50 protein-coding genes and 2 tRNA genes (1 of these 52 only partly in view) are annotated in these 57671 nt (G+C 36.3%); 25 read left to right on the plus strand and 27 right to left on the minus strand.

The window, feature by feature from the left end; genetic code table 11:
• The first annotated feature begins 64 nt into the window (after positions 1-64).
• Together A3EM_RS0128595 and A3EM_RS0128600 are read left to right on the plus strand one after the other, a co-directional pair.
• A complete protein-coding gene (locus A3EM_RS0128595) occupies positions 65-712 on the plus strand; it encodes a hypothetical protein (RefSeq protein WP_020531687.1) in 648 nt (215 codons plus the stop codon).
• A 45-nt stretch (positions 713-757) separates the two neighbouring features.
• A complete protein-coding gene (locus A3EM_RS0128600) occupies positions 758-1423 on the plus strand; it encodes a hypothetical protein (RefSeq protein WP_020531688.1) in 666 nt (221 codons plus the stop codon).
• Between the two features lie 52 nt (positions 1424-1475).
• On the opposite strand, the gene A3EM_RS0128605 is transcribed toward A3EM_RS0128600, so the two are convergent.
• Positions 1476-2069, minus strand: a complete 594-nt coding sequence (locus tag A3EM_RS0128605) for a hypothetical protein (protein ID WP_157638131.1) — start codon at positions 2067-2069, stop codon at positions 1476-1478.
• 390 nt (positions 2070-2459) lie between these two features.
• Here A3EM_RS0128605 and A3EM_RS0128610 point away from each other — a divergent pair, with 390 nt between their 5' ends.
• A complete protein-coding gene (locus A3EM_RS0128610) occupies positions 2460-3182 on the plus strand; it encodes a hypothetical protein (RefSeq protein WP_020531690.1) in 723 nt (240 codons plus the stop codon).
• Between the two features lie 40 nt (positions 3183-3222).
• On the opposite strand, the gene A3EM_RS0128615 is transcribed toward A3EM_RS0128610, so the two are convergent.
• Complete coding sequence (locus A3EM_RS0128615; protein ID WP_020531691.1) at positions 3223-3750, minus strand: DUF4494 domain-containing protein; 528 nt, start codon at positions 3748-3750, stop codon at positions 3223-3225.
• A 186-nt stretch (positions 3751-3936) separates the two neighbouring features.
• Between A3EM_RS0128615 and hutH the strand changes: the two genes are divergently transcribed.
• From hutH to A3EM_RS43905, 3 genes are all read left to right on the plus strand, one after another.
• Positions 3937-5517, plus strand: coding sequence for a histidine ammonia-lyase (gene hutH / locus A3EM_RS0128625; RefSeq protein WP_020531692.1), 1581 nt, complete (start codon positions 3937-3939; stop codon positions 5515-5517).
• Positions 5495-7165, plus strand: coding sequence for a urocanate hydratase (hutU, locus tag A3EM_RS0128630; RefSeq protein WP_020531693.1), 1671 nt, complete (start codon positions 5495-5497; stop codon positions 7163-7165). Before hutH ends, hutU begins: the two co-directional genes overlap by 23 nt.
• A gap of 594 nt (positions 7166-7759) precedes the next feature.
• The gene (locus tag A3EM_RS43905; RefSeq protein ID WP_044240110.1) at positions 7760-8965 is read left to right on the plus strand and encodes a winged helix-turn-helix domain-containing protein; all 1206 of its coding nucleotides are present in this window, start codon (positions 7760-7762) and stop codon (positions 8963-8965) included.
• A 49-nt stretch (positions 8966-9014) separates the two neighbouring features.
• Here the strand turns inward: A3EM_RS43905 and A3EM_RS0128640 are convergent.
• The 9 genes from A3EM_RS0128640 to A3EM_RS0128685 all read right to left on the minus strand — a co-directional run bounded on the left by A3EM_RS0128640 (position 9015) and on the right by A3EM_RS0128685 (position 16646).
• Positions 9015-9098: transfer RNA gene (locus tag A3EM_RS0128640), tRNA-Leu, on the minus strand.
• 49 nt (positions 9099-9147) lie between these two features.
• A tRNA-Gly gene (locus tag A3EM_RS0128645) sits at positions 9148-9220 on the minus strand.
• A 107-nt stretch (positions 9221-9327) separates the two neighbouring features.
• Positions 9328-9756, minus strand: a complete 429-nt coding sequence (locus A3EM_RS0128655; RefSeq protein WP_020531695.1) for a VOC family protein — start codon at positions 9754-9756, stop codon at positions 9328-9330.
• A 134-nt stretch (positions 9757-9890) separates the two neighbouring features.
• Positions 9891-10400, minus strand: coding sequence for an acyl-CoA thioesterase (locus A3EM_RS0128660; RefSeq protein WP_020531696.1), 510 nt, complete (start codon positions 10398-10400; stop codon positions 9891-9893).
• A 68-nt stretch (positions 10401-10468) separates the two neighbouring features.
• A complete protein-coding gene (locus tag A3EM_RS0128665; protein ID WP_020531697.1) occupies positions 10469-11257 on the minus strand; it encodes an MBL fold metallo-hydrolase in 789 nt (262 codons plus the stop codon).
• A gap of 43 nt (positions 11258-11300) precedes the next feature.
• Complete coding sequence (locus tag A3EM_RS0128670) at positions 11301-11873, minus strand: TetR/AcrR family transcriptional regulator (protein WP_020531698.1); 573 nt, start codon at positions 11871-11873, stop codon at positions 11301-11303.
• 92 nt (positions 11874-11965) lie between these two features.
• The gene (locus A3EM_RS0128675; protein ID WP_020531699.1) at positions 11966-13258 is read right to left on the minus strand and encodes a metal-dependent hydrolase family protein; all 1293 of its coding nucleotides are present in this window, start codon (positions 13256-13258) and stop codon (positions 11966-11968) included.
• Positions 13259-13455: 197 nt separating this feature from the next.
• Positions 13456-14451 (minus strand): sensor histidine kinase, encoded by a 996-nt coding sequence (locus A3EM_RS43910; protein WP_020531700.1) that lies wholly within the window; start codon positions 14449-14451, stop codon positions 13456-13458.
• Between the two features lie 308 nt (positions 14452-14759).
• A complete protein-coding gene (locus A3EM_RS0128685; protein ID WP_020531701.1) occupies positions 14760-16646 on the minus strand; it encodes a sensor histidine kinase in 1887 nt (628 codons plus the stop codon).
• A gap of 373 nt (positions 16647-17019) precedes the next feature.
• Here A3EM_RS0128685 and A3EM_RS0128690 point away from each other — a divergent pair, with 373 nt between their 5' ends.
• Complete coding sequence (locus tag A3EM_RS0128690; RefSeq protein ID WP_211212023.1) at positions 17020-17475, plus strand: DoxX family membrane protein; 456 nt, start codon at positions 17020-17022, stop codon at positions 17473-17475.
• 112 nt (positions 17476-17587) lie between these two features.
• On the opposite strand, the gene A3EM_RS0128695 is transcribed toward A3EM_RS0128690, so the two are convergent.
• Positions 17588-20362 (minus strand): putative LPS assembly protein LptD, encoded by a 2775-nt coding sequence (locus A3EM_RS0128695; RefSeq protein ID WP_157638133.1) that lies wholly within the window; start codon positions 20360-20362, stop codon positions 17588-17590.
• Between the two features lie 341 nt (positions 20363-20703).
• On the opposite strand from A3EM_RS0128695, the gene A3EM_RS0128705 reads away from it, so the two are divergent.
• Both A3EM_RS0128705 and A3EM_RS43915 read left to right on the plus strand, forming a co-directional pair.
• On the plus strand, positions 20704-21483 hold the full coding sequence (locus A3EM_RS0128705; protein ID WP_020531705.1) for an N-acetylmuramoyl-L-alanine amidase family protein: 780 nt from the start codon (positions 20704-20706) through the stop codon (positions 21481-21483).
• Positions 21484-21792: 309 nt separating this feature from the next.
• Positions 21793-22716, plus strand: coding sequence for an MlaD family protein (locus tag A3EM_RS43915; protein ID WP_020531706.1), 924 nt, complete (start codon positions 21793-21795; stop codon positions 22714-22716).
• A 182-nt stretch (positions 22717-22898) separates the two neighbouring features.
• Here A3EM_RS43915 and A3EM_RS0128715 read toward each other — a convergent pair whose 3' ends face one another.
• From A3EM_RS0128715 to A3EM_RS0128725, 3 genes are read right to left on the minus strand one after another with little or no spacing between them, the layout of a single operon-like run.
• Positions 22899-23306, minus strand: coding sequence for a hypothetical protein (locus A3EM_RS0128715; protein WP_020531707.1), 408 nt, complete (start codon positions 23304-23306; stop codon positions 22899-22901).
• Between the two features lie 3 nt (positions 23307-23309).
• Entirely contained in the window at positions 23310-24194 is an 885-nt protein-coding gene (locus A3EM_RS0128720; protein ID WP_020531708.1) for an SdpI family protein, read from the minus strand.
• A 36-nt stretch (positions 24195-24230) separates the two neighbouring features.
• A complete protein-coding gene (locus A3EM_RS0128725) occupies positions 24231-25397 on the minus strand; it encodes a glycosyltransferase family 4 protein (RefSeq protein ID WP_020531709.1) in 1167 nt (388 codons plus the stop codon).
• A gap of 329 nt (positions 25398-25726) precedes the next feature.
• On the opposite strand from A3EM_RS0128725, the gene A3EM_RS0128735 reads away from it, so the two are divergent.
• On the plus strand, positions 25727-27613 hold the full coding sequence (locus tag A3EM_RS0128735) for a sulfatase-like hydrolase/transferase (protein ID WP_245576564.1): 1887 nt from the start codon (positions 25727-25729) through the stop codon (positions 27611-27613).
• A 74-nt stretch (positions 27614-27687) separates the two neighbouring features.
• On the opposite strand, the gene A3EM_RS0128740 is transcribed toward A3EM_RS0128735, so the two are convergent.
• Positions 27688-28221 carry a hypothetical protein gene (locus A3EM_RS0128740; RefSeq protein ID WP_020531712.1) on the minus strand — a complete coding sequence of 178 codons (534 nt, stop codon included), beginning with the start codon at positions 28219-28221 and terminating at the stop codon, positions 27688-27690.
• A gap of 244 nt (positions 28222-28465) precedes the next feature.
• Between A3EM_RS0128740 and A3EM_RS0128750 the strand changes: the two genes are divergently transcribed.
• Positions 28466-29101, plus strand: coding sequence for an MOSC domain-containing protein (locus tag A3EM_RS0128750; protein WP_020531714.1), 636 nt, complete (start codon positions 28466-28468; stop codon positions 29099-29101).
• 220 nt (positions 29102-29321) lie between these two features.
• Here the strand turns inward: A3EM_RS0128750 and A3EM_RS0128755 are convergent, their stop codons facing one another.
• Positions 29322-31676 carry a family 78 glycoside hydrolase catalytic domain gene (locus A3EM_RS0128755; RefSeq protein ID WP_020531715.1) on the minus strand — a complete coding sequence of 785 codons (2355 nt, stop codon included), beginning with the start codon at positions 31674-31676 and terminating at the stop codon, positions 29322-29324.
• A gap of 346 nt (positions 31677-32022) precedes the next feature.
• On the opposite strand from A3EM_RS0128755, the gene ggt reads away from it, so the two are divergent.
• From ggt to A3EM_RS0128795, 7 genes are all read left to right on the plus strand, one after another.
• Positions 32023-33750: a gamma-glutamyltransferase gene (gene ggt / locus A3EM_RS0128765; RefSeq protein ID WP_020531717.1), complete on the plus strand. Its 1728-nt coding sequence runs from the start codon at positions 32023-32025 to the stop codon at positions 33748-33750.
• Between the two features lie 446 nt (positions 33751-34196).
• The gene (locus A3EM_RS46380) at positions 34197-35456 is read left to right on the plus strand and encodes a GAF domain-containing sensor histidine kinase (RefSeq protein ID WP_020531718.1); all 1260 of its coding nucleotides are present in this window, start codon (positions 34197-34199) and stop codon (positions 35454-35456) included.
• A 513-nt stretch (positions 35457-35969) separates the two neighbouring features.
• On the plus strand, positions 35970-37223 hold the full coding sequence (locus A3EM_RS0128775; RefSeq protein WP_020531719.1) for an efflux RND transporter periplasmic adaptor subunit: 1254 nt from the start codon (positions 35970-35972) through the stop codon (positions 37221-37223).
• Positions 37224-37232: 9 nt separating this feature from the next.
• Entirely contained in the window at positions 37233-38483 is a 1251-nt protein-coding gene (locus tag A3EM_RS0128780; RefSeq protein ID WP_020531720.1) for a hypothetical protein, read from the plus strand.
• Between the two features lie 25 nt (positions 38484-38508).
• Positions 38509-39537, plus strand: coding sequence for a sensor histidine kinase (locus A3EM_RS0128785; protein WP_020531721.1), 1029 nt, complete (start codon positions 38509-38511; stop codon positions 39535-39537).
• 1 nt (position 39538) lies between these two features.
• Positions 39539-40306, plus strand: a complete 768-nt coding sequence (locus tag A3EM_RS0128790; RefSeq protein ID WP_020531722.1) for a LytR/AlgR family response regulator transcription factor — start codon at positions 39539-39541, stop codon at positions 40304-40306.
• 137 nt (positions 40307-40443) lie between these two features.
• Positions 40444-40797 (plus strand): hypothetical protein, encoded by a 354-nt coding sequence (locus tag A3EM_RS0128795; RefSeq protein WP_020531723.1) that lies wholly within the window; start codon positions 40444-40446, stop codon positions 40795-40797.
• Positions 40798-40858: 61 nt separating this feature from the next.
• On the opposite strand, the gene A3EM_RS0128800 is transcribed toward A3EM_RS0128795, so the two are convergent.
• Positions 40859-41128 carry a hypothetical protein gene (locus tag A3EM_RS0128800; RefSeq protein ID WP_020531724.1) on the minus strand — a complete coding sequence of 90 codons (270 nt, stop codon included), beginning with the start codon at positions 41126-41128 and terminating at the stop codon, positions 40859-40861.
• Positions 41129-41396: 268 nt separating this feature from the next.
• On the opposite strand from A3EM_RS0128800, the gene A3EM_RS0128805 reads away from it, so the two are divergent.
• Positions 41397-41687, plus strand: a complete 291-nt coding sequence (locus A3EM_RS0128805; protein ID WP_020531725.1) for a hypothetical protein — start codon at positions 41397-41399, stop codon at positions 41685-41687.
• 66 nt (positions 41688-41753) lie between these two features.
• On the opposite strand, the gene A3EM_RS0128810 is transcribed toward A3EM_RS0128805, so the two are convergent.
• On the minus strand, positions 41754-43388 hold the full coding sequence (locus A3EM_RS0128810; RefSeq protein ID WP_044240120.1) for a S41 family peptidase: 1635 nt from the start codon (positions 43386-43388) through the stop codon (positions 41754-41756).
• A 22-nt stretch (positions 43389-43410) separates the two neighbouring features.
• The gene (locus tag A3EM_RS0128815) at positions 43411-43704 is read right to left on the minus strand and encodes a HesB/IscA family protein (protein WP_020531727.1); all 294 of its coding nucleotides are present in this window, start codon (positions 43702-43704) and stop codon (positions 43411-43413) included.
• 451 nt (positions 43705-44155) lie between these two features.
• Between A3EM_RS0128815 and A3EM_RS47765 the strand changes: the two genes are divergently transcribed.
• Positions 44156-44332 carry a hypothetical protein gene (locus tag A3EM_RS47765; RefSeq protein ID WP_020531729.1) on the plus strand — a complete coding sequence of 59 codons (177 nt, stop codon included), beginning with the start codon at positions 44156-44158 and terminating at the stop codon, positions 44330-44332.
• A gap of 110 nt (positions 44333-44442) precedes the next feature.
• On the opposite strand, the gene A3EM_RS0128830 is transcribed toward A3EM_RS47765, so the two are convergent.
• Entirely contained in the window at positions 44443-45153 is a 711-nt protein-coding gene (locus tag A3EM_RS0128830; protein ID WP_169513420.1) for a hypothetical protein, read from the minus strand.
• A gap of 215 nt (positions 45154-45368) precedes the next feature.
• On the opposite strand from A3EM_RS0128830, the gene A3EM_RS0128835 reads away from it, so the two are divergent.
• Complete coding sequence (locus A3EM_RS0128835) at positions 45369-45992, plus strand: hypothetical protein (protein WP_044240003.1); 624 nt, start codon at positions 45369-45371, stop codon at positions 45990-45992.
• A gap of 12 nt (positions 45993-46004) precedes the next feature.
• Here the strand turns inward: A3EM_RS0128835 and aat are convergent, their stop codons facing one another.
• On the minus strand, positions 46005-46712 hold the full coding sequence (aat, locus tag A3EM_RS0128840; protein WP_020531732.1) for a leucyl/phenylalanyl-tRNA--protein transferase: 708 nt from the start codon (positions 46710-46712) through the stop codon (positions 46005-46007).
• A 145-nt stretch (positions 46713-46857) separates the two neighbouring features.
• Complete coding sequence (locus A3EM_RS0128845; protein ID WP_245576565.1) at positions 46858-48075, minus strand: amino acid deaminase/aldolase; 1218 nt, start codon at positions 48073-48075, stop codon at positions 46858-46860.
• 384 nt (positions 48076-48459) lie between these two features.
• Here A3EM_RS0128845 and A3EM_RS0128850 point away from each other — a divergent pair, with 384 nt between their 5' ends.
• Positions 48460-49473, plus strand: coding sequence for a DUF481 domain-containing protein (locus A3EM_RS0128850; RefSeq protein WP_020531734.1), 1014 nt, complete (start codon positions 48460-48462; stop codon positions 49471-49473).
• 72 nt (positions 49474-49545) lie between these two features.
• On the opposite strand, the gene A3EM_RS0128855 is transcribed toward A3EM_RS0128850, so the two are convergent.
• Entirely contained in the window at positions 49546-49896 is a 351-nt protein-coding gene (locus A3EM_RS0128855) for a hypothetical protein (protein ID WP_020531735.1), read from the minus strand.
• 421 nt (positions 49897-50317) lie between these two features.
• Between A3EM_RS0128855 and A3EM_RS0128865 the strand changes: the two genes are divergently transcribed.
• Together A3EM_RS0128865 and A3EM_RS0128870 are read left to right on the plus strand one after the other, a co-directional pair.
• The gene (locus tag A3EM_RS0128865; protein ID WP_157638134.1) at positions 50318-52483 is read left to right on the plus strand and encodes a hypothetical protein; all 2166 of its coding nucleotides are present in this window, start codon (positions 50318-50320) and stop codon (positions 52481-52483) included.
• A gap of 53 nt (positions 52484-52536) precedes the next feature.
• Entirely contained in the window at positions 52537-53016 is a 480-nt protein-coding gene (locus tag A3EM_RS0128870; protein ID WP_020531738.1) for a SixA phosphatase family protein, read from the plus strand.
• Positions 53017-53019: 3 nt separating this feature from the next.
• On the opposite strand, the gene A3EM_RS0128875 is transcribed toward A3EM_RS0128870, so the two are convergent.
• Positions 53020-54303 (minus strand): S41 family peptidase, encoded by a 1284-nt coding sequence (locus A3EM_RS0128875; RefSeq protein ID WP_020531739.1) that lies wholly within the window; start codon positions 54301-54303, stop codon positions 53020-53022.
• A gap of 434 nt (positions 54304-54737) precedes the next feature.
• Here A3EM_RS0128875 and A3EM_RS0128880 point away from each other — a divergent pair, with 434 nt between their 5' ends.
• On the plus strand, positions 54738-55454 hold the full coding sequence (locus A3EM_RS0128880) for a hypothetical protein (protein ID WP_020531740.1): 717 nt from the start codon (positions 54738-54740) through the stop codon (positions 55452-55454).
• Between the two features lie 117 nt (positions 55455-55571).
• Here the strand turns inward: A3EM_RS0128880 and A3EM_RS0128885 are convergent, their stop codons facing one another.
• Together A3EM_RS0128885 and A3EM_RS48245 are read right to left on the minus strand one after the other, a co-directional pair.
• Entirely contained in the window at positions 55572-56072 is a 501-nt protein-coding gene (locus tag A3EM_RS0128885) for a ferritin-like domain-containing protein (protein WP_020531741.1), read from the minus strand.
• A gap of 222 nt (positions 56073-56294) precedes the next feature.
• Positions 56295-57671 carry the 3' portion of a TolB family protein gene (locus A3EM_RS48245; protein ID WP_020531742.1) on the minus strand. It continues 105 nt past the right edge of the window, so 1377 of the gene's 1482 nt are visible here — the last part of the coding sequence; its start codon lies beyond the right edge, outside the window; it ends in the stop codon at positions 56295-56297.

The following is a 57671-nucleotide window of genomic DNA, read 5'->3' on the forward strand; positions in this document are numbered from 1 at the left end:
AATTTGTGGTTGTTAATAGTTGCTAAGTTGTATACACAAATCATCACAATTAAACACCATATCCATGAAAAAGGCAACTCTTATTTTTTCCATCCTCCTATTTTTCATTACCATTTCAATGGCTAAGGATAAATTAAGATGGAATAAAGGAGTTGTAGTACTCAACAACAATGAGATGATTGAAGGCAATTTGAGCTACGATCATGAAAGAGAACTTATAATGGTGAAACTGGAAGGCACTACCAGGGCTTATTCTTCCCATGTAGTCACCTATTTTCAGTTTTTCGATGAAATTTTGAGGGTATCTCGAACTTATTTATCCATTTCTGGTAACCAGCAAAATAAACGAAAAAGCAATCAATTTTTTGAACTTGTATTGGATGGTTCTCTTCCCATTTTTAGAAAAGAGAAAAAGCATATCAACTTCAAATTAGTACTCAATCACGACAATCCTTATTTCTCAAAGTACAATGCCTGCTTCGATTACTTCACCTATTATAATGGGGAATATATTGAGCTATCCGAATTCAAAGATTATTTATACCCAAAATTAAACAAGCAAAATAAAGAGTTAATCTCATTCGTAGATCAACACAACCTTAACTTAAAACTGACCGGACATCTGGTATTACTTATTGATTATTACAACTCACTACAAATTGATTTGGATTACACCAAATTAAACTTATCCCAAGCCATAATTACCAATTAAGACCTTTTTTAATCATCTTTTTCAACAATTAATCTGAAATTTTTAATGAAAGTTTTTGCAATCACGCTGTGCCTGTTAGTGAGTACATTTTTAAGTTTAAGTGCCGCCTCAAAGGGAAATAAAATCACCTGGTTTAAAGGGATAATTGAGTATCATAATGGAGTAGAAATTGAAGGGGAAATTTACTATGATTATGATTTGGAAATTATCAGTCTGAAAGTGGGAAATGGTCAGTTAAAAGTATTTACTTCCAAAAACCTGTCTGGATTTAGTTTCTTCGATCATTTGGTAAACATTGAGCGCAATTTTGTTTCTATCGATTATTACCCGGAGGAAAAAACGAACGGAGCCTGTTTTTTTGAAATACTGAAAGTTGGGGAAATGAGTATTTTGAGAAGACCAAAAAAGAAAAGTTCTATTCCCATTTTAAAAGATGAGGAGTTTGCCACCCGATACAATTCCCTTTGCAAATACTTCGATTATTATGTATTCAATGAAAAGGGATTTGTACCATTGATTGATTTTAAGGAGGAATTATTGCCTCAAATAAAGAAAGAATTTAAGGAAGAAGTGGCTGATTTTCTATCCAGAAGAGATTTGAATTTCAATAATGTAGAACAATCGCTGATGGTAGTTGAATTTTACAATGCTTTACACGAAGCAAAAAAATCAGGGATCGTATACGCCAAACTTGAAAATTCTGGGAAATGAGATTCCTGGTTGAATAAATATATTTAACGCAATCCCCCAAAAGCTTTGTCAGTTAGTCTGGCAGAGCTTTTTTCTTGAGGTTAATCATCTGATAAGCAATTGAAAACTGGAAATTAATATTCCTGTTATCTACATACATCCCACCGCTTGTATTATGCAGTCCATAGTTGCCTATCAGGTTCAATTCTACTTTTTGATTAACTTTATAAATCACTGCTCCATTAAGGGCAAAATCAATAAATTCACCTTGATAATCGCTCAAATAATTACCCAACAAACTAAACTCCGGACCTAATCCAAATCCAAATTTATTAGGCATATAATAAAAATAAAGTGGAATACTAAAGTAATGAAGATGCTCTGTGCTTGTACTTGAAAAAGTTGAGTTTGATCCTGATGGATCAGGAAGTTTAGGGGGCTCTAGACCAATTGAATTATTATAATTGCTATAATTGCCACTTTTACTTGAAGATACATACCCTTTCATATTGTATAAATATTCTGCCTGTATTCTAAATTTGGAATTTTCTTTTTGATATCTGGCATAACCACCAAAATGCATCCCCAACTTCAATGAATAACTGGTATTCGGATAGGAATAATAAATAATTCCAGGCACTTCGGAATGGTTTACTATGGTGCTCATATTGGGTCCAAACTTTAATCCAAAACTATATTGAGCATTTCCCGACTGGTTTAAGAAAAGAACAGCAATGAAGAAAAAAATTATTGCTTTAGTAAAAAATTTCATTGAATCCTGAGTATTCTGATTAAAAAAAGTAGAATCAATTTGAAATACGAAAAAATCAATAATTTAGAACAAAACATCACAAATCCTTCAAAACTATTAACATAAACTACACGTAACAACCATTATCGGAATTTTTTTTCATACAAACAAATAAAAACAGCTTTTCTTCAACCCTCAACCAACATTTTATTATTAATACCACAAATTTCCGATAATAATGCTATTTTATTCTGTATTTACAGCCATTTATATCCAACTATTTATTTTTCACAAAATCCACTTTCAATGAAAACTCTATACCCATTAACCATTTTCAGTTTTTTCTTAAGTTGTTTTTTGATTTCCTGCCACCAGGAGGAGCCGGAATTAAATGAAATAGAGGACCCCTGGGACAATTATCCTTACGAAGAAGTCCAGATTTCCAAAACTGAAAACTTTGTTAAACAATTTGCTGAACTGACCGGGAGTGAACTTAGGAGTAGCCATATTTCAGATTATTTAAAAGCACAACCAGAAGGAGCACTGAAAAGCCAGATACAAGCCACCAATACAAGAATGAAGGAAAACGGTTTTGATAATTTCCTTCTTTCTAAAGTTTATGTCAACGAAACCCATAATGTACTGTTCTACCCGCTTTACAGAACTGATGACCGCCAGAACATGAACCATTGTATGCCATTTTTTCAAACAACAGCAGTAACTGTTGATCCTAATCTTTCGGAAGGACCTGTCACCGTAGCCATGGCTCTTGCTGCTGAAGCGGATGCCAGGAATTTTGATTCTTACCATGTTGCCAACCATTTTTTACCTATTTCTATGAATGGTAATGGCACAGGCAATTTTGAGTCTGGAATAACAACACACAATTACTCCACAGCCAGTGGAACTGTAATCATTAACTATGACAGACTTTATGAAGGTAATTTTAAAGGGGTGATAAAAGTGGAAGCTTTTTCCTCAGATGGGACTTATCAATTCAAAAAAATGTGGAAAATCACTTTTGATTAAGAAAAAAAGGGATGAGGGAGGTTTATAACCTCCCTTATAATTATAAATTTTCCTCTTCGATTTCTTCCTCTTCAGATTCAATTTGTTCTTCCTGAACTTCTGAAAGAGGCTTAAGGTTTTCCGGAATTTCTTGCTCTAGTTCACCATCATAGGGAAAAATCTCAACAATTGGGCTCTGGTTAATGGCCGTAATTTCATAAGGCACCAACATGGTTTTCAGGTTATCCTGTAACCTCTCATAAGCCTCTTTCACATTGTGGGCAGAAACCAACATCAAATTAGTGACTTTCTTTTCCTTTCCGGTTTTTTCATCGGCAGTGACATACACCACCTTGCAATGAAACCAGGTATCAATATCATCATACTGGAAAATATCTACGTATTTGCTTTTTCCAATATTTGTTACCATAAATTCACCCCTGATCACACTACCCAACTGCTCATATATCCTGGCCTCAGCCTCTGTAAAAGTAAGGGCATCAAGCAAATAAGCCTCTGTTACTTTATTCAGGCGTCCTTTATCATCTTCTTTTTCGTATTTTATCTTGCACAGAAACCAGGTTCTCATATTTTTTTGTTTTTGCTGAATTTGAAATTTCGATCAAAAATGCCATTCATTTTTGGAGCGGCAAATATAAAAGTTTCTAACATTTCCCTTCCAATTATTAAATAAAATCCTGCCTGTTTTTTTACATTTTTTGATTAAATTGCCGGGAATACCTTAACCATTTATTACTACAAAAAGTCAAAAATTATGGATGCCCATCCAAAGCAATTTTCCTATGGGAAAGCCCAACTTTCTGTGGGATTTGCGCTTGATTTAGTTCAGGATAAAACCGAGGGAATTTTCGAAAAAGCAACAATCGAAAAAATTACCCAAAGCCAGGATGCAGTTAACCAAATTGTGGAAAAAAAGAAAACTGTTTATGGCATAAATACAGGCTTTGGCCCACTTTGCACTACTATAATTTCCAAAGAAAATACTCAAAAATTACAGGACAACATTCTAAGAAGTCATAGTGTGGGTGTTGGAGAGCCTATTCCCAGGGAAATCGCCAAACTAATGCTGGTGCTTAAAGTTCAGGCACTTTCCCAGGGATTTTCAGGCATCCGGCTTTCTACCCTTGAAAGAATTCTATGGCATATTCAACAGGACATTATTCCTGTGGTACCTTCACAAGGTTCTGTTGGAGCTTCAGGAGATTTGGCTCCATTGGCCCATCTTTTTTTACCGCTCATTGGGCTGGGAAAAGTGAGCTACAAAGGAGAAATAAAAGAAACAGCAGAGGTATTTCAAACAGAAGGCATAGAACCAGTTACCCTGGGCCCAAAGGAAGGGTTAGCGTTAATAAACGGGACACAATTCATTGCAGCTTATGGGGTTAAAGTTGTGGAAAAGCTGCACAATTGTCTGGCCACAGCCGATATCATTGGTGCGATGATGATAGAAGCATTACTTGGTTCTATTAAACCTTTTCAGCCTGAACTGCATACCCTTAGGCCTTACAAGGGGAATATTCATGTAGCCCACAGAATCAGTAGTTTATTGGAAGAATCCGAGATTCTCAAATCCCATGAAGATTGTAGCCGGGTACAGGACCCTTATTCCCTGCGATGCATTCCACAAGTGCATGGCACTTCCAGAAATGCCTGGCTACACTTGAAAGAAATACTTCATATAGAACTAAATTCCGTCACGGACAATCCTGTAATATTCAATGCCAACCACACTATAAGCGGAGGAAATTTCCATGGCCAGCCTTTGGCACTTCCGCTTGATTATGCCACTATTGCCGCGTGTGAATTGGGGAATATTTCAGACCGGAGGACTTATTTATCTCTGGATGGGGAGACAACCGGGCTTCCAAAACTTTTAATGAAAGATACAGGAATAAACTCTGGTTTTATGTTACCACAATACACTTCAGCTGCCTTGGTGAGCGAAAATAAAAGTCTTGCTTTCCCCGCAAGTGCCGACAGTATACCTACTTCTTTGGGTCAGGAAGATCATGTAAGTATGGGTTCAATTAGCGGCAGAAAAGCGCTACAGGTAATTGAAAATCTGGAGAAAATTCTTGCCATAGAATTACTATGCGCTGCACAGGCTTTTGATTTCAGGAGACCTCTTAAATCAGGGGTAATGCTCGAGGCCTGTCATGCAGCGGTAAGAAGCAAAATTGACCATGCTGAGGAAGACCGGGTTTTTGCCCATGATATAGAAATTGCCCGGCAGATCATCACTCAAAAAAAACTTGTGGAAATTTCAGAAGCAACAGCCAAACAACACGATATTAACTTAAATAGCGAATACAATGAACTATTCAACCTTTATTGATAAATATGCCAGTCATCCTCATTACAAAGCTCCCAAAGGAAATAAACTCCATGCCAAGTCCTGGCAGACTGAAGCTCCGCTCAGAATGTTTTTAAACAATCTGGATGAAGCCGTAGCCGAAAACCCGGAAGAACTTGTGGTATATGGAGGTACAGGCCAGGCGGCCCGAAATGTGGAAGCAGCTAAAAAAATAATCGAATGCCTCTTAAAGCTGGAGGATGATCAAAGTCTTTTAATTCAATCTGGAAAACCTGTGGGTATACTACCTACTCACCCGGAAGCACCAAGAGTGTTAATTGCCAACAGCAACCTTGTGCCCAACTGGGCAAATTGGGAGCATTTTGAAAAATTAAAAGAAAGAGGCCTGATGATGTATGGACAAATGACAGCAGGTAGCTGGATTTATATTGGCAGTCAGGGCATATTGCAAGGGACATACGAAACTTTTGTGGCCTGTGGCCAGCAGCATTTCAACGGAGACCTAAAACATAAGCTTCTGGTTACCGGAGGATTAGGAGGTATGGGAGGTGCACAGCCTCTAGCTGCCACCATGGCCGGAGCCACATTTCTCGGTGTGGATATTGATCCTGCAAGAATTCAGAAAAGAATAGAATCTGATTATATCCACAGGATGACTTTTTCCTATGAAGAAGCCAAAAACTGGGTATTGGAAGCGAAGAACAAAGGAGAAGCTCTTTCTGTAGGTTTGGTAGGAGATATTGGGGATGTTTTGGAAAAACTAATTGCCGATAATATCACACCGGATATACTCACAGACCAAACCTCTGCCCACGATCCGGTAAATGGCTATATTCCTAACGGACTGAGTTTAACTGAAGCAGCAATCCTAAGACAGGATTCTCCTAAAAAGTATAAAGAAAAATCATTGAGAAGCATGGCAAGACATGTAGGCTTTATGCTGGAACTAAAAAAACGGGGCGCTAAAACTTTTGATTATGGAAACAATTTAAGAGAGTTTGCCCGACAAGGAGGTGAGAAAAATGCTTTTGATTTCCCCGGATTTGTTCCTGCTTATATTCGTCCACTTTTTTGCGAAGGAAAAGGACCTTTCCGCTGGGCGGCATTGTCAGGAGATCCAACGGATATTTACGAAACTGATCAGGCTTTAATTGACGCATTTCCCGAAAACACCCACATGATTAACTGGTTAAAAGAAGCACAAAAAAAGGTTTCATTTCAGGGATTACCCTGTAGAATTTGCTGGCTGGGATTGGGAGAAAGACAAAAAGCAGGGTTGATTTTCAATGATCTGGTAAAATCCGGAAAGGTAAAAGCGCCAATTGTGATTGGACGAGACCATCTCGACTGTGGCTCTGTAGCCTCTCCTTTTAGGGAAACAGAAGCCATGAAAGATGGAAGTGATGCCGTTTCCGACTGGCCTTTGCTTAATCTAATGGCCAACACGGCCGGAGGAGCCACCTGGGTTTCGTTTCATCATGGTGGAGGTGTGGGAATGGGATTTTCCCAACATGCCGGAATGGTAATTCTGGCTGATGGTACTGAAAGGGCAGCAAATTGCATTAAAAGAGTTTTACACAACGATCCGGCAATGGGTGTAATTCGCCATGCTGATGCAGGTTACGAAATCGCAACAGAAAAGGCAAAAGCTTTTAATTTAAAGTTATAGTCTTGAAGTGATTCAAACTTATTGTTTTTAACCGAAAATGAAATTAAAAGAGACTTATCAAGACACTTTTTGAAAAGAATAGCAGCGCTATTGTTGAAAAAAGTAACGCAGAGAAGGCTTTTTTAAAACATTTTTCAGGAAATAGAAAAAGTTTAAATCACTTCCTTGAAATAATAATGAAATTCATTCAAGATTAATTAAAAAAATTTCAAATTAATCTGAGGTAAACCTATATTTACATGGGGGAAGATTTTGCAGCCCTTCCCTTTCGGACTACTCCACATCAGTAAGGTTTTTTCGATTAATTTTCGAACAAGATTTTTCATTCTACTCATGGATTGTTATATTCAATCCTCTCCACTAATTGGCACTAGTAAAATTTGCACAAAGCAGGCAAGGTATATCATTGGTTAACATACTGATAATCAAGCTTAAGCTGCTTCTGCTAATTTATATACCAGTGGTACAAGGTTACTTTTTTTAGATTATTTCTATTAAATAGTTAATTAATAGATGACTACCAAGCATGGTAATAAGGCACTGATTCTTTTACCCTGTTTAATATTTTTTGCAATTTTTGGATTAAATCATGCTATGCGGATCACTTTATCAACAGAAGAAGCCAGGCGATTAGCACTTTCACAACAAGGACTGATTAGGAAACACTCATTTGGAAGAGGGAAAAATGGAACACTAAAAGCCATAGAACATTTAGGTTATATCCAGATTGACACCATTTCTGTGGTGGAAAGGGCTCATCACCATACTCTTTGGAGCAGGTTACCAAATTATACGCCTAAATTCTTACAGGATTTACAGGTTAAAGACAAGAAAGTATTTGAATACTGGAGCCATGCAGCAGCTTTTCTTCCCATGAGTTCCTTTCGCTACTGTCTCCCACAAATGAAGGAGATTGAAAAAAAAGAGTCTTACTGGTTCAAGAAAGAAAAAAAGCTAATGGACTTTGTACTGGACCGAATTAAGGCGGAAGGACCGCTTCAGGCGAAGGATTTCCAAACCCCAGAAGGATATAATTCCGGACCATGGGACTGGAAACCGGCTAAAAAGGCACTCCATCACCTGTTTATGGAAGGTAAAATCATGATCAAATCCCGAAAAGGATTCCAGAAAGTTTATGACCTCACAGAGCGTGTACTACCCGATGATCTGGATATATCCACACCCACTGCTGAAGAATTTTGTGAACACCATATTCTTAACACTATCAATGCGCATGGTCTGGCCGAAGAAAAAGAATTTTGTTATTTAAGAAAAGGGATCAGGCCAAAAATCAAAGCCACCTTAAAAAAGCTGGAGGAAAGCGGGGAGATTATTTCCATCCAAATAAAAGATGCCTCAAAATACATCTATTATTCTACCAAAGACTGCCTGGATAATATGCCTAAAAAAATCAGGCAAAAACAATTGCATTTCCTCTCCCCATTCGATAATGCCATTATCCAGCGAAAAAGGATTGAAAATTTATTCAATTTTAATTACCAGACTGAAATTTATCTGCCAGAACAAAAAAGGGTTTATGGTTATTTTTCCCTTCCAATTCTCTTTGGAACAGAATTTATTGGAAGAATAAACCCTAAAGCCGATAGAAAAACCAAAACTCTTCATTTAGATAACCTGGTTTTTGAAAATGGCCTGGATGAAGATGAAATTGTAAAACCTTTAACAGAAAAAATTGTAGAATTTGCACACTTTAATAAGTGCCAACAAGTGGAAATTACCGGAAATAATGGAAATAATTTCCTTGAAAAAATTGAGGATTGTTGCAATCAGGAACTTTGAATTTTGTGCAAACAAAAAAACCTTTCAGAAATCTGAAAGGTTTTATTTGTACCAGGAGCGGGACTTGAACCCGCACGTCCCAAGGGACACAAGATTTTAAGTCTTGCGTGTCTACCAATTCCACCATCCCGGCAAAAGCTTCTCAAAAAAAAGAAAACCCAAATTCTTTTGGGCTTCATTTGAGCAGGAGACGAGATTCGAACTCGCGACCCCCACCTTGGCAAGGTGATGCTCTACCAGCTGAGCTACTCCTGCTTTGCCTTTTCCGTTAAAAGGTGTGCAAATATAAAAGCCTTATTTTTAAAAGAAAAAATTTTAGCAGAAATATTTTCATTATTTTTTCAATTGCATTTACCAGGTTACTAATGGGTAGTTTTTCCTTCATACATTTTGGTAAACACACTATCCACCGGTTCCCAAAGTTCTATCTTGTTTCCCTCCGGATCCATGATATGAGCAAACTTACCATATTCGAAGGTTTCCAGTTCGCCAACTATTTGTACACCCTCCTTTTCCAGCTGCTCCAGCAAATCTTCTATATTATCCACCCGATAGTTTACCATAAAATCCTTTTTGGAAGGCTCATAATATTTTGTAGATGCATCCATTGGGCTCCATTGCAAATAAGCCTTTTCATCTGGTTTTTCGGTTTTTCTAAACTCAAACAATGCCCCATATTGATCGGTATTCAGACCAAGTTGAGTGTTGTACCACTCTTTCATTTTATCGGGATTTTCGCATTTAAAAAAAATCCCTCCTATTCCGGTTACCCGTCCTTTTCCTTTTGCCATATTTTTGTTTTTTGATGAGGTAATGGTTTCAATTTAACCATTCAAAAAGTCTATTGCAAAAAGAAAAATCCTGACCATATTGGTTTTTCCACCTGGTCAGGATTTTAATGTTGAAGTTGTATAAAGTTAGGGATTTAATTTCTTTTTAAGGCTTTGGCGATTTGGTAAACCCTGCTTTCAAAAGAATCATTTTGCCCGTTCAAGCTTTCAATTTTCACCAATCCCAAAAGGTTATGCATCTTTTCAGGAAAAACTGATCTTTTTCCACTTCGCAAATCTATGGCTACATAATCCGCCCATAAGACTGCCTTTAGCTCTGTTTTGTCTTTATTAAACATCTGCATCTCTACTTTTACAGTACTTTCATTAAAACCGATTAAAGCACTTTGGATAACCACTTCTTCCATTAAATTGGCCGGACGGAAATAGGAAATCTGATTTTGCCTGACTACAAAACCAATCCCCTGTTCCTTGGACATTTTAAAAAGATCAAGGTCATAGTATTTGATGAGATGATCTTCCCTGGCATTCACAAAATAATCTAGATAGCGTGCATTATTCAGGTGCCCATAGGGATCGCAATCCTGAAACCTGATTACTGACTTACTTTCTGGTTTTTTAATTAATTCCTGTGTTAATTCCATTTTTATGAGTTTTTAGATTGAAACATTTCCACCTGTGGCGGTTGTTTTTTTAATAAAAGAAGCCTAAATCAGGCTGAGAAAGCATAAGAATCTCCTTCTTTCAAAAATTTTAATCCATTAAATTTCAGTGATTTAAGTTTATCCACAGGCTCTGAATAATGTTTGAAGGAATTGATATGCACTGGAAATACCAATGCAGGATTCAATAGTTTTGTCAATTCATCCAGCATTTCCGCATTAAGGGTTAGAGGGCCTCCAAAACGGTTTCCCAGCACACCACCCATGTTGGGGATTAAAATATCTGCTTTTCTGTTTTTTAGCTTATTCCTTACTTTTTCATTGAGGATAGTATCCCCAGTAATATAAATACTAGTATTTTCAAACTGATATTGAATATTAATCCAATAGCCATTTACTCCTCCAGCCAGCACAGAAGAAAAAAGATTAGCACCATGAACTGCTGGCATAGCCTCCACTTCAACTTCCATTTCACCTTTCTGAAAGATCATTTTCTCGCCATTTTTCAATTTTTTTATATCCAATGGGGAAATGGTGCTTAACTTTTTGAGGGCATTTTTATGCGTAATTATTTTAGCATCAGATTCAATTTTTTTTAATCCTTCAGCATCTAAATGATCCTCATGTGCATGGGTAATGAGCCAAAGATCGATGTCTTTAAAATCGTATTCTGCAAATTCAGGAGCCGTTATTCTTTTGGATTTAAAGAATCCATAATCCTGAAGTGTTCCTTTTTGACACAACACAGGATCGCAAGCTATCCTCAATCCCTGGTAATACATTACCCAGGTTGCCCCTCCAATCCATTTAAAGTGTAAGTTTTTGAAATTAGCTCTCATGATTATTTGACCGATCGGTCTGTCTATGGTTAAAAAAATAGCCTTAGCTATCCAGAATTAATTCAACTGATTCTCTAATGGCTTCCCAGTTTTCCACATCATGATGGATTCTTGAAAGTAAAAATGCACCTTCTATCAAGTTAAAAATAACCTTTGCTCTCCTTTCTCCCTCATCTATTCCATTAAGTTCCAGGTAAGTTGCCAGACTTGTTTCCCATTTTCTGGCTGCATTACTGCAGGCTTTTCTAATTTCTTCATTCTGGTTTGAAATTTCCAGAGCCACCGGGGAAACCGGACAAGCACTTCTAAACTCAGTTTTTATCAATCGATCAATCAGGTTATCGATTAAGGCAGAAATCCCTTTGATAGCGGTTTCCTGGTTTCTCATCACCCTGGCCCAATCTTTCAATTGTCTTTTACCTGCATGATTAATGGCAGCTACCACCAATTCGTCCTTGGTTTTAAAGTGATGGTACATACTTCCCTTCTTCCCTTTGATTCCCGCTTTTTCCAATATCTCTGCTACACCGGTTCCATAATAACCTTTCTGCTCTAATAATTGGGCAGTCACCTCAATGAGCACGTCCTTTATCGATTTTTTTTCTTCTACTTGCATCACTCCAACAAATATAAAAACAAACAGACCAATCAGTCAAGTAAAATTCAATTTATTTTTCCTGCCACGTTTTTAATTTCCAGAACTTCCTTCTATTCATTTTTAAATATCCTGCCATCCTTCATCACAAAAGTAACCTTTTCCATCACCTGAATATCTTTTAAAGGATCGCCATCCACTGCCACAATATCTGCTAATTTTCCAACTTCTATTGACCCCAGCTTATCTTCTACCTGTAGCATTGTCGCTGCCACACTGGTAGCCGACTGAATAGCCTCCATGGCAGGCATGCCTACTTCCACCATATAACCAAACTCCTTCCAGTTTTCACCATGAGGAAATACCCCGGCATCAGTTCCAAAGGCTATTTTAACCCCGCGTTTATAGGCTTTTGAAAAGGTTGTTTGAATCATAGGTCCAATTTCCAAGGCCTTGGGAACAATGATATCAGGATAATATCCGGGAATTTTAGCCAGTTCCTCTACAGATTTTCCTGCAGTTATAGTCGGGACATAATAAGTACCATGCTCAATCATCAGATCCATTACCTCTTCAGTCATTTTAGTACCATGCTCTATTGAAGTTATTCCTGCCAGCACGGCTCTTTTCATTCCTTCTGCCCCATGTGCATGAGCTGCGGTGATCATTCCATAATCATTTGCGGTTTCCACAATTGCCCTAATTTCCTCTTCGGCAAACTGGGGCCTTTGCCCATCTTTGGCGACACTTAAAACACCTCCTGTAGCCGTAATTTTAATCACATCTGCACCATTTTTATACCGCTGTCTTACCGCCTTTCTTGCTTCATCAGTCCCATTGATTACACCTTGCTTGGGTCCTGGGTCCCCCATCAGGTCAAATTTCACTCCATTGGTAGGGTCGGCATGCCCTCCGGTAGTGGCAATGGATTTCCCGCTGGTATAAATTCTTGGCCCTTCAATATAGCCGGCATCCACCGCTTTTCTCATGGCAATATTCACTCCGCTTCCTCCCAAATCTCTCACCGTAGTAAAACCAGCCATCAAAGTCCTTTTCGCATAAATCGTTGACCGGAAAGCAATATCTGCTTCATTCATATTAAACCTTTCCATGTACCTGTTTTTGCTGGTTTCGTTTTCTATATGCACATGCATATCCATCAGACCTGGCATAACTGTTTTATCTTTCAGGTCAATTACCCTATCATCCGTCCCACCTTCCTGAAAACCTTTTTCCACTCCTGTAATCTTATTTTTTTCCACAATGATGGTCATCTCTTTCATAGCAGTATTGCTCTTCCCATCAATTAATAATCCACATTGTATATAGTGCTTTTGAGCAAGTGACAGATTTCCCAAAACTGAGAAAAAGAGAAAGAAAGCAAAGGAGGTTATTTGATATTGCATCATTGTGAGTATTAAAAATTGTGAGGAATGAAATTAAAAAAGTAAAAAACGGGTAGTTTCCCTTATAAGCTTACTACAGCTAAATATAGTGGATTTATTTGTCTGTGGAAAGGAGTATTTTGGATAGGGGCAAATAAAAAGCCCAACCTTTTATAGGAGAATAAAGGGTTGGACTATCCTGAATTGATCAAAGAGGATCAATTGAAGGGTAATTCTACAATAAACTCTGTGTGGCCAGGACGGGAATTTACATAAACTTTTCCATCATGCTGCTGGATAATCTGGTTCACAATATCCAAACCCAGGCCAGTTCCTTTCCCAAAACCTTTGGTTGTAAAAAATTCATTAAACACCATAGGTTGAATTTCCTTTGGAATTCCTGCACCACTATCAATAATACTTATCCTTATCCCATTCTCCAATGATTCTGTTTTTACTTTAAGGAAACCATCAAAATCAAGGGCATCAATGGCATTATCAATCAGGTTAGTCCAAACCTGATTTAAGGCACTTTCATACCCGATAATAGTATTCGAATTTGGAGAGAAGCAGGTATGAATTTTAATATTTTTCAATTTCCACTTGTGTCTTAACAGCAGAATAGAATTTTCGAGGCTTTTCTTCAAATCCACCGGATGCTTTTCATCTCCATTATCCATATGGGAATAATACCTCACCGACCCAACCAGCTGGTTTATTCTATGAGTAGCCTCGTTGATATCTGAAGTAAATTTTTGAGATTGAATAGTTGCGGAGTACCACTCTAACACAGTGGGAATACTGTTGTCAGGAATAAGACCTTTTAATTCTTCTAAATCCTCTTCTGAAATTCCCCAATCTACCAAATCGACAGCCATTTCGTACCCATCCTCAAACCCGTTTTCCTCCAGCCATTCACAGATTTCATCCTCCCACTGGCATTTTTCGGCTATTGAAATGGCCGGCATGCCCTCTTCAATCTCATCTCCAGGACCAAGATATTTAAATACATTATCCAATGTCTGGCTGGAAATATTATATTTTCCCAATTCCGGAGCAAGTTCGTTTAGCTTAACCAATTGCAATTTTAGTAATTCTGCACTTTTTTGTGCGATAGTAGCTGGGTTGGTAATTTCATGAATTAATCCCGCAGTGAGCTTTCCCAAGGTTTCCAGCTTTTCTTTTTGTTGGAAACCTGTCTTCATTTTATTCATTTCTTAATGTTTCAGTTAAGTATGAGAAGGAAGTCAGAAATAGAGTTCAAATTTACAACTTCATTTTTAATTAAAAGTTCAATTTTGAACACTGGTATCCGAACACTCCTGTTATCTTCTATTTTAAAATTCTAATTAGTCTCCAACTTTAAACTAAGATAAAGTTGAAAAATTTCAGGTAGCAATATTTTAAAAACTCTTTAGAAAGTTATGCTTTTAAGTATAAAACCAATAATACTTTTGCTATTGTTAACAAAAACATGTAATCATTTGTTAATAATATTAATTTTTCGGACAGGAATGGATATTTAGATACTTTCCTGGCTGGGAAGGATAATTTGGAAGTGAGTCAGGTTACTCCCATTTTCGATAAAACGAATATCACCATTGAGTTTCCGGGCGGCTAACCGGGACATGTAAAGCCCCAGGCCTATATTTTCCCCATTGCCAGTTCCCTTCATAAACATAGAAAAGAGATTTTTTTTCATTTCATTGGCCACGCCAAGCCCATTATCCAAAAAATCGATTTGAACATGCTTCACAGCCTTTCCCCCCTTTATTTTAATCTCTGGCCGGCTGGTGTAAATATTTTTAAATTTTATAGCATTATCCATAAGATTACTGAGCATAAACTCCACAAGCTTCTTGTCGGAATAAAATTCAATTTCTTCCAGATCGATATACTCTAAATTTACCTCATCCAATTTATGCGAAAATTTCTGACTAACTTCCTCCAAAGCATCCTTGAGCAAAATTCTTTCAGAAACAATCTTTTTCTTTTTAATTTCATGCAAGTCGGAAAGACGGGAAAGAATAGAATTTAGTTCATTAGATTCTTTAAGAAACAAGTTAAAAAACTTTTGTGCTTCCTCATTCTCCACCTCCATCAGAGCCAATTGGCTCAGTCCCAAAAGCCGGGCTAATGGGCCTTTTATATCGTGAGAGGTTCTGTAAATAAAAGTATCCAGTTCATTGTTTGATTTAAGTAAAGCAATATTTTTCTCTTCTATTAGTTCTTGGCGTTCCTTTATTCTCTTTTTTTCCAGCGCTTCCTTTTCAATGGTATTTTTAATTAATTCTTTTTTAATCATGGAAATTCTATCTGCCAGACCTAGTGAAAATAAGGCTACTTCTATTACTGCACCAATTTGTAAAGCATGTTGCGTAAATGGATTCGGAAAAATAATTAATAACCTTTGCCCCGCATAAACCAAAGCAGCCAAAACAAACACAACATTTCCTGCCAGAAAATACCTAGCTGGTGTAAAGCCTTTTTTCAATTTTATAATTGAAATTCCAAGAACGGAGGAAAGCCCTATGATAGAAAATATAATTACAAAGGATCGCCCAATTTTCCAGTAACCGGCAACCATTAAAATTAAAATAATCAAATTACCAATAAGCAATCCGGATATTATGCTGTTTAACTTTTTATCGCTGCTATTAACCTGGTGAAAATTTCTACCAAAAAGAATAAAAAACAGGAGAATAAAGGGTGGAGTTAAAAACCTGATATAAAGGTCAGGTCTTGGATGGTTATATAACCAGATTTCTGCCAGATATCCGCTATTGGCCAATAGAAAAGTAGCGAGAAAAAATAAAAATAATATATAGTAGAGATAACTCTTATCCCAAAGGGTAATCCAGATGAAAAAATTGTAAAAAAGCATGATAAACAAGGCTCCGTAAAAAAAGGCCTGAAACACCTTTTCCTTTACAAACCTTTTCTGGAAAACGGACTCTGGAAATAAATTTATAGTCTGCAGGGTTAATGCTTTGAATTGGTGGGAAATACCTGAAACACTTTTTATTTTCACAAAACAGGTAATTTCGGCAGATTTAGCCAAATTAAGCCCGATAAATGCCATCATTCCATTATCCACATCTCTGTAGGGAATTGGCATCAGGTCTCCTGTAACTTTTTCAATAATCAATTCCTTTTGCTCATTAAAACCATAAAAATGCACAGAATCGGTGAAAGAAAAGTTGATTTTAAATTCCTGAGACTGGTTACCGATATTTTTAATCTTAAACTTCACCCATTGAACCATCCCTAACTCCTCTTCAAAATTTTCAATTTGGTTATTCAGGTGAAATAACTGATCAGGCCTGATAGTTTCCGATGGGTCTTCCCAAATGGTTATATAGGGATTTAAGCTGATTGTTTCTGTTTCATTCCCGTCAATTTCCACCACGACATCCGCCTGTATAGATCCGAAGCAAAGTAAGAAAATACAAAAAGCAGTAAAGGTGATTTTATAAAAAATGGTATTGGTATTATTAGGTTCATTTAAAGCAAATTCTGCCTGATTTCTAAAAGTAACAGGAAAACGCAGGAAAACTTTCTAATGTATATTAAAATAGTCCAATGAAAATTAAATTAATCCTGAATTCATTGAAAAATAGACTTTGGCCATTCACATATTAAAAACCCTAATTCAAATAATCAGTTTAGGAAGAATTCCTGGGTTTATTAAATTCAAAAATAATTCTGGTATAGAAAGGCTCTACTTCCAATCTAACCAGAAAAACATAAAATATGAAATTGAAATAACTAAAACCATTCAGATGAATACCAAAACAGAACATATTCAATTAGAGATGGAGTCCCACTCAAATCTGAAATTAAGGTATGGTTTAGCTGCTTTAAGAATTAGCATTGGGATTGTTTTTATTTGGTTTGGGGCATTAAAATTCTTCCCCACTTTGAGTCCTGCTGAAACCCTTGCCACTTCCACCATTAGCATATTAACCTTTGGGCTGATTCCGGCAAAAGTCTCTATTTTACTTTTAGCTTTAGGGGAATGTGCAATAGGGCTGGCCTTATTAATTGGTGCATATATGAAAGTTACCCTGATTTTATTATTGCTTCATATGTTTTGCACTATTTCTCCAATGTTCTTTTTCCCTGAAATGATTTTCACCAATATTCCTTTTGGATTGACGCTTGTAGGACAATACATTGTCAAAAACATTATCATCATTAGCGGAGGAGGTGTTTTAATTGCGGCTGTCAGTGAATAATAGAATAAACCAGTGCAATAGCTTTATTTATATGCTAATTTAGTTCCTGCGAATCAGTTGGTTAATCTCGCTAATATGGATGTAGATTTCATTAGGTAAGACTCTGGCTATTTTACCTGTCAAACCAGGTATTTCTTTTGCTGAGTTTTAAATCCTGGAGAATGGCTGATTTCACACTAATATCCACATTGTAGGATTGTCTTGGTCCAAAAGGAATCCAGCTTAAAGCCATTTGCCAGCAGTGTAGATCTCTGTGCAGGTTGATACTGGTAAAACCAAAACCCTGTAATTCAAAGTCATAAGCGGTTCTTACCCCAATTTTCCATTTCTCTGTCAGTTTGACTTCGGCCATGATATTCATGGTTTGCACCACAGTAGATTCATTATACCCTACTTTTCCATACCTAAGGTTATAACTCAGGTTTAAAGACCAGGGAATATTAAAATCTACATATAACGTAGGGTTATTTTCAATAAATTCCAGTTCCTGTTTTTCTCTTTCTGTGAGATTTTTCTTTTCTTCTTTTTTCTTTTTATCAGGCCTAAAAGAGGTGGACACAGCCAAGGAGGCATTGGTCAGGTTTCCTACTCCATTTCCGGTATTCCAGGCAAATTCATTGATTCTTTTTTGACTGATACTCAATGAACCATCAGTATTTTCATCTACACTTAATAATTCATAAGTATACGGATCGATTGTACCTGCCACATTGATAGAAAATCCACTGATGAAAGGAACATTTTTAAACAGGGTGGTCCTGGCACTCATGGTAATATTGGATAGGTTAAATGAGTCCACAGCCAAGTTATAAGCACTTCTGATACTAAAACTCTGTATCACAGGAATCTTTTTACTCTCTACTTTCCCTGTGGAGTCTGGCTTCATCCTCACTTTTGCTTCCAACTGATTGTCTATTCCAAAAGACAAACTACTGCTTTTTCCCTGTCCGGGAATACCATACTGTGCACCCTGAAACCTTGTAACCGTCCGGTAACTACTTGCCAGAGAATCACTTTGTACATTTTGATAAAATCCCCATCTTGGATCACCCAAATCCGGTCGGTAAGTAAAACTGATATTTGGCGTCATCATATGCCTGATTCCTTCTACTTTACCAATTTTTGGATAAAAGAAAGAATATAATCTCGTAGTCATCCCAATACCGGTATTAAAATCGAATGCTCTTGAAAATCCATCTTTTTCGCTTACATAAACTCCATTCTCCTCTTCTGAAAATTCATAATCATACTTCTTGGCGTACCAATATTCGGTATAGTTCAGGTTGGGGGTAAATTGGAAAAACTTCAACAATGTAAAGTTTGTGGATATTGGAATCCTGTGCACTGCCCCAAATTCAGCATTTTGCAGAAATTCGCTAAAATTGCTAAAAAAATCGGGGGGCAATGCATTTCCATCATCATCGAATTCTATTTCTTCCTCAGGTATATCAAAGGAATTGTCAATTGGATTTAAAACCGTAAAAGGAAAACTTGTAGATTGTTCCTCATTCGTCACACTGGCCTTGGCATTAAAAGAGTATGCAAAGCTTAGCTGGGTAAATACATTTTTCTTTGTGGAATTTTTACCTTTTAGCGGATAAATCCTTCTCATTGCCAGGTTGGCTTCAGGGAAAAGATTGGTTACCTGTGTGTTAACATTTTGGTTAATTCTAATGTTTGCCCCTGCATTAAAAGGTGTGCCCTCAAAAGTTTTACTATAAGAAACACTTGAATTAAAGGATGCGGAAATATAATCCTGAGTATTGAAAGAGTTATTCCGGTTGTAAGAGGATGAACCTACATTCACATTGGCCGAAAACCTGCTCGATCCCCTTGAAACCGGGGAATGGCTCCATCTCAGCCAATAATCTGTTGACTCATTAACTTCCAGGTTATCCTGCTGTCTTTTTACATTATTGTAACTGAAATTAAACCGCCCATTAAATTTATACCTCACTCTGTAATCTGCATCGGTAGAAAATCCCCATCCCCCCAAAGAATAAATTTGCCCTAGAACTTTCAAACTCACATATTCTCCTAATGGCAGGAAAATCCCCCCGTCTCTTAAATAAAAACCTCTTTCTTTGGATTCACCCCATGTAGGTACAATGAGCCCGGCACTTCGTTCTTCGGAAAAGGGAAATAAACCAAATCCAAATCCCAAAGGAGTAGGCACCCCATTCAATTCGAAATTGAAAGGACCTGAAATGATATATTTATTGGGGACAATTTTTAATTTACTGGTATTAATTCCATAATGAGGTTCTTCATATGCGCAGGTAGTATAAATATTACTTCTGGCATACATCTCATTTGCCGGTGTTTTCTTTACCCGTTTACTCACCACATAGCCATCTCCCTGCTGGGTAACAATCTTTTTAATTATACCTTTCCCGGATTCTATATTATAATCCATTTCCTCGGCATTATAAGTCTCCCCAGCCTGAGTAAATACCGGAAGCCCTAATTTTGTACCAGTTGAATCTACCATTCCTTTCGCAGAAACGGTATTGTTACGCATATCAAATACAATATGGTAAGCTTCAATACTCATCTCCCCATAAGTCACTTTAGCATCTTTATACAGATAAGCCTTTGAATTCACCATGTCATAAATCACAGTATCGGCATTATAATCAATGGTAGTTTCAATTGGACCCTCTTTTTGGGTGGAATCCTTCTGGCTTTTATTAACCAAAGCTGAATCCAGAGAAACATTCAGGGTGGAATCGGAGGTTTGGGTGATTTTTACAGAATCAGGCCTGGGGTTGTCCTGTGCAAAAAGGTGACTATTTCCCCCAATTGCCAGTAGGAAAAGAATAGCTACTACCTTTAATTGAAAATGGGCAAATTTTAGATTAAAAATATATTTGTTTTTTTTGTACAAAATAAAATTGATATCGTAACCTTTATTCAATTATCACCAAAATCCTTTACAGATAAATTTTAAAAGGCGGATTGTAAGAATTTTTGACTGAAGTCCCTCCCGCTTAAAAAATAAAGCCTGATATATTTGAGTAATTATTATCTCATTGTCAGGCATTTGTGGCAAACTAAGTAGCAATCTACTTTGTTTACCCATTTGAATTAATGTAAATTTTTAGGTAAAAAAGTATTATAAAATATTGGTTTGCAACTATTTAACATTTTTTATTTAAATTTTATAACAATAGTTAAACGTTGGTAAACGGTTATATTTTTCACCAGAAAATTTGGAGCTGCAATTTTATGAAAAATCTACTAATTATTCCTTTTCTAACCCTAGGAATTATTTTTAATACATTCGCATGGCAGGACCCTCCACACAAAATCTCCAAGGTAGTAATTGATGCGGGCCATGGAGGTTTTGATCCCGGTTGTCATGGTGTTTTAAGCAAAGAAAAAGAAGTTACTTTAATGGTAGCCAAAGAATTAGGGCAACTCATCAACACTTTTCATAAAGATGTAGAAGTAATTTATACCAGAGATCAAGATAAATACATTACCTTAAATGAAAGGGCTAAAATTGCCAATAATGCCGGAGCTGATCTATTTATTTCCATCCATTGTAATGCGCATCCCAAAAAAACCATTTATGGTGCAGAAACTTATGTAATGGGTTTGAGCTCTTCGGAAGAGAATCTTTCAGTGGCCATGAGGGAAAATGCCGTGATTCTGAAGGAAGAAGGTTATGAAGAAAATTATGATGGATTCGATCCAAACTCCCCGGTTTCCTATATCATGATGGCCAATTACCAAAATGCCTTTCAGGATATTAGCCTGCATTTTGCCAGCAAAATCCAAAATCAGTTTACAGAGGAAATTAAGCGTTCTGACAGAGGGGTAAAACAAGCCGGCTTTTGGGTGTTGGCCAAAACCACTATGCCTAGTGTGTTGGTGGAAATTGGTTTTTTAAGCAACAAAGAGGAGGAAGCTTATTTGAATTCGGAAAAAGGAAAAGCTGAAATTACCACCACTCTTTACAAAGCATTCAGAGATTTTAAAATGGAATACGAGAAAAATAATTAGGGAGAAGATCTAGGCATAACACCTGATTACAATTTAATTCTTTCGATTTTAAAAGAATAATAACAGGTCTGTGCGATTCCAAAACCTCCAACAGATTACTTTCGCTTGGCAAAACAACACTTATAATATGCGTATAACTTAACATTGAGATTTTCACCTCATAATCAGGGAATTGTAGAGGAAAATTAAGTTTAAATTAATCCCTTCAGATAATTCTGTTCAATCCTTTTTGTAATTTACTGAATTATTCATGTTTTTTGAGGAGGTCCTTTAAACCTGTCCTAACTTTTTAATCTAAAAATAAAAATAATGTCCAAAGAATTTAAAGTTGGTATTTTAACAGTAATTGCCGGAGTAATACTTTACTGGGGAGTGCGGTTTCTGAAAGGAATTGACCTTTTTTCAGATACCAGTGTTTATTATGCCTACTATGAAAATATTGGAGGCCTTCAACCAGCTAATCCGGTTCTGCTCAACGGAATGTCGGTTGGAAGAGTTTTGGATATTGAAATTGTTCCCGAAAAAAACAACAAAGTGATGGTAAGCCTGGAAGTGGCCAATGACATTCAAATAGGTGACCAGACCGTGGCTTTACTGACCGATCCGGGACTACTAAGTGACAAAGCGGTTGAACTCAAAATAAATACTGTAAATGGTTACCTGAAAAGCGGGGATACACTCAGGTCGGAAATTGACAATGGTGTGATGGATATCCTGGAGGAAAAAGCCTTCCCTATAATTAACACCCTTGATTCCACTTTTGCAAGCTTAAACATAGTACTTAAAGGACTTGATGGACTTGGAGATGAGTTGAAATCTACATTAGTGGTGGCCAGAGACAAAATGAATTCGGTCAATACACAAGAACTGGATGGGACCTTACAAAACTTCCGAATAACCAGTGAAAATCTGGCGAAAATGTCTGAAGAATTAAAACCCTTGGCTACTAAACTCAACACACTTGCCGATTCTCTGAACGAAGCTCCAATTAAATCTTTGGCTACGGAAATGAATGCCACCATGGCCAATCTCAATACCACGGTGGAAAAAATCAACAATGCCGAAGGATCGCTTGGTTTATTGATTAATGACAAAAAGCTTTATGAAGACATGGACCAGACCATTCGTGACCTGGACAGTCTTTTGGTTAACCTAAGGGAACATCCAAATCGGTATGTGCAGTTTTCAGTTTTCGGAAAAAAAGACAAGGAAAAGAAGAAAAAGGATAAGTAAATTGGAGCAGCAGGCTAAAAATGCCTTTGCGCTGATTTTTGTTCCAGCAAGGTCTTCGATAGAGACCTTGCGTAAATCCAACTTCAGAGAAATGAGAAATGTAAAAGTACAGGATTTTAAAAATGCAGTTTCTAGTTTTTGCTGAGTACTCCTTTTTTATCACTTAGTTTTTGCTTGTCGCACTAGCTATCCATAAATCCTCCTGAGTCGGTATCATCATAAAATTCCTGGCCACTTTCAGCATCAAAACCTGAATAATCCTGTTCATCGAATGGACTATATTGGCTATCGTGGTAGAAATCGTCCCGGATACCATAATACCACAATCCGTAATGCGTATTTCGATCTGTCATCCATCTTTCGTATTCCTCATCGTGCACAGAATTTCTGTTTCTTCTTTGGCGGGCTGGCAGACTTCTGAGTTGCTGTTTTTTCTTTGCCGTTCCACATTCTACACAAAAAACCTCATCTTCAATCTGAGTGGAATGTTTAGAACAAATACTTTTACTACATTTAGAACAGGTCTGGTTGGCAAAGTTGCTGCATTCTTTAAGGATAAACATCCCTTTTTTTACTTCACATCTGGCCATAAATTAAATAGGTTTTACGTGTTTGTAAGCTTTAGTGATTGTACCCAAAAAATGATTGAGCTTCACACTTTCATCTAAAGTGGCTGAAACATCTGTTGATCTGATTTTGAAAACATGAAACCGATCTGATGAAACATAGGCCATTTTATAAGCACCATTTACAGGTTGGTTTTCATTGGGATTTTTCACCAGTTCATAACTTTCTTTCGGAATGGAAAGCTTCAGATTCACATTGTGCTTCACCTTATATTTTGTTTTAAACTTGATCTTTCCCCTAGGGTTTTTCTTTGTAATATCTCGTTTTCTCACCAAATCATTCACCGTCCAATGCAGTTGTGTTTGGTCCTGAAGTTTTGCTTTACCACTCATCCATTGCAAATCATAAAAAGTGGTTTTCACCTTTGGATACTTTTTATTTGAGTTGGGAATGGTCTCCACTATATTATCTTTTTCACAGGGGTTATTCAAATTAATCTCCAAATCTATTTTCTCTTTTTTCCGGGATTCCTCCTTTAGAATAGCAAGCAGGGGTACAATAAAAAGCCTGAGATGATTCGTCAGGTCCATTTTATTGAATTTACTTGAAGATTTATAAATCAGCACAATTCCAATCACAGCCAGAACTGGAATAACCAGTCCATAATAAAATTCATTGGCCAAACAAATAACCGTAAGGATGAATCCGGCAATTCCAATGAAAACCATTAAAATCGCATAAGTTTGATTTTTTCGATAGGTATCGCCATAATGGTCCATTAAAGCGACTTTTTTGAGTCTTTCCAGCCAGGCAGAAGCAGGCTGATTTCCTGATATCTTTTTGGTACTGATGATTTCTTTTTGTTCATCATCAAGTGAATTATAAACCTCTAAACTTTTTTTACGACTCATGTAATTGTTGTATTTATGGGTTGTCAGTTTGTTGCTTTAAATAACTGAAATTAATTGGGAATAAAAAGCCTTTAATTCATCTTTTTTCTGGTCCCAGGTAAAATTATTTCGGATATTTTCAAATCCGCCCGTTGCCAGTCTTTGCCTTTCTTCAGGATAATCCAGTAAAAATCTTAATGCTCTGGAAAGTTCTGCCGGACGGTCAGCTTTTACCAGTTTCCCATTTTCCCGGTCTTTTACCAGTTCTCTCACAGCCGGAATATCAGAAGCCACCACCGCTGTACGACAGGCCATGGACTCCAATACCTTTAGCGGGCAACAACCCTGGATCAAATTTCGGCTGCATTCTTTTAAGGGGGCAATGGAAATCTCAGCATGTTGCACCCAGCGATAAAGTTCTTCTTTGGCCAGTTGGGCATGCCAGATAATGCTCTCGGAAAGCTCCAGCTTTTCCACAAACTTCTTGAAAGGCTTGGCAAATTTAGCCCGGTTGGAAGAGCAAATCACCAGTTTCAAATCTTTATAATCCCGAAGGCCTGCAAATGCTTTTAACAATACATCTACGCCCTGCCATTTTTGTAGGGCCCCAAAATAAATCAGGTATTTTTCCGGAGCATCAAATGGCCTTTCAAGCTGTCCGGGAATTTCTGCTCCGTTGTAAATTACGGTGATTTTTTCTGCGGGTATTCCTCTATTAATCAGGTTGGATTTAATTGAATTGGAGGGAGTTACAATGGCATCAGCCTTTTCCATACAAAAATCTTCCAGCTGCCTGATTTTGCCCAGTGTGCTTTCCGATAAATAACTGTATTTAAAGGGTAACTCAATGGAAGGCAATCCATTAACTTCAAAAACAGTCTGGTAGCTCCTTTTCTGCTGAAGAATTGCCAAACCGCTCCATATATCCCGAAAGTGGCACAGTTCTAAATTCTGGTGATTTTCCAATTCCTCCTGAAAAGCCCGTACATAACTTTCGGCCCTTTCCAGATAATTGGGAATAGCCTCTGAAAACCGGACGATTTCTATATTTCCCTCTTGCTGGTAGGTTGGCAATTTTTCATTCCCCAATACATACAATAGCCCTCCATTATAATGCTCGAACAAAGCCTGGGAAAAATGGCTGATATGAGTGGCTGCTCCTTTAGCAGAAGGATACAGATCAAATGCGGCATAAAGTGCTTTGTGGTTCAGGTTGTTTGTCATCTATTTATTCTCTCCTCTCGATTCAAAAATTAAAAGTGGTTAATCGGAGGCCAATTTCAAAAGTTATCAAAAGAAAAAATGGAAATACAACTTTAAATTTAAAACCAGAACTTAGCATTCAGCAGAAGAGATAGAAAATTAACCTTATAACCTCCCAAGCACATCAATGGATTAGTGTGCTTTTTTATTTCCTCTTCCCAATCCACAATCATCTTTTTCTGGCAACTGATTTTTCAGTTTTAGTAATTTTAAATTTGACATTAATTCCAAAAGGATAACTTTAAGGAAGATTTAATAACATTTCAAATTTATCTAATTAAATAAAAATTATGCGCCAATTTTATCTATTAATGATTATCACATTTTTTGCAGCTTGTGCACCAGAAAAACCTGAGAATCCGGCACCGCCAAATATTTTGTGGATTTCCTGTGAAGACATTAGTCCCGCCTGGGGTTGTTATGGAGACCAGCAAGCCACCACGCCAAACATCGATCTTTTGGCCGACAAAGGATTTGTATTCACGCAGGCCTTTTCCAATGCACCTATCTGCTCCCCTGCCCGATCTACTTTGATTACTGGCATGTATGCGAAGTCTTTGGGCACTCAAAATTTAAGGTCAGACATACCAATTCCAGCTGATTTAAAAATTTTGCCAGAGGTGCTGAAAGCTAATGGATATTATACGACCAACAATGCCAAAACCGATTATAATTTCAGCCATGAAGGTCGATGGGATGACAGCAGCAACAAGGCCCACTGGAGAAATAAGCCTGAAGGAAAACCCTTTTTCAGTGTTTTCAATTTCGGGATTACCCATGAAGGCCATGCCAATACCGACAAAAAAGAGGACACCGAAACCCTGCCTAAAAAACATGATCCGGCCAATATGAAACTGCCACCTTACTTCCCGGAAACCGAAGAATTTAAAAACATCATGGCTCATCAGTATGATTTAATTACTGTTTTTGATCAGGAGGTGGGCAAGCTGGTCGATCAACTTAAGGCAGACGGACTTTACGATAACACCATCATTTTTGTGTTTTCAGACCATGGCTACGGGCTTCCCCGATATAAAAGATGGCTTTATGACACTGGCTTAAAAGTACCCTTTGTATTGCATGTACCCGAAAAATATAAGGACAAAGCGGCCAATCTTACCCAAAGTAAAGTGGATAAAATGGTGGGATTTGTAGATTTTGCACCTACAGTGCTAAACCTGGCCAATGTTGCCGCTCCACAGAGGATGGAAGGGCAAAATTTTCTGGGCAAAGATGCCCCGGAAAAACCTTATATTTTTGGCTATAGAGATCGCGCAGACGATGTTTATGATATGAGCAGGTCAATTTTTGACGGACGATATTTGTATGTCAGAAATTATATGCCTCAAAAACCTTATATTCAGAATGCCATCATTTTCAATAAAGGGAAGCGATCTTATGAAGAATTATTCAGGGTAAAAGAGGCTGGGAATCTCCCACCTGAAGCACAGGACATGTTTGCGCCCAAACCAGTAGAAGAACTTTACGATTTGCAAAATGATCCGAATGAACTCAATAACATTGTTGATGAGCCTCAGCTGGCAGAAAAAGTAAAATCATTGAAAGCCAGGCTCCACCAGCATATAATTGAAACCAAAGATACCGGACTGATGAATGAAGGAGATATGATGGTGAGGGCAGGCAACCAGTCTGTTTATGAAATGACACATGATGCTGCCTTATTCAACCCTGAGAAAATCCTTAAGGCAGCCGAATTGGTGGGAAAAGTAACGGATATCAATCAGTTAGCCACTTATTTTGAAGATGAAGATGCAGCGGTAAGGTTTTGGGCCATGCAAGCCCTAGATGCTTTTGAAGGAGATATTTCCAGTCAAAAACCAGCATTAAAGAAATTACTGGAAGACCCTTCCGTACCTAACCGGGCATTGGCGGCCGAATTACTCCTTAATAAATATAATGATGAAAGCGGGCTGGAGGTACTCAAAGAAGCATTAACCGAGAAGAATGAGCCCGTACTTTTACAGGTAGCGATCAATGTGAGAAATATTGGAGAAAAAGCTAAACCGCTTGTTCCTTTCATTAAAGAAAATATTTATCCCGAAATTTCGGGAGAGGTTTGGGGCAGGTACAAATCATGGCTTTACCCTATGTTCATAGGCATGGCTCTTGATCAAACCTTAGCCAATTGTGGAGAAGAAGTGGTGATTGAGAATTGATGTAAATTTTTATCTAAACATGGCACAGGGTCTCCCTTGTGCCTTTTTCATAAAGGAAATGTGAATTAATTACCTTAATTTATTGGCAATTTTAAGTCCTTCGCTCTCCATTCTGTTTTTTCCTCCATCATTGTTGTAAATTCCTTTAGTCCTACCAAATGCTGGTGTATAGTCAACTTTTTATCCACTCCAATTAATTTTAAATATCCGGAAATAGGATTGAACTTAATTTGACTAATTTCTGACCATTTTATTTGCCTTATCGTACCTTTCCAGTTCTGAACAGAAATGCTTGTTTCGTTAAATTTTAATTTATGGTTTCGGTAATATAACAAACATGGTGTCCCCGCAACTCCACCTATTAGAAAGACTACCAAACTAATAATATACATCCCCTTGTCCTGATAAAAAATACCGGCAATCACAAAAATGGAAGTCATCCCAATAAAGAACAACCCTAAAACTAAATAAAGTTTATTCATCCTTAATTCTATTTCACCCCCCACCGTTTTTTCAATTTTTTGATTTGTGCCCTTATTCATATAATTCATTGCAAGGCTAACTCCCACACCAATGAGGCTATATAATACCAACTTTTCCCAGTTCATTTCTTCTTGATTTTCTCTTTTTTATCTTATTGATTAAAACGGTTTTAATTAAATTTCAATTGCTCCTGAATTAATAAACTATACCTTATTAATGCCACCTTACTTTCCGTAATTTAATCCCAACTAACCAAATTGAAACAAAACTTTTTAGTATGCTTTTAGCAAAAAAATTAAGTTTATGAAAAAATTCTGAACTAAGCTGGTCCAAAATGTATTTTAGGAATTTAAAGGCAATCATATAGCAATGAAAATAATCTCTACGAATATAGGCAAACCAACCACTTTTATCTGGAATGGAAAAGAGGAGGTAACTGGTATTTATAAAAAACCAACCGGCAAGCCAATCTATCTCACTAAAAATGATGTGGTAGATGATACGGTTTCTGATCGTCTGCATCATGGGGGTTATTACAAAGCCTGTTATGTGTTTGCTTCAGAACAATATCCTTACTGGAAAGCTTTATATCCCGATCTCGATTGGAGTTGGGGCATGTTTGGGGAAAACCTGACACTTTCCGGTTTTGATGAAACTGAAGTTTATGTCGGGGATATTTACAAGATTGGGAATGCATTAGTTCAGGTTTCCCAGTACCGGGAACCCTGTTACAAATTCAGCCATAAATTTGGCACCCCTAAAGTGCTCAAACAATTTATAGAGCATAGTCGTGGAGGAACTTACCTCAGTATTCTGGAAGAAGGTGAAGTAAATGTGGATGATGAATTTACACTAATGGAACGACCGGAAGAAAGTTTAACTGTAGCACAATTATTTCGATTAGTTCATGCGAAGGAAAAAGATCAGGAGCACTTAAAAATTGCTGCAAAATGTCTGTTTATCCCAGCTAAAAAACGGAAATTGTTTAGTTCTTTTGTTCAATAAAAATTCTAGCCAATCTTAAAATGATTTTCAGTGGCTCGCTGAATTTTGGAACTATAAAGATGACAGTGTGACGCTGTCAAAATTATCTGGTCCAAGTGGACACTTGAATCAGATATAGCAAGGCATTCCACTTTACAAAATCAAATAGCGATAAATTAAAAAGCCATTGCAACGCTTAAGGCTACAATGGCTTTAAATATTAATTTTTTTAGTATGGTAATTATTTAACGGTAATCTGATTTACCCCTTCTTTTAAGGATTGACTTATACCCTTGTATTCCCATTCTCCACTTAATCCCTTTGGCAGAGAAATTTCAGCTTTGAGCACGCCTTTTTTCACGGTGTAATTCACTGCAATTTCGCCTTTTGGATGTGGCATAGTAGCCTGAATATTTGTCAAATCACCAAGATGAGGCTTAATTTTCACATGCTGAAAACCAATATCCGCTGGCTGGATGCCACAAGTCAGGCTCATTAAGTAATAGGCAGGATGCGCACTCCAGGCATGGCAGTCACTTCGGTCGTGAGAAGCAAACCCTGTTTCTCCGCAGGTAGTATGACCTCTGTCAATATAAGTGTACCAGAAGTCCAGATTTTCCAGGAATAAATCTTCCTTGCCAGTTTTTTGCAAGGCTTTAAAAAGAAAGAAAGAGAAATAAGAACTTGCCATTTCCGTAAATTCAGGATAAGTCAGAATTTTATCCATCAATTCTCCTTGTTGAGCTGGGGTAATTACATCACACAAAATAGCCATTAAATTCGTATGTTGAGAAAAAATATCACTTCCCGGATAATCGGCAAAAAGGCCTTTTTCCATGTTCCACGCCTGATTAAAGACTGCCGCTTTTATGCTTTTGGCTTCCGCTTCCCATTTTTTAGCCTCCTCATTCAAACCGATCTGATTAAATAACCGGACAGTACAATCCAAACTGTGCACATAGTACAAAGTCAATAAAATAGAATTGGTCATTTCCCCATTTTCGTCCTTCCTGGGAATGCTTCCTTTGGTAATACTCCAGTCAATGAAGTTCTGATTTTTAACCGTACCTAAAATTCCCTTTGATTCATCCAGATGACGGTGGTAAAAGCCCAAAACTTTTTCAATATTATCCTTAAACTGACTCACATATTCGGCATCTCCACGGATGAAATAATAATCGTGCAAACTTTGTATCCAGGCCAAGGACCAGGACCCCATATCAAAATCAAACCTGGAAGGATAAGCAGATTTAAACAATCCGGTTTCTCGGTTTTCAGATTGCGGATATAATCGCATAACCTCTCTAAAAAGCCTGTCATCAGTAGAATTGTATGTGGAAATGGCTCCAATTGGCCGATTATCTCCACCATAACTCAATTGTTCATAAAATGGGGTATCGTAATAAGTCTCTCCAGAGCACATTCTGAAAGTTTGAAGGCTCATTTCAAAAATTTCATTGAGCCTGGCATTGTTACTATTAAAGGTGGACATTTTTGGATAGGGATAACCTGAATATTCACTTTCCAGAGCTAAAACTTCAAGCGGTTGATCCCCGGTCTCCACATTCATTTGCACATACCTGAACGCTCTTTTCCAAAGCGGGCGAAACATTCTTTTTCCATTGCCATCTGGGTGAAAAACATCCCAAACACCAAACATGGTTTTTCCTTCCACAGAATCCCTGTGGGCCTTTAAATTTACTTTTTCATAGAGCGCCTCGGCATATTTCAATTGAATAGCGCTTCCTTTTCCTCCACTTACTGTCAGTTCCGGATAGCCCATGGTAAATAGCTCGTAGTCAAATATGATGGAGGCTTTTGTATTGGCAGGAATGGTAATTTGAGTATTGCCATTTAGAAAATTATTGGGAAAATCAATACCGGTTACTTTTCTGATTTTCGCAGGTTTTTCCCGATGATCATCCATGAAAGCAATGTTTCTGGGCACCAGTTTCCAGGGATAGTTTCCACCTAAATCCAGCTTTTCTGCATTTTTCCAGTTTTTATCGTCAAAGGACAATTCTTCCCAACCCCAGGGGTATTTTTCACCAAAAACCTCATCACCAGGACCACAGGCATAAAATCCGTAAAACCATCGCTCCTTAAAAAGCATCTCATAATAAGATACTGGCTGGTAGGCCTCATTTTTCAATACTTTCCATGTTTCATTGGTATCCAGTTGTTTAAATTTTTCATCTTCACTCCTTAGAAAAAAGGCAGTTTGTACCGAAAGCAATGCGAGCGGTTTATCTTTTCCCGCATTATGCACTACAGTTGCCAGGATATTTTCTCCCTGTTTTAGAAAAGGAGCTATGTCAATAATGTCATATTTGTAGGTTTTTAAATCTCCTTTGGCCGGTCCGTAACAAACCCTTTTCCCATTTACAAAAAGGTTGTATCGGTTATCTGCCGAAATGTGAATCACCAGTGTTTCAGGGACTTGCTCAAGGCTCAGTTTCTTTCGGAAATGATAAACTCCGTATTCGGTTACATTTGCTGAAGGATAAGATATCCATGGCGCTTCATCTTTGTTTTGGCAAAAACCGGACAGGGAAAGAAATTGGAAAATGAATAAGCATAAAGTTAGTTTTTTCATATCGCACATTTATCAAAAATAAAATTTATGAAGAAGTTGTTAAAGCTTCCAATTTATACAGTTTAACCACAAAAACTATCTTGTTCCATAGGGTAAATTAGTCTAAAAAATCACTTTTTAAGGACAGAATAATAATTAGGCATGTTAAAATTTTATTTAATAGGAATTTTGCCACTTCCCATATTATTTATTTTATTTGAATCACTCATCTACACTTAACTTAAAACTAACCAACAACTTTTCACCTGGCCTGACTTAAGGGAATAACTTTCTCCCTTTCCTTCATAAACTTTCATGGGCAAATCCTTCCAGACTTTTTTATTCACAATTAATTTAAAAATTAACCATGCTTACATTTAATCGAGGATTAATCATCTTTTTTCTGTTTTTCTTAATTTCCAATTGCCAGCAGCAACAAATGGAAGATACCACTTCTGTGGAAAGTGGTAAAAATGAGGGTGTTTTAGCCAAAAATGGAATGGTAGTCACTGCACATCCACTTGCTTCTCAGGTAGGATTAGCCATTTTAAAAAAAGGAGGAAACGCTTTTGATGCCGCTATTGCGGTACAATATGCCCTGGCCGTAGTTTTACCTAAAGCTGGTAATATTGGAGGTGGTGGATTCATGGTCTACCGAACCAAAGATGGAGAAAATGGTGCATTGGATTTTAGGGAAAAAGCACCACTTAAAGGAGACAGAGATATGTACCTTGATAAAAAAGGGGAACCCATAAAAAATTTAAGTCTGAAAGGGCATCTGGCTGCAGGCGTTCCAGGTACGGTTGCCGGAATGGATGCGGCATTTCAAAAATTTGCATCACTTCCATTCAGCGAAATTATCCAACCATCAATAGATCTGGCCCAGAACGGTTTTGAACTTACCGAATATGAAGCTGACTTATTGAATAGATTCCAGGAAGATTTTAAAGCGATCAATTTACATACACCCTACCTGGTAAGAGAGGAAGAATATCAGGAAGGAGATTCCATCTATCATACAGATTTGGCCAAAACCCTGGAGAGAATTCGGGACAATGGAAAAGACGGGTTTTACAAGGGAGAGACAGCTGATTTGATTGTGAAGGAAATGAAAGCAGGCAAGGGGATTATTTCCCTGGAAGACCTTGCCAGCTATGAAGCCAAATGGAGAAAGCCAATCATTGTCAACTATAGAGGACATAAAGTGATTTCCATGCCCCCATCTTCAAGTGGCGGATTGGTATTAGGACAATTACTGAAAGGAAGTGAATATTTCGATTTTCCTTCTTTTGGAGTAAATACCACTAAAAGCATTCATGTAATGACTGAATTACAAAGAAGGGCTTATGCGGACAGAGCAGAACATATGGGTGATATGGATTTTTATGAGGTACCTATTGATATGTTATTGGAAGATAGTTATATCAAAAACAGAATTTCAGATATTACCATGGATTCTGCAACTTCTTCTCAGGTGATTAAGTCAGGGAAGGTAAATACAATAGAAAGTTTTCAGACTACACATTTTTCTATTGTGGATAAAGAAGGAAATGCAGTGGCTATTACCACTACCTTAAACAGCTATTTCGGATGTAAAGTCATGGTAGATGGAGCTGGTTTTTTCCTTAATAATGAAATGGATGATTTTAGCATAAAACCAGGAGTACCCAACCAGTTTGGCCTTGTGGGTGCTGAGGCCAATGCCATTGCTCCGGGAAAAAGAATGCTTAGTGCAATGACCCCTACCATTATTGAAAAAGAAGGAAAATTGTTCATGGTAGTAGGTACTCCCGGAGGTTCCACCATTATCACCAATGTTTATCAGGTCATTCTCAATGTAATTGATCATGGATTAACCATGCAGGAAGCTGTGGACGCAAAAAAAATGCATTCCCAATGGTTGCCAGACAGAATTATTGCTGAAAAAGGTTGCCTGGATAGTTTGACTATTGACGCTCTACAACACCTTGGACACGAAATAAAAGAAATAAATACCATAGGCCGGATTGAGGCCATTTTGGTAAAAGAAGATGGGACTTATGAAGGAGCCGCTGACAAAACAAGATCAGGAGATGCCATGGCTTTGGGATATTAAATAATACCCTGTATATTTGCATCATATTGGAAATATAGCTATGCCCAATATGATGCATTTTTTACTAGTCTCAATACAAAAATTCCAACCGAAAAACTGATGAAAATGAAATAATTACCACTAATTATGGTAATTAATCAACTCACTTCTAAACTGACCTAACTTTAACTACTAAGAAGTGACAATTGTCGGTTTCACAAACTTTTTTTACTGCAGGATTATTGGTTCAATTTTAGATATTGGCCTGATAATCAAATATAAATTTGCTACTTAACTACCCTCATAAAACTAAATACCTAAAATCTAATTAAGGTATTCAATACTCGTTCTACCAAACAATATTTTTTAATAACAACCTGATAAATAACATTATAATAAAACCCAAAATTAGGGCAGATTAAAGTATAGATTTTTCTAAAATATTTTAATAGGGCCTTATTTAGTTTATGAGCGAAGACTTTTATTTAAGGAAGTACGAGGAGTTAAAGCAAAAAGAAAATCATTTTAGAATACTAAATAATTTTGCCACCTCTCTTTTATATCAATCTACAGTTGAAGAAATATTATGGGATGTAACAAAGAACGCAATTGCAAAACTCGGTTTTGAAGATTGTGTGGTATACCTGTTAGACGAAAATGACGAGTACCTGGTACAGGGGGCGGCCCATGGAAGTAAAAATCCATCAGAAAAAGAAATCAAGGATCCTATAAAAATTAAATTGGGAGAAGGAATTGTAGGGCATGTGGGCAAGTCAGGCATACCTGAAATTATTAATGACACCTCAAAAGATCCGCGTTATATTATCGATTATGCCGTCAGACATTCCGAAATTGCAGTTCCAATTATTGCTCAAAATAAAGTAATAGGAGTAATTGATTCTGAGCACCCTGAAAAAAACTTCTATACTGAGGAACACCTGGACTTGCTCATTACCATTGCTTCCATGACATCCACAAAGCTCTCCAAAGCGAATGCACTCATGGAGTTGGAAAGACAAAACGAAAAATTAAAAAAGATAAATGCAGAATTAGATCGATTTGTGTATTCTGCTTCCCACGATTTAAGAGCACCTTTATGTTCTGCTTTGGGCCTCATCCAGGTAGCTATGGATGAAAAGGACATCAGTAATATTAAGGGCTATCTCAGCTTACAGGAAAGCTCGCTCAAAAAGCTGGATAATTTGATTAAGGATATCGCCAATTATTCAAGGAATGAAAAAGACAGGCTTAAACAAGAAGCCGTGAATTTTGAAAGTATAATTTGTTCTGCCATACATTACGTAAAGTCCATACCCTGCTATAATGTTTTCGAAATTCAGCCGGTTATCAAGCTTCAACTTTCATCACCATTTTTTTCGGATGAAGAAAGGATAAGTCTTATCCTTCAGCATCTTTTAAAAAATGCCATTCAATTTCAGGATCCCCAAAAGCCGGAAAAGCATGTAGAAGTTAAAGTTACTCAAAAGGATGAAGCTGTAGAATTATCAGTAACGGATAATGGGTATGGGATTTCCCCAGAACATTTAAACAGGATTTTTGATATGTTTTATATAGGCACTGACCGGGCTTCAGGATCTGGATTGGGGCTTTATCTGGTTAAAGAGGCCGTTGAAAAAATTAAAGGAAAAATTGAGGTAAAAACCGAATTTGGACAAGGAACAACTTTTACAGTCCACATTCCCAATACTTTAAATCAAGCGCACTAAAACAGGATTTTTTGAAATCTTTACTGCGAGGTGTTTATCAGCAATATTGTTGATAAACACCTGCCTGCAGGGTAAGTGATAGCAATTTAACAAATGATCATCATCCACAGTCCTCCTTGCTAATTAAGTATTAATTTGCCCTCCATGCGAGTAGTGAACCTTTTCAGTTCAAAAATATTCTACCTCCCGCCTCAGTACAAAATCGCTTAACCTGCAAAATTTTATTTTCCGTTCATCATCACTCACTACTTTAAATCTGATACTGAGTATAAATTCTATTACTTCAGGTTTTAGTGTTTTCACGAATAAAATACCAGAAATTCAATCAATTTAAAATGCTTCTCTGTGTAGGTTTAATCCCATTTCATTAATCCCTACTTTTGCATGGCATTTTTATATGTGACCTTTGCGCATTACAGATATTTCATTTGGCCGAAGTTATCCACTTTGGCAAAAAATGTTTATAATTAATCTCCTTTGATTCAAAAACCTTAATATTTAATATAAATTGATATGAAATTGAAACTAAATAAGAAGACCTGGTTTACTTTAGGTGGAGCTGCCCTGTTCCTTATTTTTTTTCTGTCATGGAAAGTCGATTCTCCTAAAATTGAAAACATATTGGTAAAGCCAGAGAAAGGAGATTTTGAAATTGTAATTAATAGTACCGGGGAATTAGAAGCTAAAAACTCTACTCCAATTAATGGCCCCGGGATGTTACGCTCTGCTCGAATATATTCCGTTAAGATTGAGGATATTGTGGATGAAGGCACCATTGTGAAAAAGGGAGATTATGTGGCTACTCTGGATAGAACTGAAATTGCCGAAAGAATCAGAAATGAAGAACTGAACGTAGAAGAAAGCCTAAACAGATACGAACAGGTACAGCTGGATACTGCGCTGGAATTGAGAGAGGCCAGGGATGTGGTGGCTAAAGCTAAATTGAATGTAGAAAGAAAAGAAATCGCCCTGAAAAAATCTGCTTTTGAACCCCCTGCGGCTATTGAAGAAGCGGAGTTAGCAGTTAAAGAAGCCCAAATGGATTATCTTCAAGCCGTGGATAATTATGAACTCAAATTTCAGCGGGCCCAAACACAGGTAAAAAGAAGACTTCTGGATTTGGTAGATGATCAAAAAGATGCTGAATTGTTACACAAATTAAGTGATGAATTCTCAATTATTGCACCTCAAAACGGAATGGTTATCTACATCAGGCATAGAGGAGTAAAAATGGGAAAAGGGTCAAGTATGAGTACTTATAATTTAAGTGTTGCTAACCTGCCAGACTTGTCCAAAATGAATTCAAAAACTTATATTAATGAGATTGATATCAATAAAATAAGTGTAGGACAAAAAGTAAAAATTGGTATCGATGCCTTTCCTGAAAAGCGATTATCCGGAAAAGTAGTAAACATTGCCAATATTGGGGAATCTCTGCCTAATTCTGATGCCAAAGTTTTTGAGGTTATCATTGAATTAACCGAAGAAGATACTACTTTACGACCTGGAATGACCACCAGTAATGAAATAATTGCCGATAAAATACCCAATGTTGTATATCTTCCACTGGAATGTTTGCACAATTTAGACGATTCTATTAATTATGTTTTCAAAAAAACGCTAGGAGGTATCGTAAAACAAGAAGTAGTTGCGGGAAAAACAAATAGTAATGAAGTAATCATTACAAAAGGGGTAAGTGAAGAAGATGAAATTTTGCTTTCCACACCAGCGTATGAGGAAGATTATAAATTAAAGAAATTAGATTAATCGAAATTTATGTTGGGTAAATTATCCAGATGTTTCATTACTTCCATATTATTTTTTCTCACTACAGCTCATTTTTCTTTTTCGCAGAATGATCATGGGATGATCTACGGACAAGTCAAATTGAAAAATGGGGATAGTTATAAGGGCCAACTGCGTTTTGAGGATGATGTAGCCATTTGGGCAGATATGTTTGAAGGAGTCAAATCGGAAGGCACACTTCCAGAAAACCTTTCTTTGGAGGATATCAAACCTCGCGCCTCATCAGATAATGATGATTCCTTTCAATTTGGCTTTATGAACCTTTGGGAAAATCGCGGGAAAGATTTAAATCCCTCTTTCAAATGTTATTTTGGTTATTTGGAAAGGATAAAGCCCCTTGGAGATAATCTGGCCCATATTAAACTTAAAAACGGGCAATGGTTAAAAGTGAAAAAGAATGCTGAAAGTATTTTTGGGAAGAACCGGAAAATCTTGGTTTATACCATAAATGGAAGAAAAGAATTTGGTTGGGGGGAAATAAAAGAAATACAACTGATGCCTACGCCTTCAGGGTTTAAAAATTATTTAGGAGCCCCGATTTATGCTGAGGTGTTTACCACTAATGGTTTTTTTGAAGGATATCTTGCCTGGGACAATGAGGAAAGGCTGGGAACAGATGAAATCAATGGAAAATGGGGCAATAAATCCAGTGGACACAAACTTAAAGATATAGAATCGATAAAGGCCGTGGAAAATGGCTCAGAAATTACCCTCAGGTCAGGACAAAAAATGAAACTCACCGACCATGCAGATGTAACTGATAAAAATGCCGGTATTTACCTGTATAACCTAACTTACGGCACAATTAAAGTAAGATGGAAACAGTTTATCTCAATGCAAATTACCAAGCCAGCACACCCCCTTCCTTCCTACTACGATTTTAAAATGCCAAAGCATCTTTATGGATGGATCGAAACCAAAGACAACAGCCAATATAAAGGAAGAATTTTATACGATCTTGATGAAAAGTTTGATGTGGAAATGGTAGATGGAAGGGAAAATGAATTAGACTTCTTCATTCCTTTTAATTTTATCACCTCCATTGAACCCCAAAATCATAATTATTCATTAGTGAGATTGAATAATAATGTAAAAAAACTATTGGGTATTCATGACGATATCACACATAATAACCATGGAATACTTATCTGGAATGATGATGAGGAAAATCAGGTACTTTTTGTTCCTTTTAAATTAATTAAAAAGATATCCTTTAAATAATTTGCGGTTTTAAATATTTACGGTTTTGCTCCCAAGTTCCATTTATTTATTGCTTTCTTATTTTGCCGAAAACGATATGTATCAGGCTGAACCAGAGTATGATACACCCTGGTGGGACTTTGGTATTGATACCATTTACCTAATTGCGGGGCTTTGGATAATTTGTATTATTCTGTTGTTATGGCTGGGCAATTACCTGATTTACAATTTCCTCAACAAAAAATTACCCTGGATTGAGTCACCCGGAAAAAGGTTTTATGTCCAGCTTTTCAGTAGCGCCATTTATTCCCTGCTTTGTATCAATGCTACTTATTACGTTTTTAAAGTATATTTCACCGAGGTTCCTCCCGATTCTTACCAGTATATCCTATTGAATATTTATGGAATTATTTTCACCTTACCTGTAATTTCCATTCACTTTGGAATTTTTTTTATGACCAAATGGAAAAAAGTGGTGATTGAAAACGAATCTTTGGAAAAGGAAAATATAAAAACTGAACTTACTGCCATTAAAAACCATATTGATCCACATTTCCTTTTTAATAATCTCAATATTTTATCCTCTTTAATTGAGCCGCATAATGAAGCCGCTCTCGATTTTTTAGATAATTTTTCAGAAGTTTACAGGTATGTTCTAAAAAACAAAGACACAGAGCTGGTAGATTTGGGGACAGAGCTGGAATTTATGAGCGCCTACCTTTTTATCATGAAAAAAAGGTTTGACAAACAAATGAGGATTGAGATAAACGTAGAAAACAGATATAAATCTCGCCTCATTCCTCCCCTGGCCCTGCAGTTGCTTATTGAGAATTGCCTGAAACACAATAAAATTTCCTATGAAAATCCATTGGAAATCAGCATATTTATAGAAGGAAAATCCTTTTTAGTGGTCAAAAATAGTCTTCAACTAAAAGACAGAAAAAAATATTACACTTCAGGAAGTGGTTTGGCTAATTTGGAAAAACGTTATCAGTTATTGAGTGATCAGAAAATGCTGGTGGAAAAAACTGAAAACGAATTTATTGTAAAAGTACCATTGTTAACATTAGATTAAAATGAAAATTGTAATTGTAGAAGATGAAGCTCTTGCAGCTCAGAAGTTGGAACAAATGATAAAACGGTATGATGAAAGCCTTGAAATTCTCACTAAACTAAGTTCAGTAGAGTCTGCCGTAAAGTGGTTTAAGGAAAATGAAAATCCTGATTTGGTATTTTTGGATATTCATCTTTCCGATGGAATTTCGTTTGATATTTTCAATCAGGTGAAATTAAGATGTCCTGTAGTGTTCACCACTGCATATGATGAATATGCACTCAAAGCTTTTCAATTACAAAGTATTGATTACCTGCTAAAACCCATTCGATATAATAAATTTGAGGAAGCCATGGGCAAACTCAAAGAATATACAACTTCCATGAGGCAACTGGAAGATACCGACAAACTTGACAAACTCATCAACCTTCTGGGAAGAAAAGGACAGGAATACAAATCAAGATTTCTGGTAAAAGCAGGGAGTAAAATTAAAACCATAAAAATTGAAGAAATCGCCTATTTTATTTCCGAAGACAAGGTGGTATTTATCATTACTCATGACAAAAAGAAGTACTCGGTAAATCACTCTTTAGACACCCTGGAAGAAATGCTCGATCCTAAAATTTTCTTTAGGGTTAACAGGCAGTTTATCATCCATATCGATTCCCCACAAAACATTTATCCATATTTTAAGGGCCGCCTGAAACTAGACCTGAACCCACCTTCAGATACTGAAATTGTAATCAGCAGTAATAAAGCTCCTTTGTTTAAAGAATGGCTTGACCAATAAAAATTTTATAAACTAAAATAATTTGCCGGTTTGTTTGCCTTATTCTTTTTCTTGTGTTAAAATGTGACTTTATTTTTCACCATGGTTACTCAGGGTAGCCATTTAGAAATGGGTTATATAAATCAAGAGGTTCATCAATGAATTTTTTAGTTAAAATTATCCTCATATTAGTTTTTGGGTCCTTATTTCAACTATTTTTCCCTTGGTGGACCATCGCCCTTGTAAGTGGAATTGTCATTTTTGTGAATGGAGGGAAAGGATTTAATAGTTTTCTTACCGGATTTATTGGGGTAGGAATGCTATGGTTTGGTTATGCCTTTATTATCGATCAGGAAACCGGAGCAATTCTTACCGAAAAGGTATCCAAAATATTCTTTTTACCCCATCCATTTTTGCTCATTCTGGTCACAGGACTTATTGGAGGAATTGTAGGCGGATTTAGCGCACTAACAGGCAGTTTTCTGAGAGAGATTGTACTTAAGAATCACTAATTCCTTGTTTTCTAGTCACCAATCAGTCATCAGAAATACAATTTTTTCAAAAAAAAGAGAGTTAACAAACCTTCCCTGTTTTTGGATTGATATAACAGGCATCTCCGGAAATTTCCCTCATCTGTGTCATTTCAATTTCTAATAAATCCAAATACTCAAAAATACTTTCCCTGGTAGAATACGATTTACCACCCTCGGTAATGGAGGGTCGTATAATTCCGGTTTCCCCTTGTTCTTCGGGAATCCGCGCAAACCTGATACACAAATTTTTCAATTTATTTTCTATTATATCAGATGTTTTAGAACTGTTTTTTACATATACACAAATCATTATTCTAATTTTTAACAATTTTCAAGCAGGACAAAATTTTAATAATCTCAAACAAAAAGCATAATCCCACCTAAATAATTATTCTTTTAATCTCACTTTTTCCAAATCAAAAGGAAAACCTTTTAATTATTAAATAATACGAGTCCTTTTTTTTGGGAAAAACAACTAATAAAAATATTGTGAAAACACTATTTAGCTTTTCAAACAGTTAATATTCTAAAGAAATATAACAAACTAATACTTGCTTTCAAACATTCAACAAATAGCTATGAATAATTTGTACCAAAATCAAAATATTGACTGGCAAAAATATTCCCATAAAAGGCAAAATAATCTACTAACTAAATTCTTGAAAATTTCTTTAGTATTCCTTTTTGGGGTGACTATGTTTTCGTCATGTACGCCTCCGCCTACTTACTCCAATAGTCAAAGTCAGTCCAAAGTTTATAATCGGAAATTATTTTCTGTAGATGTAAAAAGGGCACATGCCAGAAAATACAATACCATGGATATGCACGCAGGCTGCCCGGACAGAGGAAAGAGAAATCAAAAATATTAGATAATAAAATCATAAAAAAACTCCTGATAACCTCAGGAGTTTTTTTTATCCTTTCAATTATGAAAATTATTGATTTTCAATTTTTACCGCTTCATCGAATAAGGAAATAGCTTTTTCCATAACATCATCCTCCTTATTATAAACAATATAAAATCCCTTTTCCCCCCATATTCTTCTGGCAACTAATGATTTTATTGTTGTTTCAATATATTTTTTCGACTTGAGAAAATCTTTTTCCACATATTCCACACCTGAAGCTTTAGCAAATTTTATAAAATCACCCATTACCTCCTTATTGATATACATTTCCTTTTTAAAGTTCTCCAGCCCTATTTTTTCTAATTCCTCCTGTTTTTCATTAGCATATTCATAAGCAAATTCCACTATTGCATCATTTCTATTCAAATCTGAAAGATAATCACTGGAATAGCTTGTGTCTAATGGGACAAAAAAATCGGGCATAATTCCTCCTCCGCCATAAACAGTCCTTCCTTTTAAAGTGGAATACTTAAGAGACTCATCAAAATGAATACTATCTGCACTAAAATATTCCCCCTTCTGAAATCGGTTGCTTAGGTCATAGTTATAATTTTCCTGTCCTTCTTCATAAGATTTCTGTATTGATCTGCCACTTGGGGTATAATATCTGGATATAGTTAATCTCAATTCAGAATGGTCGTCAAATTCAATTTGCCTTTGGACCAGCCCTTTACCAAAAGACCTTCTTCCAACTATTAGCGCTCTGTCATTATCCTGAAGGGCACCAGAAACAATCTCTGAAGCGGAAGCACTGTTTTCGTTGATGAGCACGATAAGCGGACCTTTTTCAAATTTCCCTGCCTTCCCAGCCTTTTCATACTCATTATATTGTTTCACTTTACCTTTTGTGTAAACTATTAGTTTTTCGTTATCCAAAAGCTCATCAGTTATAGAAATTGCCGTGTGCATATAACCTCCTCCATTATTTCTCAGATCGAGAATAAGCCTTTCCATCCCCTGATTTATGAGTGAGGTCAAACCTTCATCAAATTCTTCATAAGTTTTACTGCCAAAAGCACTTATTTTGATATAGCCGGTTTTTTCATCAATTAAATAGCTTACCTCCACCGATTTTGTGGGAATCTTATCCCGCCTGATTGAAAAATGCAGGATATCCTCTGATTTCTTTCGTTTTACGCCCACTTCCACATTCGTTCCTCTTTCCCCTCTTAATTTACTTACAACATCATTTTGTGAAATTCCAATTCCTGCTACATTCTCTCCATCTACCTCTACCAACTTATCTCCAGGTTGAATTCCGGCAATTTCAGAAGGCCCTTCCGGAATGGTTGATACCACATAAATCGTATCTTTAATAATTCTGAACTCAATACCAACACCTTCAAAGTTGCCTTGCAAGTGAGAATTGGCAATTTCCTGATCTTTAGCGGGAATATAAGAAGTATGCGGATCCAGCTTGGTAAGCATCTGCTCAATAGCATATTCTGTCAATTCATCCATATCAACTGTATCCACATAATATTTGTCAATATAATTGAGTAGGTCTTTTAATTTTTTGCTATTCTTAGAACCAATTCCAATAACTGGTCGGCCATTGTCAAACATGGTAGCACCAATAAATATCCCTAAACAAAGTGATAAGGATAATAATATGGGCAATCTGATCAGGTATTTCGAATTCCTTTTTCTTTCCTCTTCCATTGTAATTATTTCTTCTCTTTGTTCAATTTTTTGTAAATGTGAATCCTTTTTCGTCTCTTCTTTCCACAAAATCCACCTCAAGGTCAAATAAATACATCATGTGTCTTTTATCTATTAATATCTTGATGCCTTCAAATTCAAAACTTTCATCCTTCTCTCCAGGTTTATCAAATCCTAAAAAATATCCGGCAGCACCACATCCCCCTCCTTTTATGCCTATTCTCAGGTAATACCCAACAGGAATTTTTTTATGCTCAATTATATTCTTGACTTCTGTGAAGGCTTGTTTAGTAATGATTAATGGTAATGTTTTCAATTTTTGTCTCTTTTTGTCACTAAACGTTTTTAATTGTTACTCAACTCATTTGCCAAAATTAAATTACTTCCCCTCTCCCTTTTCAAATGAGCCTACCAATTTTTCAAATTAAATCCAATTTAAAAATATCTTCATGCTTAAAAATAAAGCCGCTAATTTAAAAGTAGCATCCTTCAGGAGTAAAAACTCAAATTACAACTTCAAAGTTAATCAAAACAGGAATATGATTTTGCTACAAACTTATATCCATTTTAAATTCAATCAGGCAATTCCCGACTTCAAAGGTTTTTCCACTACTAACTTTTGAGGAAATGTAAAAAATTCTTTGCTTCCTACAGCGTAATTTCGTATATTCAATCCCTTCATTTAAAAACGTGCAAATACCAATAAACTAACAATCAAAATTGATTTTGTAATGTTCGATTTTGTTCCTCAAAAACACTAATAAACCATGGCCGTAAAAGTTCCTAGCACCGAAAAACAAAGAAAGTTTGATATTAACGAACAAAAAATTCCCGCTGATAATTCTTATCCCAAGGAATACGAGCCTATTATCACCTTAGGGGTAATGATGCTGGCTGTATTTATCATTAGTTTTTTTCTAATTCAGACAGGATTTTTTGGATAATTTCCAGTCATACCCACCTATAAAATTTCAATTAAATAAACCACCGATTTCAAAGCAAAAAAAAAGCTTCAGGGTGCGCCCTGAAGCTTTTTTTTTGCACTGAACTAAAATCATTCACCGGATTTGAAACTTTGGGCCGTATACACCTTTAACTCCCCAAACTCAACAATTTCCATCCCTTCAGGCCTTAGCTCAATCCCAGGCAACAATGCACTATTGTTTAGCAAAAACACATTCTCCTTTAATTCTTCATAACTAAAAGCTCCTAATTTAACTGTTTCACCAGCCGCATTGTATTCTGCTGGTAAAATTAGGGTTATAGCCTTAATTTCTGTTGATTTTATCTCATGGAATTGATCAAAAACAAATTCATTCCTTAATTCAAGAGAAAATACATCGGGAAAATGCTGGTCGTTGGCAGTGCCTTCAAGATTCCCGTCATTTTCATTTTCTTGAAGGAAAAAACTTTCATCATAATTTATCCAGGATACACTATTTTCACCTGAGTATTTCGTCTTAAAATGCTGAATATCTTCCAGGGTTTTAGCTACTGCTTTTAAAAAAGTTTCTGACGTGTTTTTTTCTTCCAATCCATCACTTTTAAAAACCTGAATTTTTCCGGCTTTTACAGCAACCAGAATTTTTTCTATAATTTCCAAATCCTGGAAGTAAAACAGGTTCTTTTGGGCATAACGAAAATCAGCTTTATACCCAGAAGAATTAATGTCTTTATTTGAGGCAAAAACTGAGGAGGTTGATTGAGAAAAAAGCTGACTGGTGCAAAAAAGAGTAGTGCTTAAAAAGAATATAATTTTTAACATGGTTTTCATATGTATTTATTCTAGTGATTAATCTATAGAACCGGGATTCCAACATTTATACCCGGTAAATCGATTTTAACAGTTGTTTACAATATCTTTGTTTTGATGTTCTCAGAAGGCAAAAACCTTACTCAAAACATACTTCCAATTTATTTTACCTGAAAAAATTCAGCTTTATAACTACACTGCAAGTGAAAAAAAAGGTTTTCATTTTAATGATTTTTCTCCTTGGATACACAGGGTCCATTTATGCCCAGCAAGCTCAAAAAAAATTCTTGCTGGACTTCTCAGTTTCTATTGGCTCTGGCTGGTGGACCTACTACAAAGGAATAGACGAAAATGGAATTGACCGTGGGTGGGACAGAGCTGACACCTCACCCATTGCTGCAGGTGAAATTGGCTTTCTGGCAAGGTTTGGAAAAGTAAAGCCTGGTGTGTTCATTGGTATAGCAACTTACTTTCAAGATGAAATGGATGCCTCAGATTTAACTCAACTCAATTGGGACCAATACCCCATTGGAGATAAATTTGTTAACTTCCTTAAGTTTGGCGGACAACTAGAAATTGATATTCTTGAAAAAAAATCCTTTACATTAAGTCCAAATCTGAAGGCTGGCTCATTTTATATAGATACAGTGCATCCAGAAAAGGAGAATTTTGGAAGCAAATACTTTTTTGAAATTGGAATAAAGGCCGAAAAAGAATTTTCCAAATTCAGTTTATATATTCTTCCCAGAGGGAGTTTTATGACTATTCAACCGCAAATGGAAAATGCCAAAGGAGAACTTCATAAAATATATGGGTATGGTGTAAATATAGGTGCAAGGTTAAACCTATAGAATGATGAGCTGTTAAAATTCAAAATCCACTCTAAAGATATCGTTCCAACTACCTTTGTAAAGGGGCAATTTGCTGTTTTTCTCCACAGATTTTAAAAAATCGAGTCTCGGGATCATGGTTGCTCCCAAACTTTCAAGATGTCGCGTGTAAACCTGACAATCAATAAATTCAAAACCATGTTCCTCCAGGTTTTTAGCCAGATGAATGAAGCCTACTTTTGAGGTATTACTAACTTTGGCAAACATTGACTCTCCGAAAAAACATTTCCCGAAACAACCACCGTACAATCCCCCTACCAATTCCTGATCCCTCCATACTTCCACAGAATGAATAAACCCTATTTTATGTAATTCATAATAAGAATCAATAATTTCTTCCGAAATCCATGTTCCATTCTGCCCGGGCCGGTACATCTCCTGACAACCTTTTATAACCCCGAGAAAATCCTTATCGAAAGTAACTTGATACTTGCCCGATCTCAAAATTTGTCTCATGCTTTTGGAAACCTTTACTTTTTCCGGAAACAAAACAAACCTCGGATTAGGTGACCACCACAAGATTGGCTCATTCGGGTTGAACCAGGGAAAAATCCCCATTTCGTAGGCTGTTAATAACCGTTCTGGAGATAAATCTCCTCCAATAGCCAGCAGTCCCGAACTATCTGCTAAATAAGCTGGGGGAAAATAATTTTCATTTTTATCAAGTTCGAAAACAGGCATTTATGGCTAAAGCGATTTTATTTAAGATAATACAGTAATAACTTATAAATAGTTTATAAATGAAAGAATTGATCAAAAGAAATTAGTATGAAATAATCATTAGCTTTTATCTAAAATAATAACCAACCACCAATTTCAAAAACAATTACTGAAAGTTGTTCTTTACGAAATTCAATATTTCAAGTACACGATCTCCCCGAAAGGTAGGTGCCTGGGCAACTATTTCGCCATTTTCCACTAAATATACTTTGTCAAAATGTTCGCAGAGTTCTCCCGCTTTGGCATGCCGGAAAAATACAGGATCACCAATCTGAAAGGGGTAAGTGGACAAAATTGGAGTTTGTACTTCCCCAAATCCTTCACTTTCAATAGTTTTTACCTGTTGTGGAAGATATGGTGAAGGCTGCTTATTTTTTCCAACCGGACCAGAAGCAATGAATCCGCCTCCATAGCAGGTATAAACTCCAGGTTGGGGAATACGAACCACCTCAAGACCAAATGCGGCAGCTGGTTCGTGTTGAAAATTATGGTAATAGTCGAACAACTTAGAATTAAAGAAACCTGAACCAGCAGTTACCTCAGTGACTAAAGGTTCCTGAATTGAGGTTTCTATGCTACCTGTACCCCCTGCGTTTATTATTTCTAATTCCGCCCCTTCATTTCCTAGCATATTAATTATGGCAGTTCTTCTGTCTGCTACAATTTTTACCGATTTCGACTTTAAAAGGCGAATAACCGGATTCTTCAATCCATTTATGGGATCATTATCCGCTAACCCGGCAATTTGGGCTTCGTAACCCATTATGCCTTTTAGTTCTACATAATCACAGTTTTTGATTTTTTGATAAAGCTTCCTGGCTTCCTCTATCAACTTCAAAGATGAGCGGTAAACGCCAAAATAAATACCGGGAAAACGAGTAGTCATATCTATATCCAGACAAATTGGAATCTGAACCCCAGCTAATTTACCAACCTCATTTATCCTTTCCACATGTTCAGGCAAATCAACCATCAAAACGATTTTTTTACCCTTTTTTATTTCCAAAGCCAATTGATGGATATAAAACTCATCGACTACCGGATAAGCCAAAAGCAAGTTCTCCACACCATTTTGGGAGAGGTAAATGGTATCCTGAGCACAATAACTCATTACCCCGGCTACCTTTAATCCCGAATTCAATATTTTTTGAATTACCGACAGACATCTTACAGATTTGCTGGCTACTCTAATAGGCTTACCTTCAGCTCTTTTCGAAATGTCAGTTATATTTTTTCTCAGTAAATCTAAATCTACATAAGCAAATGGAGCCGTGGTATTTTCAAAGATTTCTTTATAGTATTTATAATCTCTTTTGATCTCCATTTCCATAAAACAGTTAAAATCTCCTTAAAGAACCAAATATAGCATTATCGGAAGGAATGTTCTTAAATCTATTTCAAACAAGTTTAGAATCAGCCAGGTTTAAATACAGAATAATTTTTCACAAAAGAAGATAAAACCTTAATATTATGACTTAATTACCCCAATTATTCTTAGTAAAGAAAAAATAATAAGTTTTCGTTTTCTACTTATTCTTTTTGCCCAAAACGTCTTTGTTTTATCCTTGCGTAACACTGCTATGCACTTCAAGAACGCATGGTCTCAGGCAAATATAAAGGCGTATTAAAGCAAATTTTATTTTTTCAACTTTACTTACCTGTTTTTATATAAAGAATAAACACGTTTAATTAACTGAAACCCATAAAAATGAACTTTAGATTACTAATTTCTAGCCTGTTATTTCTATTTTTTTCAAATCAAATTTTTGGGCAGGCCGACTCACTAATTTTAAATAATAATAATGTACTGGTTGGAGAAATAAAGGATATGGATAGAGGAGTTCTTACCATGGAAACCCCGTATAGCGATTCTGATTTTAAAGTAGAATGGAATGGGGTAAAAGAGATTTATACCGTAACCAGTTTTTTAATTACCCTCTCCGATGGTTCCAGGTATAATGGGAGCCTGGAAACTGTGGAAAGTGGAAAAATTAGGATAAATGATGAGAGAGAAACGATTATTATTTCTCATAATGAGCTTGTTTTTTTAAAGTCTGTAGATGATGGTTTTTGGAGTCAGCTTTATGCTTCTGTGGATTTTGGTTACAGCATTACCAGAGCCAACAACCTCAAACAACTCAGCTTGAGAAGTAATATAGGATACCTTGCAGAGAGATGGTCGGCCGATATGTCCGTAAACTCGGTGAATTCCACTCAGGATAGTGTTGAAGCCATTAGAAGGCAGGACGGTAACTTTACCTACAGACAGTTTCTTCCCAAAGACTGGTTTTTGATTGGTCAATTAAGTTTTTTATCGAATACAGAACAAAAACTTGATTTAAGGACCAACGGCAAATTAGGTATTGGTAAGTATGTCATTCATACCAATACTACTTATTGGGCATTTCAGGGTGGAGCTTCCTTTAACAATGAAAACTTCTCGAGTGAAGCTGCAGATAAACAAAGTTTGGAGGGATTTTTTGGTACAGAACTTAATTTGTATGATGTAGGAGATTTGTCCCTGCTCACTAAAGTTATTGCCTATCCTGGTATTACAGAAAAAGGACGTTGGAGAGCAGATTTTGTATTTGATACCAAGTACGATCTCCCATTGGATTTTTACATAAAGTTAGGTTTTACACTGAACTATGATAACCAGCCTGTGGTAGGAGCCAGTGCCACAGACTATGTATTCCAAACCACCTTTGGCTGGGAGTTATAATCCTAAAAATCATCCCATTTCAAAACTAATTTTGAATAAGAAAATTAATCCTTTGAAGTGGGATGACACACATTAATCTTCCTTCTCGTCATCATCATCTCCATCAGGAATTTGATCAGAGAGGTAGTCTATTTCTGAGTATTTATCCTCATACTCGCCTTTTGTATCATCTTTCAAAATGCCATCATCATCATAATCATCATCATCACTGATAATTTGCTGAGCTTCCTGAACAGTCATTCTGATCAGATAGTGTTTATCTTCTGTTTCAAATGGCAAAGCGCTTACTTTTTTCCCTTCTTTGTTGGTAAAGGAAATTAAGTTTTGACTATAGCCATTTGGATAAACCAATTTTATTTGTTCCTGAATTTCAGTAGTAAGCTTCTCGTAATCCTTTAGGACTCTTGGTTTTTGATTACTCATATCTCTAAATGTTATAAAAAAAAACAAAAATTTTTGATTCAATTCTGTAATGCATCAGAAGATTCTGGTCTGTTTATTGGAAACCTATATTGGATAAAAACCCTTCACACACATCACCAGAAATCTTTTCTGATTTTAAGGGGTAATTATAAAGAAATTATGGATTAAAAATAAAGTTAAACCACAAGTTTTTTCAGAAATATTTCATTCAAATTACAATACTAATTTGTAACAAAAATGTTGTTGTTTCCAAGTTCATTTTTAGATATTTTTTATTGAATTTAAGCCGGAATATTCTCTTATAAAAAAAACTGGTATCACTTTAGTACTGAATTCCTCATTTCACTGTTGAAAGTATAACTTTGCACAAAGAATTGATTTTTTAATGTACCAGACAGGGTTTAGATTTTTTATACTTTTTGTGATATCAATAGTGCTCTTCACCAAAGATATTATTGCCCAAAAAAGAAATGGTAATAATAAACTGAAGTATGAGGAAATTGATGCTTTACTTCTGGCAGAAGAAACCACTGAAGCCAAAAAATTACTTATTCAATTTATTCAGGATAATCCCAATCATGCATATGCATCCTATCAGCTGGGTAAAATTTATACAACAGAATTAAAGTCTATCTATCTTTTTAAGGAAATAGAACTCAACACAAAATACGAGTCGGCTCATAACCTCCTGCAAGTGGCCATGGCGATGGCTACTAAAAAAGAAATAAAGCGAAATAAAATCTATTACCAGCGGGAGTTTGGTAGTAAAAAAGTTGGGGTAAATGATGTAAAATTATTTTATCAGGGAGCTGTGAATGATTTGGAAAATTACTGGGCAGAAATTGATGAAATAAAAATTAAATCAAAATTAATCAAGCACTATTATCAAGAGGCTGAAAATAAGTTTTTTTATATCAAAAGTAACTATCAGTCAGTTTCGGCTTTGTATTTTATTTCCGATGAAATGCTGATTTCTAGCCTGAATGAAATGATTAGAAGTTTCAACCTGATTCAGGCGAATATCAATCAAAGAGACTTGTTAATCAAGGCCATTCCACTTCGAAACAATGAAATTCTTTCCCGTTCCCAACAATTTTCCTTTGAAAAGGTAAGAGGGTTTGAGGCTTACCGGATTAATGCGAATATTTTTAGTGATCAACAGGTGAATCTTTATGATTATGGAAGCTGGGCAAATGAAATAATTAAGGTGATGAGGGAGGAAATTCTCCCAATTAAAACAAAATTACTGGAGATGGATGCCAATATTTCTGCTTCTATCAACAGCTTTTTTAAAGAATCACCTTATTTAAGTCATCTCAATTTAAAGAATAATCAGCAACTGATTTTTAAGCTTTTCCAGCTGGATGGCAATTCCCTTGCGGCTAAACTACTGATGTACAAACAGTTTAAGCTGGAATACCTCCTAAAACTAAAAGAAAGTGACCTGAAAGAAGAGGAAATAAAAAAAGCCCTTGAGGTAAGATTAAAGGATTGCGGGGAGGTACTTAAGAATATAGTGGTAACAGATAAAGAGATTAAGAAATATCAGGGATATATTAGAAATGTGTATGGTGGAAAAGAAGGATTGGAACAATTTATCGCACTTGAATTTTCATTTTTGGCCAGTGAACTCACCAGACTGAATGAAAAACCCCGTGGGTATTATGATTTCCAGGTACCATTGGCTACTACTTCCCGGAAAAAGCCGAGGAAAATGGCATTCACCAACAAGCAAATCATAATTGATATCGACAAAATCAATAAGGACTCATTGATTTCATTTGGTGGATATGCCGCAACAGTTACTTTTCCCTTAAAAGCTCAAAAAACGATGGCTCTTGGCCTTTGTGAAGGAATTACTAAAGAAAACAGGGATGTTTTTGTAGCCATGCTGGATGAGGATCAGGAGATTAGCTGGATAAGGCGATTCATGTATCAACAAAATGATCAGTTTTTTAATAATGACCTACACCTCCTGATAAAAGACAGACAGGACAAAGCCATTTTCACCCTGCAATCAAGCTTTGGAAATATCAACCTTTACCGTCTTGCCGGGGTAGACAGCAAAGGGGAACTGCTTTTTGAAAATGATTTAAAGGAATTTATTCCCAGAAAAATGACGATAATAGATGAAAATGAGTCTATTTTATTGGTCAGTAAGGGAAAACAAACAAATGACAATGCTGATAATTTTGAACCTTGTAATATCTCCAAGTACAATTATTTTGGAGAACAAAAGCATTCCTTCGATTTGTTGCTTAAAGGAGTCATTTCAGATATGGTAAGAACGCCATCTGGTGTTCTAATTCTTGGTAATTTTCTCACCATAAAAGGTTTGGACGGAAAAATAATCCAAAGTGAGGCTTTTGATAAAAAGGGGTTTAATGCTTTTACGGTATTTTTAGATAATAACGGGATAGTGAGGAATATCACTCCTGTGTTATCAGAAACACCAGTATTTGGTCAGAAAATTAGTGTAGAAAATGATTCTATTTCACTAATTGGTGTAGAGGGAGATTTTTTGTTTAAACCACAGGGAGGAATAGAAGGAGGAAAAAACTGGGAATATGTGATAGAAATCCCTTAATTTTCCCAAAAATTCAATCTCAAATTAAAACATAAACCATTCAATCACCTAATATGTCTAAAGCACTTATAATTATCCGTCATGCGGAAGCCATACCTCCTGGCAATGAAATCAAGGATTTTGACCGCCCACTTTCAAGTGGAGGATTAACCCACGCCATGAAATTAGGAAGGGCATTATACCAGAAAAATATAGCTCCGGATAAATTCATTTGCAGTAAAGCGGTTAGAACAGAATCTACTGCAAAACTAATCGCAGAACAAATTCACTTTGAGGCTTCAGAAATTGACCTGAATGAAGACATTTACAATATCTCTTTAGGAAATTTTCTGACATTTGTAAAGAAACTGGATGATAGCCTGAACACCGTTTTTGTGGTGGGCCATAACCCAACACTAAGCTATTTTGTGGAGTTTGTTTCCAATAAAACCGGATATGACCTGGAACCGGGGGCGGCAGTAAAAATCAATTTTGACATTATTAGCTGGCTGTTAATTGACCAAAACAATGGGGAAATTGAATGGAGACTTTAAGTTTTAATACATTCCAATCTCCCGTCTGAAACCCTTGTACAGTTCCTTATTTTTGGTTTCAATTCTTGGCAAACGTGACCCGGAGTTTGTAAAAATACCTGTTGAAAGATAATTCAATGCCTCTTTGAGGCATTTTTCATTTTCATCTCCAAAATCCCTGGTTAAATCATCTTCCACAAGTGAATTTACGGGAATACCGTCAAACAGATCTGTTTCTCCTACTGAATTAACCACCCTAAAACTGATTGGCACAACCACTTTTCCATCCATTCTGAATGCATACATACCCGCCAGTTTCCCATTGGTATTCTTACCTATGGTGACCACATCAACATAGGGTTTTAAACCACTTATCAGTACCTCACTTGCCGAAGCCGAAGACCTGGTGGTAATAAAAATCACTCTCTTTAAATCAAGGTTTACAGAGGGAGCTTCCAAATAAAATTTCTCATCATTAGCTTTTTTTGATGCATTGTGAGTAAGTTCTGAAAACAATTTGCCTTGATTTTCCTTTGGAGCAAGCATGCTTCCGAAAAGTATTCCTATGTCGAACAACCCACCACCATTATAGCGCAAATCCACTATTAATTCAGTAACTTGTTCTTCTTTAAAATCCCCAATTACCTCCTCCAGATCAGATTTAGATTTTTCAATAAAATTATTAAAAACCATGTATCCTACCCGTTTTCCATCTACCAAATGAACACTATTATGCAGGATAGAATTAATTTTCACCACATCTTTTACCAGTGCGTAGTCCTTTGTTTCTCCATCAAAGTCTTCCAATTGAAGATTTAATACTTCCCCCACATTCGATCCTCCAAAAGCAGCACTAAAATTATTTATCGTATTGACATCCCGACTGTTAATTTTCAGGATTTTAAATCCTCTTTTAATACCAAGGGAATCAGCTGCAGAACCTGGCTGCACCAAACTAATTCTCAAATCATTATTCTCATCCCAGCGGGTACCAAAACCTGTCCCCACGAATTCACCCGCTTTAAAATACTGATCGAAAGAAACCTCATCAGTTAAATAACTCCATCTGTCATACTCCTTATTGAGCATAGCCTGGAGCAATTCCTCGGCACTTTCATAATTATACACATTCACCGCTGGCAATTCTTCATTCCACAAATACCATTCTTCCATTAACTCTACCAGACTTTCTCTAAATTCCAATTCAAGAGGCTCTAAAAATTGGGGATCATCCTCCTCACACCCCGTAATTGTAAGTAGAGAGAAAAGAAAAAAAGGAATGGAAAAATATTTAACTGATTTAAACATACCTAGCCAACTTAATTAGTAGAACTTCAACCTCAAATAGAAAATAACGTTCCAATTTCAAAATTGATTATTTGAGGGCATCTTGCAAAAACCAATCACCAAAACGAAACAATTGGTAACACCACTTAACCTCAATTATTACCAAAAATGCTAAATTAGGCCCGTTAGTTCATTTTATGGATTTTGATGGAAAATTTTATTAATTTTATATTTAGGAATTATTAAATTTAGTGTTCCTAATTTCTTCCAGCTGTCATTTTGCACTAAATACAAAATCAACCCCGATTACAATATTCGTTAGATTTCTTCGCTTGCCCCCGGTTGAGAACAAGTGAATCAATCAATTAATTTTAATTAACAGCCAACTACCTGGACCTTTCAAGTTACCGACTACCGTACTAACTAATTTTCTTAATTATTTAGATTACTACATCATGAACTCAAAACTACTAACCTTTTTTTTGCTTGCTATGTTTATATTTTGCAATGGCCAAATCACCATTGCCCAAGTAGGAAAAACTCCTACACTCAATCCCCAAATTTATAATTTAAATGAAAAGAATATACAATTGGCCTCAAAGTTCATGCTTTACGAACAGTGGACCATTGCCAATATTTATCATATAGATGGATTTCAGCATGTAGGTATTCCAATAAAATATGATATCCTGGAAAACTATTTCAAAATAAAAACATCCAAAGGATTAAGGTACCTGCCAGGTGATGAAGTGAAAAAGTTTGAATGTGTAAATCCTGAATCCGGGATGATGGAAACCTTCATCAATAGTTCTTATTTTAAAAACAATACAATTAACACTGGTTTTCTTCAGGTTTTGGAGAATGGGTATTTCAACCTGTATAAAAGTACTTTTATTGAATTAACTAAAGGCCAGCGATACATAAAAATCATTGATGCCAGTATTTATTTTGATGATGTGGAAAGGAAAAACTGCTATTTTATTGCCACAGAGGAAAACCTTAAGGATTTAATTCCCTCCAAAAAAGGACTGGCCAAAAATTTTGAACAATTCAATATTTCGGTGACTGGTTATATCAGGCAGGAAAAACTAAAAACCAGAAATGAGGAAGATTTGAAAAAAATTATACGATATTGCAATTCCCAGGCCGTGATGGCAGAAAACCCTAATTAGTAGTATTAACCAAACAAAGTATATCCGCAAAAAGAAAAGAGCTATCGGTTATTTTAAATTGCAATTTTTCTATTAACCGATAGCATTTCCTTTCAAAAATTTCGGAATTGTTGAAAATCATTCTGCTCCAGGTCTGCCTGAAGCAACATTTTTACTCCTTTCTATAGACTGTAAAGCCATATATTTTTCTCCGTATTTCGCCAGGTTTTCCATCTCCTGGTCAAACTGGTCAAAGTGTCTTTCTTCCTCAGCCACTAAATCTTCAAAGATTTTTTTACTTCCTGAGTCAGCATTAGCCGCACATTCATTGGCCCAAATATTATAATCTCTGGCACTCTCCTCCTCCATATTTCTTGCTTTTTCCAACATCTCTTTCACTCCATGAATTTTCTCCACCGGAATCGTGGCATTCATCTCCACATCCCCCTTCAAAAACAAGATTCTTTCGGCCAACGTTTCTACATGAATCATCTCCTGAATAGCAGTCTGCTTAAATAAACTTGCAAATAAATCAAACCCCTGATCATCGCAAATGAAATGAAAATACATATACTGATGGACTGCGCTCAATTCGTCCCCAACAGCTTTATTCAATAATTCAATACTTTTCTCATGCATAATTGAAAAGAAATTTATGGTAAAAAATGGATCAAAACACGTAGTTTGATCAAATAAAATTCATCCTCTATTTTAATGAAAATAGGTGGAAAATTCACCTTATTAAAAGGATTTATTTCAGTGAATACCTATTAATCTTTAAAAGTTAAATTCCTGCCAAATTGTATTGCTAAAAGAAATCAATTACACGATAATTTATTTGGAGTGAAGCGCACTTCCGGATTACTCAATAAAATATGAATAAGAAACAAAGGCAAATTGCTTACTATCTGGCGACCAGGATGGAGCATTGATAGAGCCCTGCCCTCCATACAAATGGGCAATTACTTCAGGTTCACCACCTTTGGCATTCATTAAGCGCAACATTACCTTTTTATCTGCCGGGTGTTCCGTAGGATCAGTTTCCGGAGGATAACTTAAAAACACCAAAAGTTTACCATCAGGAGATGGATGAGGAAACCAGTTTTGATATAAATCATTTGTAAGCTGAAGTGGCTCTGTGCCATCTATATTCATTCGCCAGATTTCCATTTTCTCAGACCGATTGGAATTAAAATAAATATATTTCCCATCAGGGCTGTAATTCGGTCCATCATCAAGCGAAGGTTCAAAAGTCATTTGTTTTTCCATTCCTCCCGATATCGGCACAGTATAAATATTGTAAATTCCCGCTCTTTTTCCCACATAGGCCAGTGTATTGCCATCCGGAGACCACCCATGCCAATAAGAAGGACTATCAGGGACAATCTGCCGGGGTTTGCCTCCAGTAATGGGCATTACGTACATTACAGAATTATTTGGGGTAATTTTAGGTCCATTGTAATGGCTAATCACAATTTGTCTTCCATCTGGAGAAATTCCATGATCAGTGTTAATTTTATCCGCAAAGTCGGAAGGGATCATCTCAGGACTGCCGCCTGAAACGGGTAATTTATAAAGTCGGCCATTATTATTATAAACCAAAAAAGAACCATCTGGCGACCAGTTTGGAGCTTCTATGTGTGTAGTATCAGAGTAAATTATGGTCCTGGTTCCCGATTGAAGATCCATAATTTCAAGGTTGCTTCTCACCTTCAAATCTGTTCTTAAGGAATACTTTGGAGTAGTAATTCTTACTTTGGAAAAAGTAAAATCCTCATTTCGTCTGGTGTTTTCCGGCAATAATGCCGCACCCAGATAAATATCTCTAGGAGCAGAAGACCGAAATCTTTCAAATTCTTTGAAATACCCTCCAATCACTGCAAATGAGAAAATAAATTCATCATTTACCCTTTCCAGCCGCAGCAAATCATATTGATTAGGGGCAATTTTTTTGTTTTGGGAAAGGAAATCATCGGAGCCATAATAAAATTCAAAAATTCCCCCATTTATTAACACACCTCCCAGGTTTTTTTCTGTATCAAGTGCTTCTGCAAAACCCATCCCGAATTTAGCTTTTTTAGGGGCTTTATCAATTTGGAAATCGAAAATAAAATCACCTGACACTTTTTTCCAATAAAAGACCATGTTTAGGTCTTCAGTTGCATTTTCAGCCAATTTTCCCGAGAGAAGGTATTCTCCGTTATTTTTGTTAAAAGGCGCCTGAGGACTTTCCAGGTT

The sequence above is a fragment of the Flexithrix dorotheae DSM 6795 genome, from assembly GCF_000379765.1.
Classification (GTDB): Bacteria; Bacteroidota; Bacteroidia; order Cytophagales; family Flammeovirgaceae; genus Flexithrix; species Flexithrix dorotheae.

Bases quoted from the DNA above. Each gene is read 5' to 3' on its own strand.
- A3EM_RS0128850 (WP_020531734.1), top strand. From the start codon at position 48,460: ATGAACTTTAGATTACTAATTTCTAGCCTGTTATTTCTATTTTTTTCA.
- A3EM_RS0128665 (WP_020531697.1), bottom strand. From the start codon at position 11,257: ATGAGAGCTAATTTCAAAAACTTACACTTTAAATGGATTGGAGGGGCA.
- A3EM_RS0128600 (WP_020531688.1), top strand. From the start codon at position 758: ATGAAAGTTTTTGCAATCACGCTGTGCCTGTTAGTGAGTACATTTTTA.
- A3EM_RS0128715 (WP_020531707.1), bottom strand. From the start codon at position 23,306: ATGGCCAGATGTGAAGTAAAAAAAGGGATGTTTATCCTTAAAGAATGC.
- A3EM_RS0128870 (WP_020531738.1), top strand. From the start codon at position 52,537: ATGTCTAAAGCACTTATAATTATCCGTCATGCGGAAGCCATACCTCCT.
- A3EM_RS0128720 (WP_020531708.1), bottom strand. From the start codon at position 24,194: ATGAGTCGTAAAAAAAGTTTAGAGGTTTATAATTCACTTGATGATGAA.
- A3EM_RS0128605 (WP_157638131.1), bottom strand. From the start codon at position 2,069: ATGAGCACCATAGTAAACCATTCCGAAGTGCCTGGAATTATTTATTAT.
- A3EM_RS0128675 (WP_020531699.1), bottom strand. From the start codon at position 13,258: ATGCAATATCAAATAACCTCCTTTGCTTTCTTTCTCTTTTTCTCAGTT.
- A3EM_RS0128610 (WP_020531690.1), top strand. From the start codon at position 2,460: ATGAAAACTCTATACCCATTAACCATTTTCAGTTTTTTCTTAAGTTGT.
- A3EM_RS0128800 (WP_020531724.1), bottom strand. From the start codon at position 41,128: ATGATTTGTGTATATGTAAAAAACAGTTCTAAAACATCTGATATAATA.
- A3EM_RS0128660 (WP_020531696.1), bottom strand. From the start codon at position 10,400: ATGGAATTAACACAGGAATTAATTAAAAAACCAGAAAGTAAGTCAGTA.
- A3EM_RS0128775 (WP_020531719.1), top strand. From the start codon at position 35,970: ATGAAATTGAAACTAAATAAGAAGACCTGGTTTACTTTAGGTGGAGCT.
- ggt (WP_020531717.1), top strand. From the start codon at position 32,023: ATGCTTACATTTAATCGAGGATTAATCATCTTTTTTCTGTTTTTCTTA.
- A3EM_RS0128655 (WP_020531695.1), bottom strand. From the start codon at position 9,756: ATGGCAAAAGGAAAAGGACGGGTAACCGGAATAGGAGGGATTTTTTTT.
- aat (WP_020531732.1), bottom strand. From the start codon at position 46,712: ATGCCTGTTTTCGAACTTGATAAAAATGAAAATTATTTTCCCCCAGCT.
- A3EM_RS0128830 (WP_169513420.1), bottom strand. From the start codon at position 45,153: ATGTTAAAAATTATATTCTTTTTAAGCACTACTCTTTTTTGCACCAGT.
- A3EM_RS0128875 (WP_020531739.1), bottom strand. From the start codon at position 54,303: ATGTTTAAATCAGTTAAATATTTTTCCATTCCTTTTTTTCTTTTCTCT.
- A3EM_RS43915 (WP_020531706.1), top strand. From the start codon at position 21,793: ATGTCCAAAGAATTTAAAGTTGGTATTTTAACAGTAATTGCCGGAGTA.
- A3EM_RS0128855 (WP_020531735.1), bottom strand. From the start codon at position 49,896: ATGAGTAATCAAAAACCAAGAGTCCTAAAGGATTACGAGAAGCTTACT.
- A3EM_RS0128795 (WP_020531723.1), top strand. From the start codon at position 40,444: ATGAATTTTTTAGTTAAAATTATCCTCATATTAGTTTTTGGGTCCTTA.
- A3EM_RS0128615 (WP_020531691.1), bottom strand. From the start codon at position 3,750: ATGAGAACCTGGTTTCTGTGCAAGATAAAATACGAAAAAGAAGATGAT.
- A3EM_RS0128805 (WP_020531725.1), top strand. From the start codon at position 41,397: ATGAATAATTTGTACCAAAATCAAAATATTGACTGGCAAAAATATTCC.
- A3EM_RS0128750 (WP_020531714.1), top strand. From the start codon at position 28,466: ATGAAAATAATCTCTACGAATATAGGCAAACCAACCACTTTTATCTGG.
- A3EM_RS0128885 (WP_020531741.1), bottom strand. From the start codon at position 56,072: ATGCATGAGAAAAGTATTGAATTATTGAATAAAGCTGTTGGGGACGAA.
- A3EM_RS43910 (WP_020531700.1), bottom strand. From the start codon at position 14,451: ATGAATAAAATGAAGACAGGTTTCCAACAAAAAGAAAAGCTGGAAACC.
- A3EM_RS0128740 (WP_020531712.1), bottom strand. From the start codon at position 28,221: ATGAACTGGGAAAAGTTGGTATTATATAGCCTCATTGGTGTGGGAGTT.
- A3EM_RS46380 (WP_020531718.1), top strand. From the start codon at position 34,197: ATGAGCGAAGACTTTTATTTAAGGAAGTACGAGGAGTTAAAGCAAAAA.
- A3EM_RS0128780 (WP_020531720.1), top strand. From the start codon at position 37,233: ATGTTGGGTAAATTATCCAGATGTTTCATTACTTCCATATTATTTTTT.
- A3EM_RS0128810 (WP_044240120.1), bottom strand. From the start codon at position 43,388: ATGGAAGAGGAAAGAAAAAGGAATTCGAAATACCTGATCAGATTGCCC.
- A3EM_RS0128755 (WP_020531715.1), bottom strand. From the start codon at position 31,676: ATGAAAAAACTAACTTTATGCTTATTCATTTTCCAATTTCTTTCCCTG.
- A3EM_RS0128880 (WP_020531740.1), top strand. From the start codon at position 54,738: ATGAACTCAAAACTACTAACCTTTTTTTTGCTTGCTATGTTTATATTT.
- A3EM_RS0128725 (WP_020531709.1), bottom strand. From the start codon at position 25,397: ATGACAAACAACCTGAACCACAAAGCACTTTATGCCGCATTTGATCTG.
- A3EM_RS0128705 (WP_020531705.1), top strand. From the start codon at position 20,704: ATGAAAAATCTACTAATTATTCCTTTTCTAACCCTAGGAATTATTTTT.
- A3EM_RS43905 (WP_044240110.1), top strand. From the start codon at position 7,760: ATGCGGATCACTTTATCAACAGAAGAAGCCAGGCGATTAGCACTTTCA.
- A3EM_RS0128735 (WP_245576564.1), top strand. From the start codon at position 25,727: ATGCGCCAATTTTATCTATTAATGATTATCACATTTTTTGCAGCTTGT.
- A3EM_RS47765 (WP_020531729.1), top strand. From the start codon at position 44,156: ATGGCCGTAAAAGTTCCTAGCACCGAAAAACAAAGAAAGTTTGATATT.
- A3EM_RS0128835 (WP_044240003.1), top strand. From the start codon at position 45,369: ATGATTTTTCTCCTTGGATACACAGGGTCCATTTATGCCCAGCAAGCT.
- A3EM_RS0128595 (WP_020531687.1), top strand. From the start codon at position 65: ATGAAAAAGGCAACTCTTATTTTTTCCATCCTCCTATTTTTCATTACC.
- A3EM_RS0128670 (WP_020531698.1), bottom strand. From the start codon at position 11,873: ATGCAAGTAGAAGAAAAAAAATCGATAAAGGACGTGCTCATTGAGGTG.
- hutH (WP_020531692.1), top strand. From the start codon at position 3,937: ATGGATGCCCATCCAAAGCAATTTTCCTATGGGAAAGCCCAACTTTCT.
- A3EM_RS0128790 (WP_020531722.1), top strand. From the start codon at position 39,539: ATGAAAATTGTAATTGTAGAAGATGAAGCTCTTGCAGCTCAGAAGTTG.
- A3EM_RS0128845 (WP_245576565.1), bottom strand. From the start codon at position 48,075: ATGGAGATCAAAAGAGATTATAAATACTATAAAGAAATCTTTGAAAAT.
- A3EM_RS0128690 (WP_211212023.1), top strand. From the start codon at position 17,020: ATGAATACCAAAACAGAACATATTCAATTAGAGATGGAGTCCCACTCA.
- hutU (WP_020531693.1), top strand. From the start codon at position 5,495: ATGAACTATTCAACCTTTATTGATAAATATGCCAGTCATCCTCATTAC.